The organism is Shewanella sp. SM32, assembly GCF_025654235.1.
Lineage (GTDB): Bacteria > Pseudomonadota > Gammaproteobacteria > Enterobacterales > Shewanellaceae > Shewanella > Shewanella oncorhynchi.
Genome location: NZ_JAKKRO010000007.1, coordinates 57,672 through 115,342 on the forward strand (window position 1 = coordinate 57,672; position 57,671 = coordinate 115,342).

Annotated in this window: 57 protein-coding genes (2 of these 57 cut by a window edge); 16 read left to right on the forward strand and 41 right to left on the reverse strand. The window is 47.8% G+C overall.

Going from position 1 to position 57,671, the window contains the following annotated elements; all coding sequences use genetic code 11:
• Positions 1-13, forward strand: partial view of a hypothetical protein gene (locus L5M10_RS04605; protein WP_263237554.1) — the 3' end only. 857 nt of this gene lie to the left of the window's left edge; the window shows 13 of its 870 coding nt (coding positions 858-870); its start codon lies off the left edge, out of view; the stop codon is at positions 11-13.
• Between the two features lie 326 nt (positions 14-339).
• On the opposite strand, the gene glnA is transcribed toward L5M10_RS04605, so the two are convergent.
• On the reverse strand, positions 340-1,749 hold the full coding sequence (glnA, locus tag L5M10_RS04610; RefSeq protein WP_113941334.1) for a glutamate--ammonia ligase: 1,410 nt from the start codon (positions 1,747-1,749) through the stop codon (positions 340-342).
• Positions 1,750-2,758: 1,009 nt separating this feature from the next.
• Between glnA and typA the strand changes: the two genes are divergently transcribed.
• Positions 2,759-4,570: a translational GTPase TypA gene (gene typA, locus L5M10_RS04615; RefSeq protein WP_105251119.1), complete on the forward strand. Its 1,812-nt coding sequence runs from the start codon at positions 2,759-2,761 to the stop codon at positions 4,568-4,570.
• Positions 4,571-4,685: 115 nt separating this feature from the next.
• Here the strand turns inward: typA and L5M10_RS04620 are convergent, their stop codons facing one another.
• The 4 genes from L5M10_RS04620 to L5M10_RS04635 form a co-directional block, all read right to left on the reverse strand.
• Positions 4,686-5,714, reverse strand: a complete 1,029-nt coding sequence (locus L5M10_RS04620) for a GGDEF domain-containing protein (RefSeq protein WP_263254925.1) — start codon at positions 5,712-5,714, stop codon at positions 4,686-4,688.
• Between the two features lie 172 nt (positions 5,715-5,886).
• Positions 5,887-7,101: a 4Fe-4S binding protein gene (locus L5M10_RS04625; RefSeq protein ID WP_105251123.1), complete on the reverse strand. Its 1,215-nt coding sequence runs from the start codon at positions 7,099-7,101 to the stop codon at positions 5,887-5,889.
• Between the two features lie 266 nt (positions 7,102-7,367).
• The gene (locus tag L5M10_RS04630; RefSeq protein WP_263237551.1) at positions 7,368-8,021 is read right to left on the reverse strand and encodes a DUF2959 domain-containing protein; all 654 of its coding nucleotides are present in this window, start codon (positions 8,019-8,021) and stop codon (positions 7,368-7,370) included.
• A gap of 28 nt (positions 8,022-8,049) precedes the next feature.
• Entirely contained in the window at positions 8,050-8,271 is a 222-nt protein-coding gene (locus L5M10_RS04635) for a hypothetical protein (protein ID WP_006079786.1), read from the reverse strand.
• A gap of 81 nt (positions 8,272-8,352) precedes the next feature.
• Between L5M10_RS04635 and L5M10_RS04640 the strand changes: the two genes are divergently transcribed.
• The 6 genes from L5M10_RS04640 (at position 8,353) to azoR (ending at position 12,678) form a co-directional block, all read left to right on the forward strand.
• Positions 8,353-9,324 (forward strand): virulence factor BrkB family protein, encoded by a 972-nt coding sequence (locus L5M10_RS04640; protein WP_263185240.1) that lies wholly within the window; start codon positions 8,353-8,355, stop codon positions 9,322-9,324.
• Positions 9,325-9,359: 35 nt separating this feature from the next.
• Positions 9,360-10,313, forward strand: a complete 954-nt coding sequence (locus L5M10_RS04645; RefSeq protein WP_168826472.1) for an alpha/beta fold hydrolase — start codon at positions 9,360-9,362, stop codon at positions 10,311-10,313.
• Positions 10,310-10,915 (forward strand): hypothetical protein, encoded by a 606-nt coding sequence (locus L5M10_RS04650; protein ID WP_263185239.1) that lies wholly within the window; start codon positions 10,310-10,312, stop codon positions 10,913-10,915. The genes L5M10_RS04645 and L5M10_RS04650 overlap by 4 nt, the downstream gene beginning before the upstream one ends.
• Before the next feature lie 16 nt (positions 10,916-10,931).
• Positions 10,932-11,369 (forward strand): D-aminoacyl-tRNA deacylase, encoded by a 438-nt coding sequence (dtd, locus tag L5M10_RS04655; protein WP_263174584.1) that lies wholly within the window; start codon positions 10,932-10,934, stop codon positions 11,367-11,369.
• Between the two features lie 93 nt (positions 11,370-11,462).
• On the forward strand, positions 11,463-11,900 hold the full coding sequence (locus L5M10_RS04660; protein WP_212600267.1) for a thioesterase domain-containing protein: 438 nt from the start codon (positions 11,463-11,465) through the stop codon (positions 11,898-11,900).
• 181 nt (positions 11,901-12,081) lie between these two features.
• Positions 12,082-12,678, forward strand: a complete 597-nt coding sequence (gene azoR / locus L5M10_RS04665) for an FMN-dependent NADH-azoreductase (RefSeq protein WP_212600268.1) — start codon at positions 12,082-12,084, stop codon at positions 12,676-12,678.
• Positions 12,679-12,845: 167 nt separating this feature from the next.
• Here the strand turns inward: azoR and L5M10_RS04670 are convergent, their stop codons facing one another.
• From L5M10_RS04670 to L5M10_RS04680, 3 genes are all read right to left on the reverse strand, one after another.
• Positions 12,846-13,031 carry a hypothetical protein gene (locus L5M10_RS04670; protein WP_113941325.1) on the reverse strand — a complete coding sequence of 62 codons (186 nt, stop codon included), beginning with the start codon at positions 13,029-13,031 and terminating at the stop codon, positions 12,846-12,848.
• Positions 13,032-13,106: 75 nt separating this feature from the next.
• Complete coding sequence (locus tag L5M10_RS04675) at positions 13,107-13,430, reverse strand: rhodanese-like domain-containing protein (RefSeq protein ID WP_105251132.1); 324 nt, start codon at positions 13,428-13,430, stop codon at positions 13,107-13,109.
• 119 nt (positions 13,431-13,549) lie between these two features.
• A complete protein-coding gene (locus L5M10_RS04680) occupies positions 13,550-14,125 on the reverse strand; it encodes a helix-turn-helix domain-containing protein (protein WP_263254926.1) in 576 nt (191 codons plus the stop codon).
• Between the two features lie 163 nt (positions 14,126-14,288).
• On the opposite strand from L5M10_RS04680, the gene L5M10_RS04685 reads away from it, so the two are divergent.
• Positions 14,289-15,476, forward strand: coding sequence for a benzoate/H(+) symporter BenE family transporter (locus L5M10_RS04685; protein ID WP_131524016.1), 1,188 nt, complete (start codon positions 14,289-14,291; stop codon positions 15,474-15,476).
• Between the two features lie 51 nt (positions 15,477-15,527).
• On the opposite strand, the gene L5M10_RS04690 is transcribed toward L5M10_RS04685, so the two are convergent.
• From L5M10_RS04690 to gmk, 32 genes are all read right to left on the reverse strand, one after another.
• Complete coding sequence (locus L5M10_RS04690; protein ID WP_263254927.1) at positions 15,528-16,004, reverse strand: GNAT family N-acetyltransferase; 477 nt, start codon at positions 16,002-16,004, stop codon at positions 15,528-15,530.
• Between the two features lie 495 nt (positions 16,005-16,499).
• On the reverse strand, positions 16,500-17,405 hold the full coding sequence (locus L5M10_RS04695) for an abortive infection family protein (protein WP_263254928.1): 906 nt from the start codon (positions 17,403-17,405) through the stop codon (positions 16,500-16,502).
• 641 nt (positions 17,406-18,046) lie between these two features.
• Positions 18,047-18,790 (reverse strand): hypothetical protein, encoded by a 744-nt coding sequence (locus tag L5M10_RS04700; RefSeq protein WP_263254929.1) that lies wholly within the window; start codon positions 18,788-18,790, stop codon positions 18,047-18,049.
• Between the two features lie 31 nt (positions 18,791-18,821).
• Positions 18,822-20,081 (reverse strand): beta-ketoacyl-ACP synthase, encoded by a 1,260-nt coding sequence (locus tag L5M10_RS04705; RefSeq protein ID WP_263254930.1) that lies wholly within the window; start codon positions 20,079-20,081, stop codon positions 18,822-18,824.
• Positions 20,082-20,807, reverse strand: a complete 726-nt coding sequence (locus L5M10_RS04710; protein WP_263254931.1) for a 3-ketoacyl-ACP reductase FabG2 — start codon at positions 20,805-20,807, stop codon at positions 20,082-20,084.
• A 111-nt stretch (positions 20,808-20,918) separates the two neighbouring features.
• A complete protein-coding gene (locus L5M10_RS04715; protein ID WP_263254932.1) occupies positions 20,919-21,452 on the reverse strand; it encodes a hotdog family protein in 534 nt (177 codons plus the stop codon).
• Positions 21,453-21,456: 4 nt separating this feature from the next.
• Positions 21,457-22,656, reverse strand: coding sequence for a beta-ketoacyl-[acyl-carrier-protein] synthase family protein (locus L5M10_RS04720; protein ID WP_263254933.1), 1,200 nt, complete (start codon positions 22,654-22,656; stop codon positions 21,457-21,459).
• 46 nt (positions 22,657-22,702) lie between these two features.
• The gene (locus L5M10_RS04725; protein ID WP_263254934.1) at positions 22,703-23,467 is read right to left on the reverse strand and encodes a DUF3261 domain-containing protein; all 765 of its coding nucleotides are present in this window, start codon (positions 23,465-23,467) and stop codon (positions 22,703-22,705) included.
• Positions 23,468-23,471: 4 nt separating this feature from the next.
• On the reverse strand, positions 23,472-24,761 hold the full coding sequence (locus tag L5M10_RS04730; RefSeq protein ID WP_263254935.1) for an NAD(P)/FAD-dependent oxidoreductase: 1,290 nt from the start codon (positions 24,759-24,761) through the stop codon (positions 23,472-23,474).
• A 23-nt stretch (positions 24,762-24,784) separates the two neighbouring features.
• Positions 24,785-27,214, reverse strand: a complete 2,430-nt coding sequence (locus tag L5M10_RS04735) for an MMPL family transporter (protein ID WP_263254936.1) — start codon at positions 27,212-27,214, stop codon at positions 24,785-24,787.
• 2 nt (positions 27,215-27,216) lie between these two features.
• Positions 27,217-27,999, reverse strand: a complete 783-nt coding sequence (locus L5M10_RS04740; RefSeq protein WP_263254937.1) for an outer membrane lipoprotein carrier protein LolA — start codon at positions 27,997-27,999, stop codon at positions 27,217-27,219.
• Positions 27,996-28,430: an acyl-CoA thioesterase gene (locus L5M10_RS04745; RefSeq protein ID WP_263254938.1), complete on the reverse strand. Its 435-nt coding sequence runs from the start codon at positions 28,428-28,430 to the stop codon at positions 27,996-27,998. The genes L5M10_RS04740 and L5M10_RS04745 overlap by 4 nt, the downstream gene beginning before the upstream one ends.
• Entirely contained in the window at positions 28,427-30,001 is a 1,575-nt protein-coding gene (gene hutH, locus L5M10_RS04750) for a histidine ammonia-lyase (RefSeq protein ID WP_263254939.1), read from the reverse strand. The genes L5M10_RS04745 and hutH overlap by 4 nt, the downstream gene beginning before the upstream one ends.
• A complete protein-coding gene (locus L5M10_RS04755) occupies positions 29,998-31,875 on the reverse strand; it encodes a glycosyltransferase family 2 protein (protein ID WP_263254940.1) in 1,878 nt (625 codons plus the stop codon). Before L5M10_RS04755 ends, hutH begins: the two co-directional genes overlap by 4 nt.
• Positions 31,869-32,276: a thioester dehydrase gene (locus L5M10_RS04760; protein WP_263201621.1), complete on the reverse strand. Its 408-nt coding sequence runs from the start codon at positions 32,274-32,276 to the stop codon at positions 31,869-31,871. The genes L5M10_RS04755 and L5M10_RS04760 overlap by 7 nt, the downstream gene beginning before the upstream one ends.
• On the reverse strand, positions 32,269-33,633 hold the full coding sequence (locus L5M10_RS04765) for an AMP-binding protein (RefSeq protein WP_113941116.1): 1,365 nt from the start codon (positions 33,631-33,633) through the stop codon (positions 32,269-32,271). The genes L5M10_RS04760 and L5M10_RS04765 overlap by 8 nt, the downstream gene beginning before the upstream one ends.
• On the reverse strand, positions 33,630-34,178 hold the full coding sequence (locus tag L5M10_RS04770; protein WP_263254941.1) for a hypothetical protein: 549 nt from the start codon (positions 34,176-34,178) through the stop codon (positions 33,630-33,632). Before L5M10_RS04770 ends, L5M10_RS04765 begins: the two co-directional genes overlap by 4 nt.
• Positions 34,178-34,426 carry an acyl carrier protein gene (locus tag L5M10_RS04775; RefSeq protein WP_011787696.1) on the reverse strand — a complete coding sequence of 83 codons (249 nt, stop codon included), beginning with the start codon at positions 34,424-34,426 and terminating at the stop codon, positions 34,178-34,180. The genes L5M10_RS04770 and L5M10_RS04775 overlap by 1 nt, the downstream gene beginning before the upstream one ends.
• A 9-nt stretch (positions 34,427-34,435) precedes the next feature.
• Positions 34,436-34,690, reverse strand: coding sequence for a phosphopantetheine-binding protein (locus L5M10_RS04780; protein WP_011787697.1), 255 nt, complete (start codon positions 34,688-34,690; stop codon positions 34,436-34,438).
• On the reverse strand, positions 34,674-35,549 hold the full coding sequence (locus tag L5M10_RS04785) for a lysophospholipid acyltransferase family protein (protein WP_263254942.1): 876 nt from the start codon (positions 35,547-35,549) through the stop codon (positions 34,674-34,676). Before L5M10_RS04785 ends, L5M10_RS04780 begins: the two co-directional genes overlap by 17 nt.
• Positions 35,542-36,279: a beta-ketoacyl synthase chain length factor gene (locus L5M10_RS04790; RefSeq protein WP_263254943.1), complete on the reverse strand. Its 738-nt coding sequence runs from the start codon at positions 36,277-36,279 to the stop codon at positions 35,542-35,544. The genes L5M10_RS04785 and L5M10_RS04790 overlap by 8 nt, the downstream gene beginning before the upstream one ends.
• Positions 36,280-36,616: 337 nt before the next feature.
• A complete protein-coding gene (locus L5M10_RS04795) occupies positions 36,617-37,513 on the reverse strand; it encodes a DUF3014 domain-containing protein (protein WP_219255063.1) in 897 nt (298 codons plus the stop codon).
• Between the two features lie 203 nt (positions 37,514-37,716).
• The gene (gene recG / locus L5M10_RS04800; RefSeq protein WP_263254947.1) at positions 37,717-39,792 is read right to left on the reverse strand and encodes an ATP-dependent DNA helicase RecG; all 2,076 of its coding nucleotides are present in this window, start codon (positions 39,790-39,792) and stop codon (positions 37,717-37,719) included.
• Between the two features lie 191 nt (positions 39,793-39,983).
• A complete protein-coding gene (locus tag L5M10_RS04805) occupies positions 39,984-40,580 on the reverse strand; it encodes a DNA-binding response regulator (RefSeq protein ID WP_113941110.1) in 597 nt (198 codons plus the stop codon).
• On the reverse strand, positions 40,580-41,659 hold the full coding sequence (locus L5M10_RS04810) for a sensor histidine kinase (protein ID WP_263164398.1): 1,080 nt from the start codon (positions 41,657-41,659) through the stop codon (positions 40,580-40,582). Before L5M10_RS04810 ends, L5M10_RS04805 begins: the two co-directional genes overlap by 1 nt.
• 118 nt (positions 41,660-41,777) lie before the next feature.
• Positions 41,778-42,482 (reverse strand): hypothetical protein, encoded by a 705-nt coding sequence (locus tag L5M10_RS04815; protein ID WP_263164399.1) that lies wholly within the window; start codon positions 42,480-42,482, stop codon positions 41,778-41,780.
• Positions 42,483-42,730: 248 nt separating this feature from the next.
• On the reverse strand, positions 42,731-43,675 hold the full coding sequence (locus L5M10_RS04820; protein WP_105251158.1) for a calcium/sodium antiporter: 945 nt from the start codon (positions 43,673-43,675) through the stop codon (positions 42,731-42,733).
• A 181-nt stretch (positions 43,676-43,856) separates the two neighbouring features.
• A complete protein-coding gene (locus L5M10_RS04825; protein WP_131523995.1) occupies positions 43,857-45,521 on the reverse strand; it encodes an AMP-binding protein in 1,665 nt (554 codons plus the stop codon).
• 507 nt (positions 45,522-46,028) lie between these two features.
• Entirely contained in the window at positions 46,029-46,412 is a 384-nt protein-coding gene (locus tag L5M10_RS04830; protein ID WP_263164401.1) for a RidA family protein, read from the reverse strand.
• Between the two features lie 25 nt (positions 46,413-46,437).
• On the reverse strand, positions 46,438-48,543 hold the full coding sequence (gene spoT, locus L5M10_RS04835) for a bifunctional GTP diphosphokinase/guanosine-3',5'-bis pyrophosphate 3'-pyrophosphohydrolase (protein WP_105251161.1): 2,106 nt from the start codon (positions 48,541-48,543) through the stop codon (positions 46,438-46,440).
• 42 nt (positions 48,544-48,585) lie between these two features.
• Entirely contained in the window at positions 48,586-48,864 is a 279-nt protein-coding gene (rpoZ, locus tag L5M10_RS04840) for a DNA-directed RNA polymerase subunit omega (protein WP_007651394.1), read from the reverse strand.
• Between the two features lie 58 nt (positions 48,865-48,922).
• Positions 48,923-49,546, reverse strand: a complete 624-nt coding sequence (gene gmk, locus L5M10_RS04845) for a guanylate kinase (protein WP_105251162.1) — start codon at positions 49,544-49,546, stop codon at positions 48,923-48,925.
• Positions 49,547-49,798: 252 nt separating this feature from the next.
• Here gmk and L5M10_RS04850 point away from each other — a divergent pair, with 252 nt between their 5' ends.
• The 3 genes from L5M10_RS04850 to L5M10_RS04860 all read left to right on the forward strand — a co-directional run bounded on the left by L5M10_RS04850 (position 49,799) and on the right by L5M10_RS04860 (position 53,592).
• Positions 49,799-51,496, forward strand: coding sequence for a hypothetical protein (locus tag L5M10_RS04850; RefSeq protein ID WP_263164402.1), 1,698 nt, complete (start codon positions 49,799-49,801; stop codon positions 51,494-51,496).
• 166 nt (positions 51,497-51,662) lie between these two features.
• Entirely contained in the window at positions 51,663-52,535 is an 873-nt protein-coding gene (locus L5M10_RS04855) for an NDP-sugar synthase (protein ID WP_263164404.1), read from the forward strand.
• Positions 52,528-53,592, forward strand: coding sequence for a phosphotransferase enzyme family protein (locus L5M10_RS04860; protein WP_168826533.1), 1,065 nt, complete (start codon positions 52,528-52,530; stop codon positions 53,590-53,592). Before L5M10_RS04855 ends, L5M10_RS04860 begins: the two co-directional genes overlap by 8 nt.
• Before the next feature lie 53 nt (positions 53,593-53,645).
• On the opposite strand, the gene L5M10_RS04865 is transcribed toward L5M10_RS04860, so the two are convergent.
• Complete coding sequence (locus tag L5M10_RS04865; protein ID WP_263164407.1) at positions 53,646-54,479, reverse strand: sulfotransferase; 834 nt, start codon at positions 54,477-54,479, stop codon at positions 53,646-53,648.
• Between the two features lie 359 nt (positions 54,480-54,838).
• Here L5M10_RS04865 and L5M10_RS04870 point away from each other — a divergent pair, with 359 nt between their 5' ends.
• From L5M10_RS04870 to L5M10_RS04885, 4 genes are all read left to right on the forward strand, one after another.
• Complete coding sequence (locus L5M10_RS04870; RefSeq protein WP_263254944.1) at positions 54,839-55,960, forward strand: Fic family protein; 1,122 nt, start codon at positions 54,839-54,841, stop codon at positions 55,958-55,960.
• Positions 55,961-56,457: 497 nt separating this feature from the next.
• The gene (locus L5M10_RS04875; RefSeq protein ID WP_263237520.1) at positions 56,458-56,688 is read left to right on the forward strand and encodes a helix-turn-helix domain-containing protein; all 231 of its coding nucleotides are present in this window, start codon (positions 56,458-56,460) and stop codon (positions 56,686-56,688) included.
• On the forward strand, positions 56,685-57,164 hold the full coding sequence (locus L5M10_RS04880) for a hypothetical protein (protein WP_263237519.1): 480 nt from the start codon (positions 56,685-56,687) through the stop codon (positions 57,162-57,164). The genes L5M10_RS04875 and L5M10_RS04880 overlap by 4 nt, the downstream gene beginning before the upstream one ends.
• On the forward strand, positions 57,070-57,671 hold the 5' portion of the coding sequence (locus L5M10_RS04885; protein ID WP_263237518.1) for a DUF2075 domain-containing protein. Its footprint extends 844 nt past the window's final position; 602 of the gene's 1,446 nt are visible here — the first part of the coding sequence; the start codon lies at positions 57,070-57,072; its stop codon lies off the right edge, out of view. The genes L5M10_RS04880 and L5M10_RS04885 overlap by 95 nt, the downstream gene beginning before the upstream one ends.

The window sequence follows — 57,671 nt, forward strand, 5'->3', positions numbered from 1 at the left end:
ACAGCCTAGTTGAATAAAGCGTGGACACTTAACAATAATGGCGCGGTAGTTAACTTCCGACTATATAGGTGGTTTTTCTGCTGCATCCATGTTTAGTTTAGATCGTTTTTTAACCATCTATTTCTATTGTTGCTGTTGCCGCGGTGTCTGGCGTGCCTTCTCTGAATGATAAAAGAGTGGTTGGCGATGATGCCTATTTAGAGAACAACGCGATGATTGAATCAGAATAAAAGTTGTATATACCTTCAAAATACAAAAAGCCTCGATAGCGTTGCTATCGAGGCTTTTATATTTTCTGTATCAATTACATAAAGCGAGCTGGTTGTATAGCGCTAGCCATTACAGGCTGTAGTACATTTCAAACTCAAGTGGGTGAGTTGTACGTGCTACGCGCTCAGCTTCTGCTGTTTTCAGTACGATATAAGATTGGATGAAATCTTCACTGAACACGCCGCCTTTAGTCAGGAACTCATGGTCAGCTTGCAGATTTTCAAGGGCGTTTTCTAATGACGTTGCCACTTGTGGGATTTCAGCCGCTTCTTCTGGAGGCAGATCGTATAGATCTTTGTCCATCGCTTCACCTGGGTGGATCTTGTTTTGGATACCGTCAAGGCCTGCCATCAGCAGCGCTGCGAAACCTAAGTATGGGTTTGCATGTGGATCAGGGAAACGTGCTTCGATACGACGGCCTTTAGGGCTTGGTACCACTGGAATACGGATTGATGCAGAGCGGTTACGTGCAGAGTAGGCCAACATAACAGGTGCTTCAAAGTGTGGCACTAAACGCTTGTAAGAGTTAGTGCTTGGGTTAGTGAAAGCGTTCAGCGCGCGAGCGTGCTTGATGATACCACCAATGTAGTACAGCGCCGTTTCACTTAAACCTGCGTATTTGTCGCCAGCGAACAAGTTAACACCGTCTTTCGCCAGAGATTGGTGAACGTGCATGCCGCTACCGTTGTCACCAACGATGGGTTTAGGCATGAAAGTCGCAGTCTTGCCATAAGCGTGTGCCATGTTGTGCACTACGTACTTCAGAATTTGGATTTCATCCGCTTTCTTAGTCAAGGTGTTGAAGCGAGTGGCGATTTCGTTTTGACCTGCAGTCGCCACTTCGTGGTGATGCGCTTCAACCACTTGGCCCATTTCTTCGAGCACTAAACACATAGCGCTACGTAGATCTTGTGATGAGTCAACCGGTGCAACTGGGAAGTAACCGCCTTTAACAAATGGACGGTGACCTGTGTTGCCGCCTTCGTAGCTAGTGCCTGAGTTCCAAGCCGCTTCTTTAGCGTCGATCTTAACGAAACAACCTGACATGTCAGTACCGAAACGGACATCGTCAAATAGGAAGAATTCTGGTTCTGGTCCAATCAATACAGTATCAGCGATACCAGTAGAGATCAGGTAAGCTTCTGCTTTTTTAGCAATTGAACGTGGGTCACGGTCGTAACCTGTCATAGTGCCGGGTTCAAGAATGTCACAACGGATCAGCGCTGTGGTTTCTTCGGTGAAAGGATCCAGTACGAATGTCGTTGGATCTGGCATCAGTACCATGTCTGATTCGTTAATGCCCTTCCAACCTGCGATAGAAGAACCGTCAAACATTTTGCCGTCTTCGAAGAAATCAGCATCTACCTGATGAGAAGGAATAGATACGTGCTGCTCTTTACCTTTAGTGTCGGTAAAACGTAAATCAACGAACTTAACTTCTAATTCTTCAAGTTGCTTTAAAACTGATTCAACTGACATTCTCAAGCCTCCGGTAGGGTAAAGGGATGCCCCTTCTATAATCTTTTAACTCAAGTGATTTATCTTGAGCCAAACTTACGAGCTATATAGCGATATCCATGCCAATAATTTAACTTACTGATTAACATGGTTTAAAATCTTTGCTGCACTTAATTGGATTCGCGTGTGCACCATAATAGTGCTTTTGTCTGTGGCATTTTGGTGCATTACTCCATTTTGGTGCGCACTGAATTGATTCATGCAAACCTTAAGCTGGGATGCACAGCGATAACATGCACCGCTTATATGGCACTGAGATGGCAATAATGCTTTGGCTTTCACTATCTCAGTAAGTACCGCCTCTGTGAAGCTCGCACATACTTGCAGCACTGCACGGGACTATTTACCACCGCATAACCGCCGCATAATTGTCATAAAACCACGCTAGTCTGTCCAACTATGCCACGCATTATCAATCCAATAGTGGTTTATTATCATATTATTAGGAAAGAGTTCGTTCTCATGTGCGAAATGTCTTTGCTGTTCACAGGCCAAGTGAAATCAGTGATGCGTAAAAGGTATCCCGTGACAATGAAGTGAGTCTTAATGCCATCGGGTGTAAACGCCAACATGAACGTTAGATTAAGTGTGCCGCAGAATTTATTGCAGTGTGTTCACGTGGTAATTTCTCTGTGTCTAAGTCGATTTTGCTGATGCTTAAATCGACATTAGCAGTGCTAACATTGAATACGAAAAATAGCAAATTCAGCTGCTTAACTCGGATTTTTCCTATGAATATGGCAATTAAACAGAGCGTTAACTCTGGCTACAGAGGATTTCACTCAGTGGATGATTGGCGGAAATTACCCAAGGATTGGCGGATTGTTTTATAAGTGTTCAAAAATAATCCTGTGCGCCAAGGCCGCTCTGGAGTAGAATGGCACGCTTTTTATTGTGGTAGATCGAGCTAGATCACCATAACGAATTACTGAAATATCCCTATTTTTGTTTGATGGTAAGAGGTTTATCCGTGCTAGAGAATTTACGTAACATCGCCATTATTGCACACGTTGACCATGGCAAAACGACCCTGGTAGACAAGTTGCTGTCACAGTCAGGCACCCTTGCAACCCGAGGAGAAGCCACTGAGCGGGTGATGGACTCCAACGATCTTGAAAAGGAACGTGGGATCACGATTCTGGCAAAGAATACTGCCATCAAGTGGAACGACTACCGTATTAACATCGTTGATACCCCAGGCCACGCCGATTTCGGTGGTGAGGTTGAGCGTGTTCTGTCTATGGTTGACTCAGTATTATTGCTAGTTGATGCCGTTGACGGTCCAATGCCACAAACTCGCTTCGTAACGAAGAAAGCGTTTGCTCAAGGCTTAAAGCCAATCGTTGTTATCAACAAAATTGACCGTCCAGGTGCACGCCCAGATTGGGTTATTGACCAAGTATTCGACCTGTTCGATAACTTAGGTGCAACTGACGAGCAGTTAGATTTCCCGATCGTTTACGCTTCTGCGTTAAACGGTTTTGCAACTTTAGATCCGGATGTAGCGAGCGATGATATGACGCCGCTGTTCCAAACTATCGTTGAAAAAGTATCTTTCCCAGATGCTGACGCCGAAGGCGCGTTCCAGATGCAAATTTCGCAAATCGACTACAACTCATACGTGGGTGTTATCGGTATCGGCCGCATCAAGCGTGGTAGCGTTAAAACTAACCAACAAGTGACTATTATTGGCGCTGATGGCAAAACTCGTAACGGTAAAATGGGCCAAGTATTAGGTTACATGGGTCTAGACCGTACTGAAGTTGAAATTGCTAACGCTGGCGACATCGTTGCTATCACTGGTTTAGGCGAGCTGAAAATTTCTGACACTATCTGTGCCGTTGGTGCAGTAGAAGCTATGCCACCTTTGACTGTTGATGAACCTACTCTGACCATGACTTTCCAAGTTAATACTTCACCTTTTGCAGGTAAAGAAGGTAAGTATGTGACTTCACGTAACATTCTGGAGCGTCTGCAAACAGAATTAGTCCACAACGTGGCACTGCGTGTTGAAGAAACAGAAAGTCCAGATCGCTTCCGTGTATCTGGCCGTGGTGAATTGCATTTATCAATCTTGATTGAAAACATGCGTCGTGAAGGTTACGAGTTAGCCGTATCACGTCCAGAAGTTATTCTGAAAACTATCGACGGTGAACTGTGTGAACCATTTGAAACCTTGACTGTTGACGTTGAAGAAGAAGATCAAGGCACAGTAATCGAGAAATTAGGTACCCGTAAAGCTGAAATGAAAGACATGCAGCTTGATGGTAAAGGTCGTGTACGTATCGACTTCATCATCCCAAGCCGTGGTTTAATCGGTTTCCAAACTGAGTTTATGACTGCGACTTCTGGTACTGGTCTAATTTATCACTCATTCGACCATTACGGTCCACATAAAGGTGGCGATATCGGTCAACGCGCTAACGGCGTATTGATCTCTAACGCAACGGGTAAGGCATTGACCTTCGCACTGTTCGGTCTACAAGATCGCGGTCGTCTCTTTATCGGCCATGCCGCTGAAGTATACGAAGGCCAAGTGGTTGGTATTCACGCTCGCTCAAACGATCTGACAGTTAACTGTTTGAAAGGTAAGCAGCTGACCAACATGCGTGCTTCTGGTACTGACGAAGCCCAAGTGTTGACTACGCCAATCACAATGACACTTGAGCAAGCGCTTGAGTTCATCGATGATGATGAATTAGTTGAAGTAACGCCTAAGAACATTCGTGTTCGTAAGAGACACTTGACTGAAAACGATCGTAAGCGCTTTAACCGCGGTTAATGCCAGCCTGTTAATTCAGGTGACACGCCCTTAAGGTGAGTCAATCGGTTTAAAAAGCCCTGCATAGGAAACTGTGCAGGGCTTTTTGTTGGGATAAATTGAGTAATGGGTATTATTAGTCCTCATCCATCACCCGTATGCAATTGCGCCCTGCGGATTTTGCGCGGTAGAGGGCGGCGTCCGCTTGGCGAACGAGTTCTAAAGCATTTTGTTTGTTAGAGGGTTGCAGATAGGCGACGCCTGCGCTCACTGTTACAATCCCAAGGTCGGTATTTGCATGCGGAATGGCAATGGCAATGGCTTGGATCAGTTGATGGATGTGCTGTGCTATCTCAAGTACGGTTTGATTATCGACATTTGGTAATAGAATGACAAATTCTTCGCCGCCGTAGCGAGCGACTAATTCGCCCGCTCTGCGACCGGACTGGGACAGTGTACTCGCTAATTGTTTAAGGCAATCGTCTCCGGCGAGGTGCCCATAGTGATCGTTAAATTGTTTAAAGTGGTCAATATCGAGCATGATTAGGGCCAGTGAGGAATTGCTCCTTTGTCCCCGACTCCACTCCGTTTGTAACATCATGTCAAATAGGCGGCGATTGCCGATATTGGTTAAACCGTCGGTATTGCTGAGTATTTCAAGTTGCCTATTGGCTTCTGCCAGTTCACTAGTTCGAGCTGTGATCATGGATTCAAGTTCGACGTTACGTTCCTCTAATCGCGCAATCGGGTAAATTTCCCCTTTGTGGGCTAAGCCGTAGGGGATGGATATGCCGCTGTGGACAATCATCCAGTCGTTGTTTTCTCGGTGAAATATCAACACTAGCCGTGCTGTCTCGCGGGAAAGCATAGGATTAGGGATCGGTAAGTGGATATGAAAAAAGGCAGTCACAACCACGAGGTTGTCGGCAAGGTCTTGTAAAGAAAGATCTAACATTTCGATGTGGATTCGCTCAGGCACTTGTGCAAAGTCCTGACGAGTGATTAGCACCCATTCTTCTCTGCTGGTGACAAGCTGATCACTGCTCCCTGCATAGCCGCTAAAGTTATCACTAAAGCGACGAGTTAGCCTGTCATCACGGGAGGCATACATCTCAATATATTCGTCAAATAACGAATGGATCAATTGCTGTCGGTCGGGTCGCATAGGTTAGCTCCGTTGGGGAACATAAAACCATTTTCCTAATATCCGTATAGGAATATTATCTGCGATAAAGTCTAGCTGTTGCCTGATTGTAATCAATTTTATGACGTATATATTAAAAATACTGCAGAGAGCGATGTAAGCCATTATCTGCAGTATGCTTTGGGGATATTATCTAGTGCCCAATTCTATTAATCACTTGGATCAATTCCATGCGGATGTTGTCTGGTGTTTGGCTATGCCAGAAACCTGCTAAGTAAGCGCCCAGCGGTAGGATAAATAATGCGATAAGCACTAATGCGAGCAATCCCTTATGACCTAGCCTGTGGCCGGATTTCAGTCCAAGGCCGAGGGCGGCGGATTTAGGGCAAGCCGCGACACAGCGCATGCAGGCTTGGCACTCGTCACTGCGAACCGTGGTTTTAGTGTGCACTATGATGTTTGCTGGGCAAGCGCGGGTGCACTTGTCGCATTTCATCCCTTTTGCTTCGATAAGGCAGTGCTGGGTATTGCGGCGAATTTTTAATGGGCTTGCAAAGCTTAAGATCCCAAGCATAGCACCATAGGGACACAAGTAACGGCAGAATCCCTGACGACGCCATGCCGCTAAAGCGAGGATCAGCGCAAATACCAGTAGCGTGATTAGGCTGGGTGTTAGGAAGAACAATGCCATCTTCAAGTCGGCAATCTTATGATAATTACCTTCAAGATAATGGGGGATGGATTGTGCTGGCATACCAATGACTATGTAGCAAAGTGCTAGGAGTAATAGATATTTCAACATTCGCAGTGGCCAATCTAGCCAAGCGGGTGGTGTAAGCTCTGATTTAATAAAGCGTTTTCTAAAGGAATACAGGTATTCCCCTGCCAAACCTAATGGGCAAGCCCAACCGCAAAATGCCCGCTTGCAGAGTAAACCTGTGAGTAATACCGCCGCTAGCATGACTGCTGCCGCAGGATGGGTTTGATCCCACAAATTGAGGCTGATAATGGCTTTAAGCTCAATGCCACCCGCAATCGGTAAAAAGGCATCGACTACGTCTGGGCGCATTAGCCAAGGTGTGATTCCTTGCTTAAGCAGTACGGTATTGATTGTGTATTGTATGGCAACCAGCAAGAGCGATAGCGCTAAAACATGTTGAGTCCCTTCACGAAGGGTATTGATTTTAATTTCACCCTTGAGTGCATCAGGCGCAAATTTATGCCCAAGTAGCATCAGTGGTAGTGCAATAAGAAGCCCGAGAGCCAGTGGCCAATAAAGACTCATTGCCACCGCACCGATACTGAGCAACAGAGTGGCGACAGCGCCCCATTTCTGGCCGCTCCAATAGCTGAGGGAGGCGAGATACATGAGTGCCAACATCAGCGTGAGTGATTCGATAAAAGTCATAGTGATGAATACAGCTAATAAGTTACAAGTACAGGCTCTGAGTGGTGAACTGAGGATAAGTTTTTGAGTAATAAGTGAAATTGTGCGTCAGATCTAAGATTCGCGCTATCAATCAATTAAAGCGCGCCATAGCTCACAAAGCTAAGTGTTTTAGTCTTGCACAAATAAAGTATGGCTTGCAGGGACAGCGTGCGAGGTCACACAAAGAATAAAAAGCCCCAGCAATTTATTTTGCTAAGGCTTAGGCGTTCAGTGGGGCATTTGGATTAATTTTTTGATTTTTCGAGTGCTTCGATAAATTTGCTCGATTCGTTAATCGAGGTGTTCATCTCTTTAATCAGGGCCGAAATATCGGCTTGCAGACTCGCAAATTCGCTTTTAATCGCACCAATGGCTTGGGCGTTCAAGTTATGCTTGAGATACAGCATATTGTCTTTCATAGCGGTGAGTATCGGCGGCATTTTCGACTCGGCACGGCGCATACTTTTAATCAATTGTTCATAGGCGCGGCGCGTTTCTTTGAGTTTAGCTTCACTGTTGCGGCGTAGATTAGCTTTACTGATCTCGCTAATTTCATTTTGCCACTCATCGAACAGGGCTTCGGCTACATCTTCGACTTTATTGATGCGGTTGCTGACGTTATCGGCGGCACTTTGAGCCGATTCGTATTCATCTTTGGCTCTGCTATAGGCTTTTTCTAAGTTGCCATCACTGTAATTGAGCAGTGCTTGCATTTCTTCTAGGGCTGAGCTGAACTCTTTTTGAGCATCCTGTTGGGATTTTTTCGCATCTTTAACTCTGTCGACCATAATATCGCGTTTATGGTAACCGACCTTTTCCATTGCGCCGTAGTAGGCACTCTGGCAACCACTAAGCAGGAGACTTGTGGCAATCAGCCCTGAAGCTATCAGTCTTTTCATTGGGTGTTCCGTCGCTGAATGAAATTAATTAATCGGCTTTAAATCGAGCCGCATCGATAATGCTCCACAGATGAAAGATAGCACCTATTACCGCGGGCACAATCAGCCACCAGAGGGCATAACCCACCACTGTGATAATGAAAAATAACAGTGCGGCCATTATTCTGCCTTGCAATAATTGGCCTAGCCCAGGAAAAAATAGGCTAGCAATAGCGGAAATAACGTTACCTGCAGATCCTTGTTGAGACATCAATTCACTCCTTAGACTTGTAAATTAAGTGTTTATTGTACGAAGATAACGAGTCTATACCAACAGAATCAAGAGAAACCCGTGACTAAGAAGATAGAACTGGCACAAATTCGCGCCTTATTCCTCGGGATCTGGCACTTCCTGCTGCATTTGAGACGGCGTTTAGTTGAAGATCAAATCAATATCCGCGCCGGACATTTAGCCTATGTCACACTGTTGTCACTCGTGCCTATGGTGGCGGTGACTATGTCTATGCTGTCAGCTTTTCCGGTATTTAAGGGGATACGTGGACAGATAGAAGGTTTCGTTTATCAGAATTTTTTACCCGCCGCTGGCGATACTGTGCAAGTGTATATCAATGAGTTTGTGGCCAATGCCTCTAAGGGGACTGCGGTCGGGATTGCGGCCTTAGTCGTGGTTGCCATTTTGCTAATTTCCGCCATTGATAAATCGCTCAATAACATTTGGCGTACTAAAGAGAAGCGTTCAGTGGTGGTGGCTTTTTCTATGTATTGGATGGTCATCACTTTGGGCCCGGTATTGGTGGGGGGCAGTTTGGTCGCCACTTCCTACGTGGTGTCACTGAAGGTCTTTGACGGTCAGTTGTCGGGTGTGGTGCCCGTGTTTCTTGAGCGTTTACCTATGCTTTTCTCAGTTGCGGCATTTTTATTGTTGTATATGGTGGTGCCTAATCAAAAAGTGAAGTTTCTACATGCACTATTAGGGGCGATTGTTGCCGCAATATTGTTTGAGTTAGGTAAAAAAGCCTTTGCTTTGTATGTCACTCAGTTTCCGAGTTATGAAGCGATTTATGGTGCTTTAGCCGTGATCCCCATTATCTTTGTCTGGGTGTATTTATCGTGGATGATAGTATTACTCGGCGCGGAAATTACCGCCGCTATGCCTGAGTATTTAGATTATGAGTCGAGCTCAGATGATGACGAAACCGCTCTGAATGCTAAGCCCCTAGAAAATGCCTCCCAAGATAATTCCGCTGCGGTGTTAACTTCGGCTGAGGTGACGGCACTCAAGGCGGTGGCTAAATCTGAATGACCCCATTAGAGGATTATTAATGGCGATGACACTCAATGCCTGAATCCTTCCCATCTTTTATCCGTCGCGACTGGTTTAACGTTGGCAATGGTCAGCAATTGCATCTGGCGCAATACGGTAATCCACAAGGTATCCCACTGCTGTATTTGCACGGCGGTCCGGGAGCGGGTTGTGATATCGGTGATTTAGCTTTATTTAATGGCGATCAATATTGGATTTTGCTTTTAGATCAACGCGGTTCTGGACAATCTTTACCCTTTGGCGATTTAGCCAACAACCATCTCACTGGTTTGATTAGCGATATTGAGGCGATTCGCCTCGCATTGGGTATTGAGCGTTGGTGTTTAGCAGGTGGCTCTTTTGGGGCCACATTAGGCTTAATTTACAGCGGATTATTCCCAGAGCGGGTGATTGCACAGGTACTGTGGGCGTTATTTATTCCATCCAAAGAAGGTCTCGACTGGCTCTATGGCGCTGACGGCGCTGCAAAATTGCAACCTGCTGCTTATCGACTCTTCAATGACATTTTTCCGGTTCAGTTATCGCTGACTGAACTGCTGGATTCGTACCATCAAGGTTTGGCATCGGCAGATGAAAATGTGCGATACCATTTTGCGCGGCGTTGGGTACAGTGGGAGTTGCAGCTTGCGGGGGCGAGGTTAGTGCTACCAAGGCTGTTACCCGAATCCGTATTAGCATTAGCCAATATCGAGTTACACTTTGCTCGACATAATTACTTCAATGCGATGAATGTGTTACAGCGCGTGACGCCTAGAGTGAAGGCGCGTAGTGTGTTATTGCAAGGAATGCAGGATGCAATTTGCCCAGCGACGCTATTACGCGATTTTTTGGCTGGGTTGGAGCATGCTATTACAATTCAATCTGTTGTCGATGGCGGACATATGCTCAATAGTGAGTCTTTGTTTTTGGCGGTTACAGCAGAAATCCATGCTATGTGGTCGTGGATACATCAAAGGGAAATACAATGAAAACATTGTTCATCAGTGCCAGTTTACTCGGATTAACCGCCTGTGCCGCTACGGCGCCCTCGCAAACCAGCGCGATTGACCCAGTGGCGACTCAGGAGGTCGTGAGTGCCCCTGTCGCGCCCAAAGTTGTTGAACTCGGTGGGTTGACCAATGAAACTGCCGCTGATCGCTTGTACCAAGCGTTGATTGACGCAAATTATCTGGCCACCCAAGTTGCGCCGACGAAAGTCGCGGTGCAGTTTGGCAATAACCAATTCTTGCTTGAGCCGAGTATCAATTCAGCGGGTATTGACCGTATTTTAATGAATCGCTTCTATGCTGTGCACCCGCAATTGCAGGCTAGCCAAGAGTTGCCTGCCGTGATTGGCACCTTAAATCAGAAGCTTAATTTTGCCAAGTTTGTGTTGTTGGACCAAGGCGCGGTGATCCAAGTGCAAGGTACAGTGACCTTTGCCGACCGTATTGAAATAGAAGAGTTACGTCGTTTTATGCTGTGGACTAATGGCGGCTTAGCGCAGGTCGTACAATCTTTGCCTGATGGCGTAGAGCAATATATCCGCCCGCTCCCGCTAATGCCGCAAATGGTTCCCGTTAAGCCTTAATCTAAAAGGAAAAGTTGTGATTGCGTTAATTCAAAGAGTGAGTCACGCCAGTGTGGTGGTTGATAACCAAACCTTAGGTGAAATCAACAAAGGCTTGTTGGTTCTGCTCGGTGTCGAGCAAGAAGATACCCGCGAGAAGATGGAAAAGTTGGCGACTAAAGTCATGAGTTATCGCGTTTTTTCCGATGAAAATGGCAAGATGAATCTCAATCTAGAACAAGTCGGTGGGTCTTTATTAGTCGTGTCACAATTTACCTTGGCCGCTGATACAGGCCGAGGCTTGAGGCCGAGTTTTTCAGGGGCGGGTACGCCGGAACAAGCTTTAGGCTTGTATGAAGAGTTTGTCGCATTCTGCCGCGCTAAGGGCGTTCACACAGAAACCGGACAGTTCGGCGCCGATATGCAAGTGTCCTTAGTCAATGATGGCCCAGTGACCTTTAATCTGCAGGTGTAGCTTCTATCGTGATGTTTATCTAGGGGTCTAGGTGATGGGGGCTAGGCATAATCAATGTCGCTTGTACCAAGAGGGAGTATTAAGGGAATGCACATGGATCAATTACTCATTAAATTACGCCAGACTTGGCACAGTACGATCCCCGTTAGCGAGTTTATGCAGATAATGCCACTCGATTACAGCGAGGGAGAATTTCGAGTCACAGCGCCGATGATGCCCAATATTAATCTGCATCAGACCATGTTTGCGGGCAGCATTTATACCTTGATGACCTTAACAGGCTGGGGTGCAGTCTGGCTAAATCAACAGTTGGTGGGCGTGGCGGGTGATATTGTGCTCGCCGATGCCCATATTCGTTATCTTGCTCCTGTGACTTGTGACCCTGTGGTAAAAGTACAATGGCCAGATGTGGATCTCAGCCCGTTACAAAGGGGGCGCAGGGTTAAGGTGAAGCTGGAAGTGCAATTGTATTGTATGGATTCACTGTGTGCGGTTTTTGAAGGCCTGTATGTTAGTACGTCGAAAGTATGAATGCGTCGAAAACAACTTAGTGTATTTGTATGTCGAAGGTGACGTATAACCTTTCTAAAAAATCGAAGCTAATCTCAGATTTTATCCGCTTTATTTCTTTTTTATGGGCTAATACACTAGCGTCATAGAGTTGAGATATTCCATCTGACTCTGAGTCATTTACCTATTTTCGGAGCAGATTATGTCTAAAGTCTTAATTTTAAAATCAAGCATTCTTGGCGGTTATTCACAATCTGCCGTGTTAATTGACCACTTAGCGAGCCACTGGGGAAACCAAGGCGCCGCTATTACAGTACGTGATTTAGGCGGTAAAGACGTACTGCCTATGGTAGACGGTGAAATCGCTTCTGGGTTACGCGGTGGTGCAGAATTATCGGCACGTCAGCAAGAAATGCTCGCCTTATCAGACACCTTAGTCGCTGAATTAAAAGCGAACGATACGATTGTTATCGCTGCACCTATGTACAACTTTACGATTCCGGTTCAACTTAAAAACTGGATCGATTTTGTCGCCCGTGCTGGTGTGACTTTTACTTACACTGAAACGGGTCCAAAAGGATTAGTGGAAGGTAAACGCGCTGTGTTAGTGACGACCCGTGGCGGCGCTCACAAAGATGGCCCAACGGATCATGTTGTACCTTACTTGAAAACGGTTTTAGGCTTTATGGGGATCACCAATGTTGAAGTGGTTTACGCCGAAGCGCTGAACATGGGTCCTGAAGCCCACGACAAAGGCATGGGCGAAGCGAAACACAGTATCGATCAGCTGAAAGCTTAATTGTTCCGTTGATTAGCTGAGTCATTTGATTTAGCTGAATAAATAATGCCAGCCCTTAATAGGCTGGCATTTTTGTATGTGCATTTCAGCTAAGCACGCTTTGCTTAAGTGGCTAGGTTTGAGCAACTAGACTCGAGCGGCTAGGTTTAAGTGGCACGCTAAGCTGTTTATTCGCAAAGGCTGCAGCCTTTGGCGAGGGTGCTTGTCTCAACATAACGCACCTTAGTGCTGGCTTGGTCACGATTACGACTGATGCTAAAGCGTGCAGGGCGTTCAGTTTCAAGCGGCTTTTCAGCAGGGTTAACCTGTGTGGCTTCAAACTGTAACGCTTTGGCATGATTCGTTTTATGCATACACCACCTCGCAGATATCTAAGTCATCACAATATACAGACTGGCCTGATTAGCGCCGCACAACCAAGGCTTAAATTAGCTCGGCTGGCAGCAGACTAAATCTTTAAGCGAACCACCATTTACCACGCAGCTAAAGCCATTGGCCTTGAGAATGTCGCAGCCCTTTTGTGCTCGAATCCCTGCGCCACAGTAGAGCACGAAGGGATGTTGCTTATTGTCGACTTGATGTAACCATTGGTCGAGTGTTGGCAGTGGCACATTAATGGCTTGGGGCAAATGACCTGAGGCAAATTCCTCCGGCGAACGCACATCAATCACCCGTGCGCCTTGTTCAATCAATTGCCAACATTTTTCGCCCGAGTGGCTGCCGGATAACTTAGCCAGTAAAGATTGAAACATAGCATTGCCCCTACCATTAGAAAATTTTAAATAAGTTTATTCTAATGAATTGGTGAGTGCAAGCACTGCAGATTATCGGCAGTGAATGGTTTTTGGCATTGCTGACACTAGACAAATAGTTAGAGGCTAGACACATTAGCTCGTTGGTAGTGAATGATGTCGTGGAATACCACGGCTTGCTCGTTTAGATTGCGATAGCCATGGGGTTTGTCGGCCGCAAATCGTACCGCTTCACCTTGCTTGAGTGTTTGCCACTCGCCATCGACTAGCACTTCCATAGTACCGCTCAAGACAATGACATGCTCAGTGACACCCGTTTCATGGGGCTCAGAAAGGCGCTCATAGTTTGGCAGCAGGGTGAGTTCAAACATCTCAAAACCGAAGCGCTCTTCAAAGGGGAAGAGTGAGGCGACTAGCATGCCGTCGGTGGCGGGTTGTTGGCGTAACTCGTCGGGCTTACGGAATACTGCGCCTTGGCTCTGGGGTGTGGGTTCGAGAAAGGTCGACAGCGAGATATTGAATCCACTGGCTATTTTCCATAGCGTCGCAATGGTTGGGCTTGATTCACCGCGCTCGATTTGTCCTATCATGGCCTTGCTGACGCCCGTCTCTTGAGCGGCTTTATCTAAACTCCATCCTTTTTGGTTGCGAAGTGCTTTAAGCGTGGTGGCGAGATAGCTGTTTATCGTCTGCACAATGGCCCCATCATTTTTATGAAAATTTAGTTTGTACGTTATAACGCACAGGTGTTATCTTGTCCATCTCGTACGTTATAGCGCACAAAAGCTATCTTGTTCATTTGATAAGTGATAGCGCACAGCGTGGTGGCGACAGCAATTGCAGAAAAATGGAGTGGATATGTGGCGAGATGCAGGGAGTTTATCAAAAATATCAGCGGGTTTTATTGCGGTATTAGTGGGTTATAGCAGCTCGGCTGTGATCATCTTTCAAGCGGCGGAGGCTGTGGGGGCGACACCGGCACAGATCAGTTCATGGTTGTGGGCTTTAGGTGTGGGCATGGGCGTGACCAGCATAGGATTATCGCTTTACTACAAGAATCCAATTCTTACAGCTTGGTCAACACCGGGCGCGGCGCTGATGGTGACAAGCTTAGCGGGGTTGAGCGTAAACCAAGCCATAGGCGCTTTTCTGGTGAGTTCGATTTTAATCACTCTTTGCGGGGTGGCGGGCTGGATGGATAAACTTATCCGTATCATGCCGCAGTCGGTGGCTTCCGCCATGTTGGCGGGGATTCTGCTGCAATTTGGCCTAGGGCTATTTCAGGCGATGCAAACCCAGCTGAGTCTAATTTTGATCATGTTGTTGGTGTTTGTCGTCGTTAAGCCTTTTGCGCCGCGTTACATCATCTTGCTGACCTTGCTGGTGGGCATAGGCATGAGTTTTCAATTAGATTTGCTCAAGCTAGATGCGGTTCAGTTGCAACTGGCGATGCCGGTGTGGACTACACCTGAGTTTTCGTTGGCGAGTGTGATTGGCGTAGCATTACCGCTGTTTGTGGTGACTATGGCCTCGCAAAATATGCCGGGCGTTGCTGCGCTGCACGGTAATGGTTACAGGCCACCCATTTCACCTTTGATCACGAGCACAGGGTTAATAGGGGTCATTCTCGCGCCCTTTGGCGGTTTTGCCTTTAACTTATCCGCCATCACAGCGGCGATTTGTATGGGTAAAGAAGCAGATCCGAATCCCGCGACTCGTTACTGGGCGGCGGTGTGGGGCGGGGTATTTTACTTTATCACTGGGTTACTCGGTGCCACTGTGGTTGGTCTGTTTTCCGCTTTCCCGAAGGAATTAGTTCTGGCCATCGCCGGATTAGCCCTGCTCGGCACTATCGCCAATAGCCTGACCGCCGCATTAGCTAAAACCGAAGATCGCGAAGTGGCAGTGATCACTTTTTTGGTCACGGCATCAGGTTTTAGTGTGCTGGGCATCGGCAGCGCATTTTGGGGGCTGTTGCTTGGGTTTATTATCCATTGGTGGAACGGGCACAGAACTGCATCAGTAGTTAAGCGAGCGAATACTTAACTGCAGCAAAGCGCCTTAGAGATGAATTTCAAAGACTAAGGCGCATGTGTTTTAGATTCTCTTCGTCATAAACACGCTATTGGGGTCGAGTTGGTAGCCGTCGAAGGGGCCACAGATTTCAAAACCAAATTTGCAGTAGAGCAGGCGGGCAGGATTGAAGAAGTCCATCGAACCTGTCTCTAGACTCAGGCGTTTGACGCCAGCGCTTATGGCATCGTTAATTAAGTGCTGCAATATCTTAGACGCTATGCCCTGTTGCTTATAGGGCGCGGCGGTGCGCATGGATTTGATCTCCGCATGCTCGGCATCTAACCATTTTAGTGCACCGCAGCCCGCTAAATTGTTGCCATCCCATAGGGTCCAAAAGCGAATATTGGGCTGACGCAGGCCGTCAAGATCTAATGCGTGAACGCTTTCAGGCGGTGAGGTTGCTCGCATATCGTTGAGGTGTTCCGTTAAAAGTGCTGCAATTTCAGGCCCTTTAAGGTCATCTAAGATTATTTTCATGGCTCTTATGGTGGATTTCATGGCAGATCGGGTGCTCCCTATTATTTTGGCTTATCCATAATTGTGTCATCGCGCTTTGTCATCTGTTTGCCAATGCGCCGTGGTAGATAAGCAAATGCTAGGCCACAAACTTTTTATCAAAGCAAAAATCAAAGTCGTGGGGTTTCACCCCACACCCGACCAAAAGGGGAAAAGCGCCTGTTCCCCTTTTGGATATCCCCCGGCGTCCCCAACGGAGTTGAAAGCCCCTTGGGCATTAAGCATCCTTATGCTATCGCGTCAGACGCTCGTCCCTGATTCGACTGACGCTATCTCGGCCTCCATGCCTCGATCACGCAACGAATGCTAATGCCCTGCGGCAACTCCGAGGGGAAAGTGTATTTCTTAGGCTCTGGCGTTATTGGTCAATTTTTTAAGGAATCAAAGTTATGCCTGTCCGATCTTTTATACACCCAGTTCGGAGTTGTATGCAGGGTGGTGGAGGCTAGATACATCCGGCTACTCGATTATATGTCGTTACTCATACGCTTCTTCACACAGCAACAAAATAGCTGAAGCGGTAGCATTAATAGAGTATTGCGCTACATGTTCAGGAACGGATTTATTTTCGTTGCCTGCGCCATGTGAAAAGCTTAATCGGTTGCGTATTGTAGCTATCAATATTAACGGTTGCTCCCAAAACGAATCCAGCTCCGAGTTGGAAATAACTATATTCAATAAAGGGGCGGCAGTTTGTTTTTCTGTGTAGGTGTAACCACGCCTTTTACAAATTACCTTCAATACACTTTCGAATGAACTACAACATTTACTTACACAGTCCTTGTAATCACCTTTTCTAAAGTCTTGTAAAGCAAGCATAAATTCTTCATTAGCATTTAGTAGGTCAGGCTTGCGCAATAACGAAAATGCAGGTTCTATTGCACTACCATGAATTAAGTCTGAATCTTTTCGAATTACTTTGGGGTATTCTCGAATTTGTTTACTGGTTGCAGGGGAACCGTGGAAGTAAGTTTGAACTTCTTCCCATACTGTTTTTGTTAAATAGTAAGGAAGATCATCAACGACTAGAAACTCGTTGATTTGATCAACCAGCTCTTCTTCTCTATTCCTTTCGTTCCAAGTCATAATTTGGAATGTATATTCAATTACGTCTAGCAAGTGCTTATCTTCACAAACCATTATAAAATTTAAGACTTCATCGGCTTGAGACATCCCCCGATATGCATTGTCGATTAATTGATGTTTGCCGTGTAGAAAGCACAGCTTTTTATGCATTTCAGCTAATGCAGTAAATGTATTATCAGAAAAGAACTCTTCCAAAATCATGAAATAACGATTTCGAAAGGTTTTAGCGATAGGTTTTACTTTTTTCTCGTGAGGGTGTTTTCTCTTTGAGAAAACATCGAATATATTTCCTAGCACAGGCATTTCCTAGTCATATAACAGCGCACAATTTCACCATTGGCATTTGGTAAAACAAGTCACTGATTTAAAATTTGATTTCTACAATAGCAAAAATAATTCTGGGTATAAAGTGCGCATGATTTAAGCTCGCTCTATGTCAAATGTTATCGTAACAAGTTGATATTCATTAATAAGATGCTCAACGTTGATTATGTTAGCGATCAGCTATAACTACTTATTTTTGATAGTATTAATGTGACTCTAGCCTTTTAAGCCAGCAGATTACTCTGATGCTTGGAAGGCAAACCATGGTGATTGGCGAGACGACCGTCCGCCCCATGGACGGGGCGGTCGAGCATCCAAGGATGGACTTGCTGCGGGTCGTAGAGCCTGTACCATGGTTGGCCTCACTCTGAATAATATCTATGTTTAACTGCCTCTTCGCCTTCGGTAACTCTCGTTTATCAACTTAGATTCCCTAGGTTTCTTTCACAGCGTCGTGAGTGAATGTCATGGCAAGCCTGTATAGGCGAATATCAGCAAATGCTAAGGCCAATAGCAAATTTTCTTTTAATTTAAAAAGTGATCCAAACGGATATAAAAATGGCCGAGGATAAGCTCGGCCATGATTTACTCGATTAAGCGTAAAACGGGTAGGTTTAGTAGTATTTCTTCAAATAACTCTCGGCGTAGTTTTTGAGTTTTTTGTTTGAGCTCGCGGTTGCCATATTTTCAATCACATCGCGGTAAGCGGTATTCCCTGAACTAGCTAGCGCTTTTGCCATGTTGGCATAGGTATCGATGGCGAGTTTGTCATTGGCCATTAAGCGTGGTGTTTTCAATTCGTTACTGAGTACGGCCAGGATAAAATCATCGTACTGGCGGTCATCTATGATGCGTTTAGCCGCGAGACGCATTAATTCTAAATCATTGCTGCGTAGGGCATTGGCAAAGGCATTATTTTGCTGATTTTGATCGGCAGTATATTGGCTTTTATCCGCAAGAATCGCATTCCATTTTTTATATATTGTTATGTTTTCTAAAGCTTGACCTGCGTATTTTTTGAGTTTTTTAGGATAATCACCATTAACAATCTTGTTGATGGTTTCGCTGTACTTATCATTGCCTGAATAAGCTAAGCCTTTGACTAACCAAGCACTGTAGTCAATGGCATTTTTTTCAGTGGCTTGGGGCAAAGATGCGAGTAGCTTTGCTTCGAGAGCATCAAAAATGGCAGGATCGGATAAACCAGCGATGGTGAGTGATTCAATGGCTTCTTTTTGCTTGAATTGGTTATCACCCTTAAAGATTTCTTGATAGGTTTCAACCGTATATTCCTGAGCCAATAAAGGCGAGCTTAATAAACTGATGCTAAGCAGCATACCTGCAAACAGTGGTTTCATGGTGATGTCCTTATGTGGTTTTTATATGTTGTTATTGGGCCCAGCGTTTAAAAATCAGCGAGGTATTAATGCCGCCAAAGGCGAAATTATTACTCATCACATAATCTGTGTCGATTGGGCGCGGCTCGTTGCGGATATAGTCCAAATCGGCGCATTGTGGGTCGATACTTTCAAGATTGAGTGTCGGCGCAAACCAGCCCGCATTCATCATTTCAATACTCACCCAAGCTTCTAGTGCACCGCATGCGCCTAAGGTGTGGCCCGTGTAGCTTTTAAGGGATGAAATCGGCATGTTAGTGCCAAATACTGCGTGGGTCGCGTGGCTTTCGGCGATGTCACCGCGATCCGTTGCTGTGCCGTGGGCGTTCACATAACCTATGGCGCTAGGCTCAAGCTGGGCATCTTTGAGCGCCAACCTGATAGCGATTTCCATGGTCTGCGCATTCGGTTGGGTGACGTGTTGGCCATCTGAATTCGTGCCAAAACCGACTAACTCAGCGTAAATCTTGGCGCCACGCGCCTTGGCGTGTTCGAGCTCTTCGAGTACCAGCGTACAGGCACCTTCGCCAATCACGAGGCCATCACGGCTCGCATCGAAGGGGCGTGGCGTGAGTTCGGGAGTGCTGTTTTTAGTGCTAGTGGCAAACAGGGTATCGAACACGACGGCCTCAGTGGGGCAGAGTTCTTCACCGCCGCCCGCCAACATTAAGGTTTGATGACCGTATTTGATGGCTTCATAGGCGTAACCTATGCCTTGGCTCCCCGAGGTACAGGCGCTGCTCGTGGTGTGAATTCGGCCCTTTAAGCCGAAAAATACTCCCACATTCACCGCTGTGGTGTGTGCCATCATGCGGATATAACTCGTGGCGGTGACGCCCGACATATCACCGGTTTTCAACATATCGCCAAAGGCGATGATGGCATCGGTACTGCCAGTGGACGAGCCATAGGCGATACCCATTTCACCCGAGGACACGATAGGATCGTCCAATAATCCTGCATCGATTAATGCAAGTTCACTGGCGCGGGTCGCCATGATGGAAACCCGACCCATAGAACGAATTTTCTTGCGCGAATAATGGCTTGGCACTTCAAAGTCGCTAATGGGCGCGGCTAAGCGGGTATTGAGGCCATCGTATTTATCCCATTCACCCATAGCGACAACACAGTTTTTCTGCGCCTTAAGGCTCGCTGCTATCGCCTCCCAATCATGGCCCAGGGCGGTAATGCCGCCAATGCCAGTGACGACCACTCGTTTCCCTAAGCGGGTTTGATTTGTCGCTTCGCTCATTTAGATCATGCCTCCATTGACCGATATCACTTGGCGAGTGATATAGGCGGCATCGTCAGACATTAAAAAGGCGGCTAAGGCGGCGATTTCACTCGGTTTACCCATGCGGCGCATCGGCACTAATTGCTCGACCATATCCTTAGGAATATCGGCCACCATGTCGGTTTCAATCAAGCCGGGAGCGATACAGTTGACGGTGATTTTGCGTTTTGCCAGTTCTAATGACAATGCCTTAGTCGCGCCGATAATACCCGCTTTTGAGGCGCTGTAATTGACTTGGCCACGGTTGCCCGCAATCCCAGAAACTGAGGCTAAGGTGATGATGCGCCCGCCCTTGCGGCCTTGTACCATAGGCATGACGCAGGGGTGGATGACATTATAAAAACCGTCCAAGTTAGTGTGGATCACGCTGTCCCACTCGCTTTCTGTCATAGCGGGAAAGGCGGTGTCGCGGTTGATGCCAGCATTGAGGATCACGCCATAATAGGCACCATTGGCCTCGATATCGGTTTCAATGGCGGCTCTGACGGTTGCGCGGTCGGCGACATCAAATTTCAGCAGGTTCGCATTCACTCCAAGCGCGCGGATTTGCGCGGCAGTGTCATCGGCAGCCGCTTGGTTACTGTGGTAATGCAGGGCGATATCGAAACCCGCAGCGGCGAGTTTTAGGGCGATGGCTTTACCAATACCACGGCTCGAACCGGTAACTAATACTCTGTTATTCATCTGTTTTCTCCACCCCATTTTATCGTTATGTGTCGGTATGGGGTTTCATGTATTTATGGTAAAAAGGTCGATTGTTAAGGCGCTTTAATGCTTTTTATCTACATCATTGCTTTAGTGCCCAAGACTTCTATTTGCCGCGTCTTGATTGCCTGCAAGGTAGGCTTGTGTGTCCTGAGGCTGGAACACATTCACATTGGCTTGGGCCACTAAGCTCTTTTCTAGGTTAGAGCCGGCTTCGGGCAGCAGATAAATTTGGCAATCGAATACCGCTAATCCCGACTCCTCTTGATAGAGGCGGCTGACTTGGGTGCGATAGGTGCGCCCGAGCTCATATTGCTTTGCATACAAGGTTAATTTGCGCGAACCCAATAGAAACCCGACGCGGATTTTATCATTGCGAAGCTTTGCCTCAACCCCAGCAAGGGCGGCAATACTTTGGGCCATATATTCGATACCCACATAATTGGGTACGGCTTGATATTTATCATCGAAATAAGGGCTCTGCGCCGTGATAGTGACTTCGGTCTCTAGGTTATCGCGCCGATAGCCAATGATTTTATCGAGCAAAATCATCGGTGCCCTATGGGGAATAAAATCGGCAATATCCTGTTCGGCAAAGGGTTGGTTAATCTTAAGTAACTGCATGGTACTAGGCCTCGTTACGGCAGAAAATTAGGCTGGCATTACTGCCGCCAAAGGCGAAGGAATTGCTCATCACATAATTAAGCGCGCCCTTAGCAGCGACTTGATGGCGCTCGACCAAGGCAATGGGCGGATCCTGTGGATCGACTTGTCCGTCCCATTGATGGGGCGGCAGGGCTTGGCGGTGATTATGTGCTGAAAGTAATAAATAACAGAAGGCGGCTTCAATGGCGCCAGCGGCACCTAAGGTATGGCCGACTAAGGGCTTGGTCGAGCTACAAGGGGGCGTGTTCACGCCAAACACCTCAACCACGGCGCGGCTTTCCATCGCATCATTTTTAGGCGTGGCTGTACCGTGTAAGTTTATGTAACCAATGTCTTTTGTTGCAATGTGTGCATCTTGCAACGCCGCGTGCATAGCAGCGATAGCGCCTGCGCCTTCGGGGTGTGGCGCCGACATATGGTGCGCATCGCTCGACTCGCCAATACCCGCTAGCATGACCTCTGACTCGCCCAACGTTAGGACGAAAAGCGCCGCGCCTTCGCCGATATTGATGCCATCACGGTTGATACTAAAAGGATTGCAGTGGCCTTTCGAGACAGATTCTAAGGCATTAAAACCATTGACTGTGAGTTGGCATAAACTGTCGACACCGCCGACAATCACCATATCGCAGAGGTTAGCCTGTAATAGGCGTTTGGCACTGGCAAACACTTTAGCGCTGGATGAGCAGGCGGTTGAAATTGTGTAGCAAGGACCATCGAGCTCAAAATACTGGCGTAAAAAGTCGCTGGTGCTGCCGAGCTCCTGCTGGAAATAGTGGTAATCCGCGGGAAAGTATCCGTGTTGATTTCGATACGCAAGTGCCGCTTCGCCTTTAGATATGCCTGACGTGCTCGTGCCTAGTACTACACCAATACGGGCATGACCAAAATCCCGTTTCGCTTGTTCAACTGTGGTCGCAATTTGCAGTGCGGCGCACAGCAGTAATTGGTTGTTACGGCAATCGAACTGAATGAGTTTTTCGGGAATGGTTGGTAGTGCTGCCGTCACGGGGGCAACTAAGGTTGGGTGCTCGAACAGGAGAGTGTCACTGCGCAGCATCGCACTGGTATCACCGGCGATCAGGCGGTCTAAAACCTGCTGGGGATCTTGCCCTAGCGGGGTACACAATCCAATCTGTGTAATAGCTACTCTGTTCATCATTGTGTGTCTTTTTACCATGGCACAGTTAAGTGCGGATGCTAACAGATTAAATCGGTTCGATTTCTAGCTCAAATTTAGCTTGTGGCATAGTTAAGCTGATGTGGGCTTGCCAAAGAGCATCGTCGATATTTTGCTGATAACGGATTTGCACCACATGGGTTTGCTGGCCGCTTTTACTGATCAAGGTATCTTGGCTATAGATCTGGCGACAGGGGATTGTATTCACTCGGGTGCCTATAAGCGTATCGCCCTGATTTCCCCCAACCGTATCGCAAAGGCCTGTGACTAAATGACCACCTTCTAAATGGGCGCGAATACTCTGCTCAGGCCAATAGATCAGTTGCATCATCGCCATTAAATACTCAGCTTTAAAATTGTCCCCTAGCAGCACGCTTTGTTCACTGCTGAGTGTATTACCATCATAAACTAAGGTAAACAAAGCCTGTCCGAGTGGCGCTAAGCCAACGAGCGTCATGCGCTCATCCTCTAACTCTAATTGAGTGAGCAGCTCGTGGGACTTATCACCCACTTTAATGCTGACCTTTTGGCTAAAGGACTGGGGTGAGGATACGCCCGTTTTGCTCTCGGTTTGCTGGCTGCTAATGTCGGCGGGTTTGGCCGTCGGCTTAGTCAGAGGCTTATCGGCTGCGGGGGCAAAATCGTGGGGCAGTGGCGCCAAGCAATAACGCATGTCTTTAGCGAGGCCGATACAGGTTTGCCTGAACAGCAATTCGCTACATCCCGTCAGCCCCAGACTGATGATCAGTAGCGCGGGGAACACTCGCCATTTCGCGTCAAAGTTAAGCGACATGCGGTTACGCCTCTGCAAATTCAGGAATGGCAACTTGGTTTTGGCACAATTCGACCACCATATTCAGGCGGCGCTCCGAGTCTTTAACGAAGGGATTATTGAGGTCCCAAGCGTAGCCCGCCAGAATCGAGCAAATCATTTGCTTGATGCGTGGATTCGGTTCTTTATAGAAGATCACATCCTGAAAGCGGCCATCATACCAAGCTTGCACATAGGTGCGGAAGGTATTCACCCCCTGCATTAAAGGTGCTGAGTAATCGGCTTGCCAGTCAACCGTTTCGCCATTGAGTTGTTTCGTCACACATTTTGCCGCCATCGATGCCGATTGCATGGCGATAGTGACGCCGGAGGAAAATACCGGATCAAGGAACTCGCCGGCATTACCCAGTAGGGCGAACTTGTCGGTCGCAAGGCGTGACACATTGGCTGAATAGCCCTTGAGCGTGGCGCATTCTTGCACCACCTTAGCGTTTGCCAGTAGGGCTTTTAGTCCTGGTTCTTCATTGACTATGCTCATCAATTGTTGCTCAAGCGAACCTTGTAAACGCGCAAGTAATTGCGGTTCTGCCACTACGCCGAGTGAACAACGGCCATTGCTAAAGGGAATGAGCCAATACCAAATGTCTTTATACTCAGGGTGGACGCTGATTAAAATCTTATTACGATCGAAACTGGGATCGCTGATGTTATCTTCCACATGGGTGAAGATGGCGCTGCGCTGTGGCAGACAAGACGGACTTTCTAAGTCGAGTAAGCGTGGCAACACACGGCCAAAACCACTGGCATCAAGCACATATTGGGCGCTGATTTGATAAAGCTCGCCCTGTTCATTGCGCACCATTAAGCATGGATTCTCGGTTAAATCTATCGCCTCGACGGTTTCGCCGTAGCGGATGTCGACCCCTTGGCTTTGGGCGGTATCGGCTAACAGTTTATCAAAACTGGCGCGCTGCACTTGGAATGTGGTGCCCGGCCCTGGGGTAAATTTATCGGTAAAATCGAAGGTGGTGTAAGTGCCATTGCGACGAAAGGCGGCGCCATTTTTATGTTGGAATCCGGCGGCATTGAGCGCATCTAACATGCCGGCTTCTTCGATAAACTGCATGCAGCAGGGCAGTAAACTTTCACCGATGGAGAAACGGGGGAAATGTTGTTTTTCTAACACAAGCACGCGCTTGCCTTGTTGGTGTAGCAAGCTGGCGGCAATGGCGCCTGAAGGTCCTGCGCCGATAATAGCTACATCGACGGCAAGTGAATTTGGCATAGCCGATAAATCGTGAGCGGGTGTTGGCATGTAAAGTACGTTCCTTGTCGTTATCAGGACTTTTTAGTCGTTAAAATCAGTGGCGAAAGTAAAAAGGTTAAACCTATACCTAGTGACAGGGTTAAACCAAAATAATGAATCGCTTGGGTCTGGCTAAAGGCGAGTAAACCAAAGGCTAATAGGGTCGAGCAGGCGGACATAAATACCGCCATCATCACTGCCTTGCCGTGGTTTTGAGCAGAGGCAAAGAACAAGCTGTAGTCTATCCCAATCCCGAAAACTAAAATGAGCGCGAGTGCATGGAACAGACTCAGCGGCGAGCCCGTTAAGCCTAAGGTTGCAAGCGTTAGCAAGGCCGCAAGGGCTGGAACGGCAACGACAACCGCGGCTTTTTTAATGCCAAAATTCAGGCTAAACAACAAGAGTGCGATACCGAGTGCGAGCGCTAACAGCTTTAGAGTTAACAGTCGGTAATGGCCCATGACGGCGGAGATATCCGCGACTTTATCGGTAAGTTGTACGCTTTGAACATTGGCAAAGCGCGCCTTGAGCGCGTCGATCTGCTGAATGCCGCCAAGCAAGACGATTGCGCCATGATCCGTGCCATGCTCAGCATCATAAGCGGTGGCCTTGTCATTCGGCGCAAGCCACAGTGGCGCGAGTTGCCTGCCTGCCTCTAGCGTAAAGAAATCTGCTGGCGTGATGTAATCTGTTTTCGCGGCCAAATAGGCGGCTTGTAGCTCTGGCTTTAAGTTCTCATCCAACCCAAGGCTTGTGAGCACTTGCTCTAACTGAGTTTGATAGATATCACCCTGTAAGCGATAAGCCGTGTCTTGCCTTTGATGGCTGGGAAGATACCGGCTGAGGCTGACGTAGTTGCCTAACTCTTGGTTCGCAATAGCGGCATCGAGCTGTGGCGACACTCGCTCAAGCTGTTGTAGTAGTGCTTCTTCACTCGCGGCGCGTACCAGTAAGAATTGATTATCTGTGCCGCCGCTGAGTAGCTGCCTGAGCTTATTTTCAGGTTCAGTCACGCTCGCAGGGCTTTGCTGCAAATGGCGAATATCGTCATCGACGGTTAACTTGGTTACGCCAACCAGACACCACATCACTATCACTAAAGCAAACATGCTCATGCCTAAAGGTGAGGTCAATCGGTTGGATAACTGAGTGAGGTTGGCAAGGTACTTCCCCGCTAACGCTAATGGGCGGGAGCCCGATGGCAAACGACTTCCCGCTAACAGTGGGTAGGCGAGAATGAGGGTGAGATAAGCCCCGAGCAGCCCCGCGGCGCAGAAAATCGCCACTTGCTGCATTCCTGGAAACGGCGCTAAACCTATGCCCACATAAGCTAAGGCACTGGTGATAAAGGCAAGCGTCACAGTGGGGAAGATATACGCGACCGTCGCCTTTGCGTTGCGCTCGGTATCGCTTAAGCGCTCGCAGTAAAAATGAAAGCTGTAGTCGATGGCAATGCCAATCAAGCTAGTACCAAACACTAAGGTGAGTAAATGCAGCTCGCCAAACACGCTTAAGGTAAAAGTTACGGCCAGCAACAGTCCGCTGGAAATGGTAACGATTGCCAACAGTAGTGGCATCACAGAGCGAAACGCCAGCCAGACTAAAGCTATTACCCCAAGTAAGGATGCAAGACCGAGAATCGAGATTTCACTCTTAGCCGTTTGGGTCGCCGCAATCGCGTGAAACAGGGCACCAGCCTTAAGCAGGGTAATATCGGGATAGCTTTGTTTAACCGCATCCAATCCTAGGGTTAATGCCGTCATCTGCGCCAATTGCGCATTGGGATTAAAGGCACTTTCTTGGCCCTTTGCCATAACAACCGCAGCGACATTATCGCCTTGATTAGCCAGCAGAATACCTTGGCTGGCTCTGACTTTTGAACTCGGCGCGAGGGCGAGTAAATTGGCGGGGAATAACAGCAGCGGATCTTGGGCAAGCAAGTTGCTATTGGCGTAACTAAAGGCGTTGTAAAGCTGCGCTGTGGCCGCTTCAATCAGATTTCCAATGTCTTTCGTTGCTAACGCCTCAGCTTGTGGCGCTGTCAGTAATTTAAATCTGTGGGGGAAATAGTATTGCCCCAAGGCTTCACCGAGCTGCATATCGGCGCTGCGAATATCTGTAAGTGCAGCATTTTTGCCAGTAGCAACAAGGGCAGTTTCAAGCTTTTGCATCAACAGCTTAGCCGCAGCGATTGCCGTGGTTTCATCCTTGGCGACGAGCGCAATATAGACTTGATCGGCGAGCGTCGCTTCAACTTGGTTAAGGGCGCGCTCTGTGAGTTTGTCCTGCTGTAAATGGGGCAGCATGGCGAGAATATCGCTCTGCACCCTTGCGCCGTTTTGCCAGAGTTGCAGCGTCCATAGACTGGCTGACAGCATCAATAGCAACCAAATGGCAAGGCGCCATTTAGGGGATGATTGTATTAGCGCTTGATTGGCGCGCGCGGTGAAATTAGCGGCCATGGTTAAGGTTTATTCGCCTCTATCGCCACAGCATACTGCGTCAATTCGGTTTCGCTGAGTTTACCTTGGGAAAGCGCACTAAAGTCGATGCGGGTCATATCCTGTGGGCTCACACTCGGCGCTGCGCTCAGCAGCACTAAGGATTGCAACACATCGCTCCCCTCTAACACCATATTGGCGATGGCTTTTTTCATTAAGGGATCTTTGGGCGTTAGCCCTAATTGCCATTGACCGTCTGTGTTCAACCTCTCTGGGCTTAACTTTTCTGTGTTTAACTTGTCTGTGATGAGAAAGTGCAGCTCGAAGTTTTCACTTAAACCGGAAATATCACCGCCGAGCATAGCGCGCACTAGGCTGGGTAATAAATCGCCCATAGCGGCGGCGCTCGCCGAGGCATCGGCCTTGCTGACTTGGACTCGACCTTGGCTATCGCGCTGAATCAGTTGCTTATCTTTTAAAATCAGCAGGGATTCGAAGGGCTTTATCTGTTGCCATATCAGCCCTTGGGTCTGATCGAAGATAAACTGGCCTTGGCTGATTAACGGCTTTTTGAGCACCTTTAGTTGCCGAGATTGCACATACTGACCTCTCACCGTTTCGCCCAAGTTAAGTTTTTGGCTTAAGGCGACAAGCTGCGCTTTATCCGCAGGTTGGTTGAATAGTTGCTGGTAATTGTTGGCAGAAACTGCCGTTGTCGATGTGTCAGCCTTGCACTGTGCCGATATCCATACGCTGCAAAAACACAGGATAAGCATAAGCTTGATGTGTGTTAGCGCGGCATTCATTGGTTTTCAACCTTAGCGAGCAGGGTGGCTATTTTGTTACGGAACACCTCTGGGGTGACAAAGCACAATTCTTGGGTGCTCATGTCGACTGCTGCCTGAATGGTATAACCCTTAGTGATGCGCGCACCGGTTTCGACATCGCGAATTTGATAATTGATCTTTAAGCGGTTTTCCCACTCAACTAACTCGGCACGCACTGTGATTTTTTGCTCGAAGGTGCTGGCTTTGACGTACTTAATCTGCAAATCGATAATAGGCCATGCATAGTTAGATGCTTGCATTTGGCGGTAGTTATAGCCCAGCTCATCGAGCAGTTTGCAGCGAGCAACCTCGAAATAACGCAGGTAATTGCCATGCCAAGTGATCCCCATGGAATCCACATCGTGGAAGGGAATTTGCATTTCCATATCGATAGTGAGCAATGATTTCATCGGCACACTTCCCATTCGCCTGCTTGGATTTTAGCTATGGTTTGGCGCAGCACGGCTTCAAGCGGCCTATCTTCGATTAAGGTCTCAAAATCGGCGCGCACTTGAGCGAGGGTTTTCGCCAATGATGGCGTGAGCGAGGCTTCGTTCAGCTCATTTTGTGCGATACGCAGGCCAATACCTTGGGTCATGGCGAGCAGGGCTGCCGCAGCGACTTGTTCGGTCAATTGCAGCACGCGCATACAGTCGCGGGCGGCGATAGTGCCCATGCTCACCTTGTCTTGGTTGTGGCATTCGGTCGAGCGTGAGAACACGCTGGCGGGCATAGTGTGCTTGAGCGCTTCTGCTGTCCACGCCGATACCCCAATTTGCACCGCTTTAAAGCCATGATTAATTGCGCGGCGCGGGCCGGTTGAGCCGGATAAGTTAGCGGGTAAGCCATTATTAAACTTAGGGTCCATTACCAGTGCCATTTGGCGATCGATAAGATCGGCTAAGTTAGCCACAGTATTTTTCAGCGAATCCATCGCAAAGGCGATATGGCCGCCGTAAAAATGGCCACCGTGGAGAATATGCTCGCCTTCGCCGTCGACAATCGGGTTGTCGTTGGCGCTGTTGACTTCGGTTTCGATAAACTGACGCATAAACGGCAGCGCATCCTGCAACACGCCGATAATGTGCGGCGCGCAGCGGATGGAATATCTGTCCTGCAGCCTGTCAGAATTACGTGGATGTTCGTGGTGATTTAAATCTTCCCGTATCCAAGTGGCGATTTGGTTTTGTCCCGGATGCGGTTTGGCGGCAAATAAGATTTCATCAAAATGGTTCGAGTTGCCTTTTAACGTTAACGAAGCCATAGCGGTAATGCGGCTACTTAAGCGGGCAAGATATTGGGCGCGATCGAAGGCTAAACAGGCCAAGGCCGTCATCACAGCCGTGCCGTTCATCAGGGCTAAGCCTTCTTTTGGGCGCAGTACATGAGGGATGATGTTGAGCTTAGCGTAGACATCTTGAGTCGCTTGGCGTTCACCTTGGTAGATTACTTCGCGCTCACCGACTAACACGGCGGCTAAATACGACAGCGGCGTTAAATCACCACTGGCACCGACCGAACCTTCCTCTGGGATTACAGGGACTATGTTGAGATTGAGCAAAGTTTCGATGCGCTTTAATAGCTCATAGGTCACGCCAGATTTGCCAATGGCTAAGGAGTTTAAACGGCAAGCCATCACAGCGCGGGCCTGCATTATGCTTAAGGTCTCGCCTAAACCGCAGCCGTGGAAGCGGGTTAAATGCAGTGGCAATTCGTGGACCAGATCTAAGCTCACATTGACTGTGCAAGAGTCGCCATAACCAGTTGTTACACCATAAACCACGCCTTCTTCGTGCAGCAGGCTATCGATAAAGCGCGCACCTTTTTGAATATATTCTTGATAATCCGCATCATCACAGAGCTTGACTGGTGCGCCCTTGGCGACGGCAACCACTTGTTCTAAGGTAAGAAATTGACGGCCGAACTCAACAGTCTTTAAGTCTGATTGATTCTTTGAGTCGGCGGCTTGGGTGTGGCTCATGAATGACTAGTCCTGTCTGTCTTATGATCCTGCTCTGGGATCTGCGGTGATGTTGACTCTGCTGTTACAGCATCGGCTTGTACTGAATTGGTTGATGCGCGTTCTAATTCGCTGTCTTTACGCCAAAAATCGAAGAAGTTAAACCATTGCAAAGGCTCGCGTCTGGCAAAGTATTCTAAGCGTTCGCTGTAGCGATTTACTGCCTGCTGTAATCTGTCCATTCTGCCCGCCCTTGGGCCTTTAAGTGTTTCGGCGAAGTGCTCTAAATACACCCGATAACGGCCCTGTTCCCGTAGGCAAAACATTAAAAACACGGGGCAATCGAGTAAGCCAGCCAAAATAAACGGCCCTTGGGGAAACGCGGCATCTTGACCCATAAACGGCGCGTACATGACGCGACCTTGGGTATTCGGCGAGGTTCTATCGCCCGCGATCACCACCAGTTCACCGGCTTCTATTTTTTGCTGCAACAGCATAGACGTCGCGGGGTTAAGCTCGGTCACTTGAATAAGATTAAGCGTGCTATCTGGATTTAACTGTTTGAGTACCTTATTGAAATTTTCCGCATGGCTCGTTAACACCATGACATTCACTTTGACTTTGCGCTGGTGGATTGAAATGGCGCGGCAAAGTTCTAAATTGCCAAGGTGAGACACCAATAACACGGCGCCTTTACCGCTTTCGAGTTGGTCGGCCAGCACTTGGCGATCGGGGAAATCCACTTGGCTCAATTGGATGCGATCGCACCAGGCATCGATTCTATCGAGTGCGGCATTGCCAAAGGCTAAAAAGTGATTCAGGCTATCGCGCCAGCCTATGGGCTGATTGAGCTTAGGATGTTGCGGCTCAAGTACTTGTACGCGGCGCAGGAAGTCTAACGAGGCGTTACGGGTGACTTTGCCCGTGAGAAAGAAATAGCAAATCACAGGATACATAATGGCGCGGCACAACCAATGGCCGCCAATACGATAGTTCTCGGCTAACAGTTTGATGCCCCAGTAACTGCCGCGCTCCTTCATGCCCGACCAATGGGTGGCTGAAGTTGATGATGTTGCTGAAGTCGATTGTGTTGCTGACGAGCAATGGGAGTTTTGCGCGGCTTGTTGCTGTGATTTACGCTTCAATAGCCAAGGCAGGCGTTTGAGCATGCCGAAAAATAACTTGGTATGCAGTTTAGTGATGCGCACATTGTCGGCCACACCTTGAAAGTGACTAACACCACCTTCGGGATAAATCACCTTAGTCGGCTGGAATAAAATTTCCACCCCTTGCCAGTAGAGTTTGACGAGGATTTCAATATCAAAATCCATTCGCTCCGTTAAGGCTTGCTGGCGCAGTAATCGCTCAGTAGCGGCCAGCGGATAAACGCGAAAGCCACACATAGAATCTTGAATATCAAAGCTTAAGGTTTCGACCCACACCCAAAAATGGGTGATATAACGGCCATAAAGCCTGCCCTTAGGCACGGATTCATCGTACTCGGGTTTGCCTGAAATCAGCGCATCGGGTTTAGCCTGCGCCCTTGCTACCATAGCTGGAATATCGGCCAGATTGTGTTGACCATCGGCATCGACCTGCAGTGCATGACTAAAGCCATCGCGGTAGGCACGGCGCAGCCCTGTCATCACAGCGGCGCCTTTACCACGATTGTACGGATGCAGCAGCAAAGTCACCCAAGGATAGGTTTGGGCTAAGGATTGCAGCAAATAACGGGTTTCGTCATTGCTGCCATCATCAATTAAATAACAGGGCAGATTAAACTGGGCAAGATCGGCCAAGGTCTGGGTAATCGCGGCGCTGTGATTGTAATTGGGGATCACTAAGGCGAGCTTAATGGGCGCCGACTCAACGAGGTCGCTGGGAGGCGTTAGCACTGGCTCGCCCCATCGCTGCTGTTGGTCTCAGAAGGCTTGCTGTTAACGGGCGAGATATCGAAGGCGATACGACCTGACGCGTAGCGGTTTTCACCATCGCTATAGGCGAAGGTGAGTTTTCCCTTAGCCGCATTGTTGCTAATGCTTAAGGTGACTTCTTGCCCCGGCAGTATGAGTTGCTGAAACTTAAGCACTTCTAAGTTGGCTACGGCTTCGCAATAGCCGAAATATTGGCAGCCTAAACGCACCACCCAATCTAATTGTGTCACGCCCGGTAGCACGGCTTGCTCGGGAAAATGTCCCTTAAAAGATTCAAGGTCGGCCGCCACTAACAAACGTAATTCAATATTATCCATGCCGATATTGGAATGCAGGATCGGCGGTAAACTCGATTTAATCATGATCAAATAACTCGACTAACTGGGCCGTGACACGCTTACCCTGAGTGTTAAGCGGTAAAATATCGGGATAACGCCAGCGGCGTGGCAGGGTGACTCGCTCAAATTGCGTCAGTAAATGTGCTTTTAACGCATTGTTGATACTGAGTTTTCCCTGCTCTTGATGCACGCTGCGGCCAAGTGCGGAGAGGGTCACGACCGCGCCCAGTTGGGATTTAAACTGCGGCAATACGACAAGTGCGGCTTGCTCAACATAGGCATGGCTGCCTAACAGCGTTTCCATTTGTGCCAGTGATAGACGTTTTTCTTCAATCTTAACGATGCGATCGAGTCGGCCCTTGAGTCTAAACTGGCCATTTTCGGTCGGTTCGATTTTATCTTCGCAGCGCAGCCATTCATCGTCGGCCAAATAGGGCGATTTAAGTAGTAAGGCTCCGTCGCTAGGATCTTGATCTATCGATATTCTGTCAAACACTTGCCAAGGTTCATCGGCCTCATGCTGACGGCGATAGGCGATGCCGCCCGTTTCTGTGCTACCAAAAATTTCGATGGGCAAGTGACCATAGCATTGGCTGATCCCCTGAGCCGCCGCAAAACTTAATGGCCCGCCGGAGCTAAACACTAAGCTAGGTGAGCGCAGCTGCCGCTCGTGCTCTAAGGCCTTAGGTAAACGCGATAACTGGGCAGGGCTACTGATCAAACACAGGTTTGGCAGTAAGGCAGTGTAATAGCTTAAGGTTTCTGGGTATTCAATCTGCTCACTTAAAAACGGCCGACTGGCGGCGAGTGGCCACAAAATCTTGAATAACAGGCCATAGATATGCTGGTGGGAAACCGTTGAAACCACACTACAATGGGGTAAATGTTCGGCAAAGGTATGTTCGAGCACTGAGACTTCAACGTCTAATTGCTGAAGTGTTTTACGGATCGCCTTAGGTTCGCCACTGCTGCCGGAGGTAAATAGCACAAGTTCGCCGATAGCCTCGCTCGCTGGCCAAGGTTTGCTCGGTAGGCTCAGCTCTTTTCTCAGTAGAATAAAGGCCTGACTTTCACACAATGGCTTGTCCGACAATATGCCTTCAAACTGGTGGGTTAACTCGCTCAGCGTGCCCGTTTGGGTGTTGGCTGGTAAGATAATTTCCTTGCCGGCTAACAGCGCCGCACATAAACCCACAGCAAACAGATCGCTGGTATCACTCGCGAGCAGCCATTTTTTCTCTGGCGCGGCCAGCAGTTGCTCGTAAAAATACGCCACCTGATTGGTAAATAATGCACCTGTGACTATGTCGTGGTGATTAAAGCTAATCAGTTGTTGGGCAAAGGGCCCTTGGGTTAACCAGTTTTTGAGTAGCTGTGTCATGTTTTCTTCAACCAAAAGCTGCGATATAACCACTCCCCACCGAGGAGCAGTCCCATGAGTACGTATGCAATCAAACCGTTATACAAGGTCCAGGTTGCTAAGCTAGTAAAGCCAGCGGTGTAAGCCGCCATAATGCCATTGAAGATAAATAAGCCGCACCAAAGTAGCGTGACTTTTTTAAGATACCCAGTGGCTTCATCCGGTAAATCGGGTTCTTTCAAACGGGCTAAACGTTCGATCATGCTAGGGCCAGTGTGCAGTGAATAACTGAACAGCGCCAGCATAGTGAGATTTATCACTACTGGGTAATACAGCAGCCAGTCACTGCGCTTGGCAAGATAACTGCCTGCCGTGAGCATAATCCCCACCAATAGTGGTAAAACTAATGTCTTAACCCTTTGCTTTTGTAGCATTAGCCGCATTATCAGTAATAAACACAGCACGAGCGCTATGGTGCCAGCAGGCAAGTAACTGAGCCCTAAATACACGGCAACGGGGTAGGCCAGCAAAGTTAGGGCGGTTAAGGCCTGTAGCAAGGCTCGCATTAGGTTTTAACTAAACCTTCGATAGCATTAATTACATCGTTGATTGTGCGAACTGATTTAAATTCATCGGGTTGGATCTTTTTACCTGTCAGTTGCTGCAGCTTTATCACTAAGTCGACGGCATCAATACTGTCGAGATCGAGCTCTTCATACAGGTTGGCCTCAGGCGTAATCGCCTCGGCATCAATTTCGAATTCGTCCACTAAAATAGTGGTCAGCATAGCGAGGATTTGTTCACGATTTTGCATATTCCTCTCCTATGGACGCTGTGATTCGATAAAGCGAGCTAAGCTGGCAACACTGTGAAAATGGGCCTTAGTGGCATCCGAATTGGCTTCGATTTTGACATCAAATTTTTTCTTGATGGCTAAGCCGAGCTCAAGGGCGTCGATAGAATCTAAGCCTAAACCTTCGCCAAATAGCGGCGCATCGGTTTCAATATCATCAATGCTGACGTCTTCTAGATCGAGACAGTCGATGATTAACTGCTTTATTTCATTGTTTAAGTTCATAATTATTTTCGAGTTGTTGTTTATAGTAATGTTCAAGATCCCGCGTCAGCTGCCGGGCCATTTTTGCATGCTCACCTAAAGCTGCTTGGTACTTCTGGTAAGAAACGATTGTGCCGATTTCAACGGCCATTCCCATGGTTTGCCTTGGGATTTCATACCAAGGTTGCTCCTTTGTCAAACCACGCACATTGGTACGTAGCACCACAGGTAAAATATCCGCTTCGGCCCTTAAGGCTATATTGGCAGCGCCGCGGGCAAAGTGGTTAATGGTCGCACCGACCACCGTACGCGTGCCCTCGGGGAAGATAATTAAATTGGTGCCTCTTGCGAGCACTTCGCGGCAATCCTCTAGCATGAGTTCGGCGCCGCGATTGGGAATATAACCCGCGCAGGACACCACACCACGCAAAAATGGATTACGCCACAAAGCTTGTTTGACTATGCAGCCCGCATTGGGCATGAGACTTATCAATACCACCACATCGACTAAACTGGGGTGGTTGGCAATGACAATAACGCCTTTGGCATCATGTAATTTTTGGGCATCGTGGCTGCTGACCTTAATCACACCTGCCCAAGTGAGCATGGCGACAAAGCCTTTGAACATTAAATGCACGGCCTTTTGTACCCGAATAATCCGCGTCTCGGGTGTGCCTGGCCAAAAACGCAGTAGCGGCAGAATGGTCAAGGAGCTTAATAAGCCGCCTAAGCCAAAGGCGATATAACAACTCACGCCGCCTAGCCAACGTGGCACATAATTCAGCCCTTCGCGGCGAGTTTCCGGCAAGGTATAAGCGGCATTGAGTATTGAATCTTGATGATCCTTGGCGGCGTCATGGCTGTGGGCTGCATCAAACATGCTCAAGTCTCCAATGCCATTGGGATAAGCAGCCTGAAATATTTTGCGCCGTCGCTAGGGCGTGGATAAATGCACCATAGGTCAGCGGATTTAAAGCTGTTGCTTTAGAAATGCGGCTCACCGTGAGCTTGGCCGAAGCGGGTGTATCGAAGGGCGCGAGCTGTAGGCCTAGGGCTAGAGGTAATTCAAATTCTTGGGTAAACTCATCGTAAACAGGAGGCACTGGATCATCACCGAAGACCAATAACAATGGTTCTGGCGATTGATGTAATTGGGCGAAAGCTTCGACCATAGCTTGGGACAGGGTTTCTGTGCCCGCCGCAACTGAGGTTGAAGGCGCTGTATTGGCCGCCACTATGCCAAAAATGCCGCTGGCGGTGTTGTGCACCGACTGACTAAAACCTAAGGGAGATAAGGGCTGTTTGGCGATAATGTCTTCGAGCAGGCCAATGGTGCGCTGCAACTCTCCATGGCGCGAGGCAAAAATAGAGCGACAATTTGCAGGCATTTCGCACTGAAAACTCACCTCTAACATCATCTTAGTCAAGCGACTAAAACGGCGGCGCTGCATGGCGGGAATGTGTTTGAGTGCGGGAGCTGTGGTATCCGACTGTGGTGGCGTATCGAGATTGAGCTCAGCCGAACTCTCGCACCAAGTTTGCCAACTTTGATGGTGCTGATATTGGGGGGCCCAAGCGCCCCAAGAGAGAATGCTGAATGTTAGTTGCACTACTTTGCCTCGACACTAAATTTAAGCTGTCTTAGTTATCCCTAACTAAGTTAGAACATTAATGGATTGCCATACCATAGTGAGGAGTATACGCGTTAGAAGAATGACGCTCGAAATGCCCTCTACAGCGTGGTCATTCTACACTATGCCCTTTCTTTTTATGAAGCCATTTGCATTGTGCGGGTTAACAGAATGGGATCAAGTGCTGTGATTTACAGCACTTATTCGACATTGAGTAACAAACATCGCAGTGGCTATCTGATTGCGCAGACGCTTTAACTTACAGGTTAAAATGAAAAAAGGCGCACTGAGCGCCTTTTGGCATGAGCTTGATAACCTATTGCGACAATTGATTCTCGATTTTACGCAGCGCTACTTTCAACTTGCGAGTATTTTCTGGACCCATACGGATCAACAGTTTTTGTGCACTGGGTAGTGCCTCTAAGTTAGGGTCAACAAATTGATAGTTAACGCTAATTGAATTCAGCTCAATCGGATCTTCAATAATAGGTGCTGCGAGTAACATTTTAATCGCTTGCAGCATTCTGTCGTTAAATTTGGCGTTGCTGTAGCCGAGTTCGGTAAAGGCTTCCTCTAGGAGCGGCGTCAGTTGCTTGTAAGTTGTGATTAAGCTCTGTTCGTCCATTTTGGCAATCGAGTCAACATAGGCATCGTATCTGTGGAAACCCTCAGGATTTAAATACACTTTGTTGGTGATTTCTGAGACTGAGAACAGCTTCTCTGGTCCTTTAAGTGGGCTAACTTTACGGGTTAATTCACCCTGAGCTAGGTTGTCCACGAATACCACAAATTGACGGACGAGATCTTGCTGCACTAACGAAGAACTCAGCACATTGTTATTGATCATGGCGAGGGCTTTTTGTTGCACAAATGCATCACTTTCAGCCAGCACAGGCACAGGTTCTACGACAACTTCAGGCTCTGCCACTGCAGTGGTTTCAGTGCTATTGGTGTTCGTTTCTGTAACGGCAGGCGTCGTCTCAGTGGTTTCAGGCTCTGGCGCACTTTCGAGCGTCATAGGTTCAGATGGCGGTGTTTCAGGCAATACAATAGGGGCGTTAGGGATGAGTTTAGGTGAGTCAGAATCACCGCTGTAGTAATAATATCCTCCGGCAGAAAGTAGCACGACGAGCACTATCGCAAAAAGCGCAAAGCGATTGCTGCTAGAAGAAGTCTCTTGAGGTGTTATTCTATCATCTTGATTAACTTGCATTTTACATCCTTCGCTTGAGTGTCAAGGTAACTTGGTGAATACATGCAGCTAACATTAAAGTGCAAGAGCGGGCTATTTGAAGGCCGCAGGTTCATTTTGCAAGTTTCCATGCGCTTGTCTATAGCGCTTAGCTGAACATAAACAATTTATTTCGAGTAAAGGCAGATGTTACGCCTCGTTCTTTACCCTTTAATATTTACGGCTTAAGCCTGCACATAGCGCTGTCTGTGCCCGAGCCAACGTAAAATAATTGCATCGACTTTTTCGGGAGCTTGCGCCATTACATGGCTTGCTAATTTCTGAATGTGTGGGATCAAAGCTTGATCGCGCACCAGATCGGCAATTTTGAGCTCAGCCAGTCCCGTTTGCTTAGTGCCAAGCACTTCACCCGGGCCACGAATTTCTAAATCTTTCTGCGCTATGATGAAACCATCATTGCTTTGTCTGAGTACGCTCAGTCTTTGGGTGGCGGTATGGCTCAACGGCGCCTTGTAGAGTAACACACAATGGCTTGCGATGGCGCCTCGACCGACTCGTCCGCGCAGTTGATGTAGTTGTGCTAGACCTAAACGTTCAGGGTTTTCAATGATCATCAGGCTGGCATTAGGCACGTCGACGCCCACTTCAATCACGGTTGTCGCTACCAGTAGATGAATAATGCCTGCCTTAAAGTCGGCCATGATTTGCTGTTTCTCGGCGCTCTTCAACCTGCCATGCACTAGGCCAATATTGAGCTCGGGCAGGACGAGGCGCAGTTCTTCGGCTGTGTCTTCGGCGGCTTGGCATTCGAGCACTTCGGATTCTTCAATCAGAGTACACACCCAATAGGCCTGACGTTGGTCGCTGATGACAGCGTTTCGGACCCGTTCAAGCACTTCGTTACGGCGTAAATCAGCAATCGCCACTGTGGTCACTGGAGTTCGCCCCGGCGGCAGTTCATCGATAATGGACGTGTCGAGATCCGCATAGGCCGTCATCGCTAGCGTGCGCGGGATCGGCGTTGCCGTCATGATCAATTGATGCGGATGGAAACCTTGGCTCACGCCCTTTTCCCGCAGGCCTAAGCGTTGGTGTACGCCGAATCTGTGCTGCTCATCGATGATAATTAACGCGAGTTTGCTAAAGACCACATGCTGCTGGAAGATAGCATGGGTACCAATCACCATCTGGGCTGCGCCAGATTCAATATCCGCAAGGGATTGGGTTCTGGCCTTGCCTTTAAGTTTTCCCGCCAGCCAACCTACCTTAAGTCCGAGTGGCTCAAACCAAGCGGCAAAGTTAGTTGCATGTTGCTCGGCCAATAACTCGGTCGGTGCCATCATGGCAACTTGATAACCGTTTTCAATCGCTTGTAATGCCGCCATCGCCGCGACTAAGGTTTTGCCAGAGCCAACATCCCCTTGCACTAAGCGCATCATAGGGTGCGGTTTTTCTAAATCTTTGCCTATATCAGCCACGACTCTTTGCTGGGCGCCAGTCGGCTTAAAGGGCAAAGCCGCGAGGAAGGGATTGAGCAACTGCCCCGTGGCCTGCATGGTGACAGCGGCATCTAAATTACTGCGCTGCCTTAGGCGTAACATGCTGAGATTGTGGGCGAGTAATTCTTCCTGCACGAGTCGTTGCTGGGCTGGGTGTTGACCTAGCTCTAAATCGAACTGAGAGATCCCCGCAGGAGGGCGATGTAGCGTCTGCAGCGCTTGTTTAAGGCTGATGTTGTTAGGTTGCAATTGCGGTGGCAGAAGTTCAGTTAAGCCACCCTCTTCCAGCAATACCAAGGCTTGCTCCGTCAGCTTTAGCCAGCTCGCCTGTTTTAAGCCCTCAGTCGTGGGATAAATCGGCGTTAGGGTATCACTCAGGTGAACATCTTCACCGGGATACACCACTTTATATTCTGGATGCACTATCTCAGCTTGATGACTACCACGGCGCACTTCACCATAGGCGCGGATCATCAAACCATTTTGCATGGCATTACGCTGAGCAACGGAAAAGTTAAAGAAGCGCAGGCTTAAGCTGCCCGTATCGTCGCGCACATTGCAGACCAGCATGCGCTTGCGGCCTTGGATGATTTGTGTCGATTGGATTTCAGCTTCTATAGTGCCGTAACCGCCTAGGCTGAGGGCGGCAATGGGATAGATTTGGGTTCTGTCTTCGTAGCGCAGGGGTAAGTGAAACAGCAGATCTTGTACTGTTGTGATGCCGAGCTTTGCGAGTTTCTCCGCGACCTTTTTGGCGACGCCTTTGAGGTCGGTGATCGGAACAAGATCCAATTGCTGCAAGTCGTTAGCACTCAATCACTGTGAATTTATACATATATTAACAGAGAATAAGCGTAAGGCAATCTCAAGGGGAATTAGGGTGTTATCAAATTTTGTTTGGAAGCATTGCTAATATCCTTCTGTGGCCTTAAGACCACAAAATTGTTGATAAGATATCGTTAGGCTGAAAGCGTGGTTAACTGTGAGTGTTATTACAACCAGCCTTTTTGCTTGGCAATGCGGGCTGCATCGATTCGATTACTGGCATTGAGTTTGGCTATGGCTTCTGAGAGGTAGTTGCGAACAGTCCCTTCGGCGATAAAAAGAGTTTCGGCGATGTCGGAGGTGGATTTGCCTTCGCTAGCGAGGCGAAGAGCGCGGCGTTCTTTGTCGTTGAGCGGGTCGACATCGCCAATCGCCATCATGGCAAGTTCAGGATCGATCACTCGTTTTCCCGCCATCACTTGTTGAATCGCGTTGACTAAGGTTTCCGAGGGCGCATCTTTAAGCAGAAAGCCGCCCACACCCGCTTCGATGGCACGTTTAATATAGCCCGCACGGCCGAAGGTGGTAATGACCACTATTTTGGTTTGGCTATGTTGCTCCTTTAACCATGTGGCCAGCTCTAAGCCTGTGCGGCCGGGCATTTCGATATCCGTTAGCAAGAGATCAAAGCTTTGCTGTTTGAGTAGGCTTAGAGCTTCGTCGCCGTCACTCGCTTGGGTGATACTAAAACCCCCTGCAAGCGTGAGGAGTGCGGCGAGTGCTCCTCGCACCATAGCTTGGTCTTCCGCCAATAAAATCTTCATTAATGTGTTGCTCCCTGCAAAGGTAAACTGACGGTAAAGGTATATCCCTGTTCGAGATTATAGCTCAAGCTGCCGCCTAAACTGTCGAGACGCTCGCGTATACCAGTGAGGCCATTACCTTCTATAAAAGGTTTGGCCGCGGCATTGTCTTTGACTTCTAGCAGCAGGCGGTCTGATTGCTTAGAAAAGTGGATAGAGCATTCACTTGCACCGCTATGGCGAAGAATATTATTAATGAGTTCGGTGAGGATCAAACTCAGTTGGCTTTCTGTGGTTGCACCTAGCTTGGGTAGCTCACCACTGAGCTCGACACTTAAGCCTTTATCCCTTAAGGATTTACAAAGCTGCGTCACGCAACTCTCTAGACCCTTGTGTTTGTAGTCTGACACTGTGTGGCGGATCTGGCTTAAACTTTCCCTCGCAATTTGTCCTAGCTCAATCAATTGGGTTGATGCGAGTTCATATTCTTGTTTTGCGATAAGCTTTTCGGCTAGCTCGGCCTTAAGGGCGATGGAAGAAAGGCTATGCCCCATAATGTCGTGTAGATCCCGCGCGATACGTTCACGCTCAAGCATAGTGGCCAAGGTGGTAATTTCTTGGGCACTTTGCTGTTCTTTCAATTTATGCCGATAACGTCTGCGTTCGGCGACACCAAACATGCCCACGCCGAGCACTAATCCCGAGCCGTAAAGCGGAAAGTAGTAACTGTTAAAGTGGTAAATCTCATTGAGGGCAAACAACAGGCCGATGAGGGCTGCAATAGCCAACAGACAGGTCCGGAGAGGATAAAAAAAGCCAATGAAGAAGGCGGCAAAGGTAAATAGCGAGATAGAGCCTGGGTTGATTGGTGTGATCGCTATTGCTATGACCACCATAATGAGAATGGGCAGATAGGCGCTACGGCTATTGCACTTATAGGTCCAAAAATAACTGGCAATAAAAGGGATTAACACGGCAAAACTGAGGGCGATTTTCCAGCTTGGATAGGGATTTATGGCAAGTGGGATCAGATAAAACACTAAGTTTATCAAATACACCCAAGCAAGTTTTCGTTCGAGCTGAAGGGGAGTGCTTATCATGATGCCTCTGTGTCACTGAGTTGGTTGTTGAATGCCCACCGATGGCATCTGTTTTAATTTATTCTTTTTAGGGATTGGCGCTATCGTCAGCGCCATAGATCCCCGTTAACAACTTTGTCTATTTTGCACTTAATTGCTGATTTTGTTGAAGCAAAAATTTTGCCCAACCATAATCTGCTTGTACTTTGATCGCTTGTTGCCAATCTTCAATCGCGCCTTGGCTATCGCCTAATTCCTGTTTAGCGAGCCCGCGCCACGTGTAGGCTTCGGCTTCACCCCAGCAAATGTTGTCGCAAGGCTGGGCGAATCTTTCTATGGCTGTAGTGGCTAAGGTCTTAGCATTTTGCATGCTGCCGCCAAATATGGCTGGCGTGTTATAGGCGGCGATGGCTTTAACAAGCGCTACCCGTGGATTTTGTGGTTCTAATTGTTCGGCACTGGCAATCGCCTTGGCGGATTTCATGCCGAGCGTTGCACCTTTGCTATTGTCTAAGGCGATTTGCATGCCATAAACCGACGATAATAGCGCGAGGGATTCTGCATTCGCTTGGCTGGTTTCGAGTGCTTCTAATGTGGTTTGCGCTGCACTCAGTGCGCTGCTAGCGAGTGTTTTCTGCCCCATTACATTGGCACTGATGGCTAAGCGATAGTTCGCATAGGCTTTATCATAATCTTGAGTGCTACCGCTCAGTTGTTGTAATTGCGTTAGATTCATCGCATTCGAGGCCGCGTCTACATTGGTGATGTTAGTGTTTGATGGCGTTGCTGCAAACGAGTGAGTACTGATAAGCAAAAAGCTGGAGGCGAGGAGTAATGTTTTCATGGTATTTCCTTATTGAGTGAGTTTCCCAATGTTTGGGTACGGGCTCATTATCAGAAATTCGATAGAAGAAGTGCAGACACAAAGGTCATGGCTTTGGCATGACAAATGTCATCAGTTGAGTTGTGTGCTTATATTTTTTATGAGGTGTGCTTTAAAGAAAGTGCGTGATGAATAAAGTGGACAATACCTAGAGAGCAAAACACCGGAGAGGCCCCGGTGTTTTTTTATCGCAAATGATCAGCTAAGTGTTAAACCACAGCTTGAGTGCTTGCTTGGTTTATTAGGTAGCCCAAGTAACCTAAGTAGCACAGTAGTAATACTGAACCTTCGCGGCGGCCAATACGAAATCCTGTCCAAGCGAAAGGTAAAATCATGATGGCAAATGCCAACATCACGATGAAATCAAAGGGTTGGAAGCCAAGTGATGATACCGGCTGTACTATTGCAGTAATACCTAAAATACCCAAAATATTGAATATGTTAGAACCGACAACGTTACCTATGGCTATGTCACTCTGACCTTTCAGTGCTGCGAGAACAGAAGTTACTAACTCTGGCATACTGGTACCAATCGCCACGATCGTTAGGCCGATAATGACTTCACTGATACCGAAGGTCTTGGCTAAATCTACCGCGCCGTTGACAAACAAAATACCGCCACCGACTAACATACCAATACCGACTAAGATAAATAGGGCTGAAAGTAGCGGATTATTTGGACCTGCTTCAATCTCTTCCTCTTCATTACCATTTTTCGAGCTGATGTAACTAAAGGCTAAATAACCGAACAGTAGTGACAGTAATATCACACCGTCAATTAGGCTGAGCTCGCCATCTAACAAGAGTGCCCAGAACAACATGGAAGCCAATATCATCAAAGGGATATCACGCTTTACGACTTGAGATTGCACTTGAATAGGGCGGATAAGTGCCGTGATGGCTAAAATCAAACCTATGTTAGCAATGTTAGAGCCAATAACGTTACCTAAGGCGATACCGCTGTTTCCTGCTAGAGCAGACTTTACACTCACAGCCAGTTCTGGTGCACTAGTACCAAAGGCTACAATAGTTAAGCCTATGATAAGTGGCGTAATACCTAAACGTAGAGCGATTGAACTCGCGCCACGAACTAGGGCTTCTGCGCCTAAGGTTAAAATAATAAAACCGCCAATAATCGATAGTGTAATTAGCATCGTTAGACTCTGTTAAACCTAATATTGAATGGAAAAGTACAAGGGAATTGCCCCTTGGCCGACTGGCGCACATGATACGTGGTTTTATCGGATTTTGACAGAATATGTCATAAAAAAGCACACCCTAGGTGTGCTTAGTTTTAGCTGATGACCATACTCGCCAACTGATTGTTTGGCCTAGTTATTTTTGAGTCAATTCATCTTCCCAGCGGACTTGGGCGCCACGAATGCCGTCAACTCGTTCGCTAAAGGCTTTTTCAAGCACATGGCGTTTGATTTTGAGGGTAGGCGTGAGCGCATCATTCTCAATCGTCCAAGGATCACTGACCACGACAATCGCATCGACATGTTCGTGTGACTCTAAGTGCGGATTAACGCTATCGAGTGTCGCTTTGAGTGAGCTGCGGACTTCTTCGCGGGCTTGTAGATTGGCCCCTTCGGATAACTGCACTAGTGCGACGGGATGTGGCAGACCAGAGCCAATCACACAAATCAGTTCAACATGGGGATCCTGCGCCAATTTACGTTCGATAGGCACGGGCGCTACATATTTGCCCTTGGCGGTTTTAAAGTTGTCTTTCACTCGGCCAGTAATAGTGACACAACCATCGGCATCGATGGAGCACAAATCGCCTGTGTGGAAGAAACCATCAGCATCGAATGCCGCTGCAGTAGCTTCAGGCTGCAGATAATAAGCTGTCATTAATCCCGGGCTCTTGAGCAGTAGCTCACCATCCTCGCCTTGGCGGATCTGGCAATCCTCAACTGGGCGGCCAACAGTACCAATTTTACGCGCATCAAAAGGATAGTTGATGATCGAATAGGCACAGTTTTCTGTCATACCCCAAGCTTCGCAGATATTAAGACCAATACTGTGATACCAGTGGATCAGTGATGGCGGAATAGGTGCCGAGCCAGAGCCGAGTAGACGACAATGGTTCAAGCCTAAACCCTTATGGATTTTGTATTTCACAAAGCTGCTAAGCAGTGGGATTTTCAGCAATAGATTAAGTTTACTGACCCCAATTTTGTCGATAATGTTTTTCTGAAACAGGCTCCATAACCGTGGTACCGAGAAGAATACCGTTGGTTTTGCCCGTTGAACATCGACAACGAAGGAGTCGAGACTTTCAACGAAAGCCACCACACTACCTGAGTAGAAGGATGAGCCTTCAATCGCAACGCGCTCTGTGATGTGGGCTAAGGGTAAATAGGATAAAAGTCTATCGTCGCCATCGGTGCGCAGGTCACGGACGACCGCTTGGCAAGTCCAGCCATAGCTGGCGAAGGTTTGAATCGCGCCCTTAGGTTGGCCAGTCGAGCCAGAGGTATAGATGAGTGTCATCACTTGATCTGGAGTAGGAAGTGGGGCGTTAACTAAGGGGTAGCCTAGCTTAAGTAATTGTTCCCATTGATATTGTGCTGGCATCGTATCATAAGGCATGGCAAGGCGTAGTAGCTCGCCGCCGACACCAGCCTCTTGGTCAGCCCAATGGTCAAGTTTGCCGAGAAAAATGGCTTTTGCGCCACTGTGTTGCAGCACATAGCGAATAGTATCTGTGTTGGCGGTAGGGTAAATAGGTACGCTGACATAGCCGCCGTGCATCAACGCGAGGTCGGTGATAAACCATTCGGCACAGTTTTTAGAGAGAACGGCAATTTTATCACCACGCTCTAAGCCTAAGTGATGTAAGGCTCCGGCAAGTTGTTGAACTTTTTCTTGAACTTCAGCCCAAGTAAAATCAAGGAATTGACCCTTGATCGGTTGGCGTAAATAGACTTGGTCCCCCTGAGTATTAGCCCAGTGCGCCAGCATTTCAATTGGCGTCTTAATCGCTGTATCCATTGGCAATTCCCTGTTATTTATTGTTCTTTTGGCTGTACCCAGTATGGCGAGTTTTGTGAGCTCGCGCAAATAGTTTACAAGATTGTAAAATATGAGAATGGAGCGCAAAGCCTACAAGTTGAGTGTTATACCAATCGTATTAAATATCTGTTCATTCAGCGGGAGTTCAACGCGCTTTAGACAAGGCGAAGGCTTGAAGGCATAGTGGTGCTCTGTCGAAAGCCTTAAACGCAGTATAAAGCGCGTTGCCATGTAGTGAACATCAGCCGCCCTTCGGGAGCCACACAGGCATCCCACTCCGGTGTTGCATTGACTTAAAAGGGAATAACCATTTCTGCGTCAATGCGCCTTGGATTGAAATGCCTGTGAGGCTCTGAACTGATTAGATATTTAATGTGATTGGTATGAAAGCAAGATGAAGAGAGTGGCGAGCGGAGTGTTGGATTGTGTTGGCAACAAAAAGGCGCCGTAGCGCCTTTTCGTTTATAGAAGGTGAAATGCTAGCGCTTACAGCTCCATCACACCGTCCATTTCAACTTGAGAATCCTTCGGCAATTGCTTCACGCCGATAGCAGCACGGGCTGGGTATGGCTGGCTGAAGTAACGGCTCATGATTTCATTTACTTTAGCGAAGTGGCTTAAATCAATCAGGAAGATGTTGAGCTTAACGATATCGTTGATTGAACCACCCGCAGCAGTACAAACCGCCGTTAGGTTTTCAAATACTTGCACGACTTGTGCTTCAAAATCATCGCTGACAATTTGCATTGTGCTTGGCACGAGCGGGATCTGGCCAGATAAATACACTGTGCTGCCGATTTTAACCGCTTGTGAATACGTGCCTATGGCCGCTGGGGCGTTTTCGGTCGCTATGATGATTTTTTCTGCCATGACGCTCTCTCTAGTGTTGAGTTAATTAACGATTACGGGATGTGCGCAGTACTTCGGGTAGTACCCTAATTCGGCGCATCACGTTGGCTAAATGGATCCTGTCTTTCACCGAAATCCGCAGGTTGATCAAATACACGCGACCATCGCGTTCTTCAGTGCTGAGGTTGTGAATGTTTGAACCTTCGGCGGCAATGATCGAGGTGATCTTCGCCAGTGCACCTTGGTGGTTAACAATTTCCACCCGCAGATTGGCTTGGTAATCAACGCCTTCAACATTATCCCATTGTACGGGAATATATTTGTCTGGCTCGCCTTGATAACCACGAATATTGGCGCAGTTTTCCATGTGTACCACTAAGCCCTTACCTTGGCTCACGTGGGCTATCACGGCATCACCTGGGATGGGGCGGCAACAGTTAGCAAAGGTAACGAGCATGCCTTCGGCGCCACGAATTGGCATCATGTGGCCGTCGCGACTCTCTTGATTCTCAAGATTATCGCCAATCAAACGCTGGGCGATAACAATACTCATGGCATTGCCAAGGCCGATGTCGGCGAGCAGCGAATCGAGCGTGGTATGTTTAGTATCGCGGATCACTTTTTCAATCTGCTCAGGCGCAATGCTATCGAGTTTAGTTTTGCCTAGCGCATGGTTGAGCAGGCGGCGACCGAGTGCAATCGCATCATCACCTTTAAGGCTTTTCAGCACTTGGCGGATTTTAGCGCGAGCCTTGCCAGTCACCACAAAGTTTAACCAAGCGGCATTCGGACGCGCGCCTTTGGCGGTAATGATTTCAACGGTTTGGCCTGAAATTAACGGTTGGCTAAGCGGATACGCTTGGCGGTTAACGCGGGCTCCGACGCAAGTATTACCCACGTCCGTATGCACTTCGTAGGCAAAGTCTACCGCGGTTGCATTCACGGGCAATTCCAGAATGCGACCTTCAGGGGTGAACACATAAATCTCTTCAGGGAAGAGTTCAGTCTTCACGTTTTCAACGAATTCGAATGAGGTGCTGGCGCTTTGTTGTAATTCCAACAAGCTTTGCATCCACTTACGGGCACGCACTTGAGTCGTCGTGCCTTGGCCTGTTTGCGCCCCGCCTTTGTAGGCCCAGTGTGCAGCTACCCCTTTGTCGGCCATCTGATCCATATCTTCGGTACGAATTTGGATCTCAACGGGCACGCCATGTGGACCAAATAAAGAGGTATGGAGTGACTGATAACCGTTGGCTTTAGGGATAGCGATATAATCTTTGAAACGACCGGGACGAGGCTTATAAAGTCCATGCATGGCACCGAGTACGCGATAACAAGTGTCGATGGAATCGACTATCACCCTAAAGGCGTAGATATCCATCACTTCTTGGAATTGCAGTTCTTTACTCTGCATCTTGTTATAGATGGAGTAGAGGTTTTTCTCGCGACCTTTGACTTTCCCTGGAATACCCGCATCGTTTAAGCGCGTATACACAGCGGCTTCAATGCCTTGGATCAATTCTTTGCGATTCCCACGGGCGGCTTTAACGACTTCTTTAAGCACCCGATATCGCATGGGATAATAAGCTTGGAAACCTAAGTCTTCTAACTCGGTCTTGATGTTATGGATACCGAGACGGTTAGCGATGGGCGCGTAGATTTCTAAGGTTTCGCGGGCGATACGGCGACGTTTGTCGGGACGCAGTGCGCCTAAAGTACGCATGTTGTGGGTTCTATCGGCAAGCTTGATGAGGATAACGCGGATATCCTGCGTCATCGCCATCATCATTTTACGGAAGTTTTCAGCCTGGGCTTCTTTCTTGTCGCGAAATTTAAGCTTATCGAGTTTTGACACGCCTTCGACGAGTTCGGCCACCGCGACACCGAATAGTTCGGCTAAATCGTCTTTGGTGACATGGGTATCTTCGATAGTGTCGTGGAGCAGTGCTGCCATCAGCGTCTCATGATCAAGACGCATGTCAGCAAGGATGCGGGCAACCGCAACCGGATGAGTAATATAAGGTTCGCCACTCGTGCGCATTTGCCCTTCGTGGGCATCGCGCGCAATCTGGTACGCCTGCTTGAGCAATTCTACCTGTTCAGGTTCTAAGTAACCGGAAGCAGACTCCTTTAGACCTTCAAACAGATACAAGTGGCAGCTCTCCTTTTACCTAAATAGGTTTTTACTCAAAAACTATAATGAACGACCTTCAGCAATGGCTGCAACCGCTGCAATTTCAGCTGCTTCACGTTCACGCACCGTTTGACGCTCATCGGCATCTAAGGTGTGAGCATTAACTAAACCTAGTTCGATTTCACGCAGGGCGATAACCGTGGGTTTGTCGTTCATCTCTTCAACCATAGGGTCTTTACCCTGCACGGCGATTTGGCGAGCACGACGCGCCGCAACCAAGATCATATCAAAACGGTTGCCGATTTGTTCTACGGCGTCTTCTACAGTTACGCGAGCCATGTGTTGAAACTCCAGTTTATCTAGGGAAAAAATGACGCAAAATTGTACACTATGACAGCTATCCTGCCAACAGATCGTGAAGCATATCATTTTGCGCGTGGATCTGACTAGCACCTGTTAAGCGCTGACTGCGAATGATGGCACGCAAATCGGCTAAGGCAGTGTCAAAATCGTCGTTGACGATAATAAAATCATATTCTTTATAGTGGGACATTTCCGATACGGCTTGTGCCATACGGCTGGCGATAACATCGCTACTGTCTTGTCCGCGACCAGTGAGGCGGCGCTCTAGCTCGGCTTTAGAGGGTGGTAGAATAAACACACCAACGGCCTCTGGCATCACGGCTTTAACTTGTTCGGCACCTTGCCAGTCGATATCGAGGAAAACATCGATACCTTGGGTGAGCGTATGCTCGATCACATGGCGCGAGGTACCATAGTAATTGCCGAACACTTCTGCCCATTCAAAAAAGGCATTTTCAGCAATTAAGGCTTTGAATTGCTCAACATTAACGAAGTGATAGTGTTGACCATCAACTTCGCCTGGGCGTGGTGCGCGGGTGGTATGAGATACCGAAACCTGCATGTCGGCTGGCTTGTCTTTAAGCAAGGCTGAAATCAACGAGGATTTACCTGCGCCACTTGGCGCCGACACAATAAATAAATTTCCGCGTGCGGTCATGAGCTAAATATCCAATGGGTTAACGCAAGAAGGGCCCAGAAAGCCGAGTATTATACCGATTTTGACCATAGAAATACTAGGGCTTGTTGGCTGGCAATTTAAGCCTATTTTAGATTTACTTCGATATTATGTGCATTTTTATCCGACTTGGGTCGTAGGCACTGACAATTGCGGGTAAATTGGTTACGCTCGTGCGAATAAGGCAATGAGTGTCTTTTTGTATCTCGTTTTTATAACAATAAAGGAAGGGTCGTGCTGTTAAAATCTCTTTTCTGCCTTCACGGGCGTGATTCTCGTCCCCGTTTTGTCGCAATCAGTGTTGGCGTTTACGTCTGTATTGCATTTGCAGCCGCTGCTTTTGGGGCTAATTTTCTGATGTATTTGCTGGCATTGTTGGGTCTACCTTTATTAGGGCTCACCAGTTTGCGTCGTTTGGCCGATGCCGATAAGTCAAAAGGCTTGATTGGCGTATTTCTATTGCCGTTAATAATTTTCATCGGCCTGCTAGCGGCCGGTGTGCATATTGCCTTAATTGGATTGAGTTTAGTGTTAGCCGCGGGACTGACATTTTGGGGCTGGCGCTTTCCTGCACCAACGATAGTGGATTATCGCTACGGTTATTTCGGTCCTGAGCTGGATGCACCAACATCACAGGCAATGCCTAGGCGCCGTGTGGAACCGACTATCGTTCCTAAAACCATAGATCCTAAAATAGTAGATCCTAACACTATAGACCCTAAAGCCATGGCATCTAAAACTGCCATAGATCCTAACATCATTGACCCTAAACCTATTGTTGCTCAAGACGTTGCCGTAAGACAATCGGCAAAATCTACCTCTCATATTCAAGCACAACCTCAAGCTGAAAGGCGTGAGCCGCATGTTGAGCAGCTTCATGCCCAAACCATTAGCGCTGAGACTGTGTCTGAGCCAGAGGTCGATTTGTCTACCCATGTTGAATCTGTTTTAACATCGCCGAGGGTTGAGCCGAGTGTTAGCGCGGCGGAGGCAGAGCGAGAGGCGTTGCGTCAAGATGAGCTGCGCTTTGATGCGTTAACTCGAATGACGCAGAATCCTGCCGATTTTGTGATACCAGGCAGCCATGCAGATTTCCGTCCCGCTAATACTAGCCGCGTTGAACAGACCCACATTGAGTTGGTCGATGTCGATGTGGACAATGTTAATTTGAAACATGTCGACTTTACTGCGGCGCAATTAGATCCTGCCGAGCGTAGTGCTGAACCCGGTTGGCGTTTTACCGCCGAAGAAGATGACGAGCCTGACAGCTTTAACGATAGAGATCATGCCGAAGAAGTGCGTCAGCGCCGCGCCGAAGCAAAAGATTCTGGTTCGATGACTGAGCTATTTCGCGGTTTATTTGAGTTTTTGGCGCCACTAAAGCGTTTCTTGGTGTTGCCTAAGATTAAACTGCCGAAAGTGGAACGCCGTTATTGGCGCCCAGCAGGAATTGGCTGTGGTGTGGTGCTATTGATTGCCTTGGTGTGGGGACTTTGGCCAAATGGTGATGCAGAGACGGGTGATGGTGCAGAAGTTGTCACAGTTAACGCGATTGCGCCCTATGCGGGTGAGCGGGTGACGCTCGCGTTACCGGACGGTTTTTCTGTGGCGCTGGAGGATGACATCTTGATCATGCGTTGGCTCGGTGAGAAAGGTAAAGCACAAAACCTGTGGTCCTTAGCGACGGCAAAGGGAGATAAAACTTGCAGCGTCTTATCCTTTAACAATGGCACTGACTATCGCCCTGTGACTGTGGATCTGAAAGCGGATTCCGCTTCAGAGGCGCGATTCTCACCACTCGATACTCAGGCCATCATTATTGATCTCGCTCGTCGAGGTAATATTAGCCTGTGTGGTTATAAGTTCAGTCTTAAGGGCAGCCAAGCGATATTGGAACAAAATCGCACCTTTGGCGATTATATTGCTCGTTAAAAAAGTCTGCAGCTAAGTCGATAAAAATTCTGCTTAAATGCTAGTCACAATTAGAGGGGTAGATTACACTTTTGCTCCTCTTTTTCTCAAACCGTACTTTAGGTTGTTTAGGTCGCTGCGGTTTGGGGGAACACCTTTAAATTTGAACTGAATATATCAATCCAGCATGAATACAGAATTGACCTTAGTCATTATGGCTGCGGGGCTAGGTAGTCGCTTCGGCGGCGATAAGCAATTGGCGGCACTCGGCCCCGCGGGTGAACCCATGTTGGTGCTATCAATCATGTCGGCCATTCGCAGTGGTTTTCAGCGTGCTGTGCTGGTGATCCGCCCAGAGTTAGAAAGTGAATTAACTGAGATCCTGACACGATTTTTGCCAGTCGATTTTGAATATCATTTTTGCTATCAAGTCTTAACGGATTTACCCGAAGCGGCGCAGTTGGCGGATCTTAGCCATAGGCTTAAACCTTGGGGTACGGCCCATGCACTCTGGAGTGCGCGCTATCTCGTTAAAGGGCCAATGGCCGTTATCAATGCAGATGATTTTTATGGTGATAGCGCTTTTGCTTCCTTAGCCAAAGGCTTAAGCACTAGGCCAACCGAGTGGATGATGGTGGCCTATCCCATAGAACTCACATTGTCGGAACACGGTGGCGTTAATCGTGGTTTGTGTCAGGTTGAAAATGGTCAGCTTAAATCGGTCGCCGAATGGCTCAATATCGCCGAGCAAGCTGGCCACTTAATGGGTGATGGCCCGCAGGGTCATGCTAATTTGCCGGCGCAGTCCTTGGTCTCTATGACATGCTGGGGCTTCTCCCCAAACATATTTGATGTTATTAAACGTGAATTAACCGAATTTATCGGGCAACAGGGTCAACAACCTAAGTCTGAATGCTATTTACCCGCCATAGTACAAGCGGGAATTGAGCAAGGTTTGCCTGTGTATGTCGATGTTGCCTGTGAGCCATGGCTTGGCGTGACTTATCCGCAGGACACTGTCTGGGTAAAACAAAAATTAACGGAGTTATTGAGTGATTAAACTCATCAGGCAGTCAGTGTTGCCTCATTTTGGTATTGAATCTGCCGAGGCGAAAATTTCTGCCCTCGGTAATGGCCACATCAATGACACCCTTTTAGTGCGATGGCCTGCGGGCGAATTGGTATTGCAGCGAATTAACACTGAGGTATTTAAAACACCCAACGCTTTGGTCTGCAATGCCGATAAAATTAGCCATCATTTATGCGCTAAGTCATTACAGCAACAATACGGCCTTAAAGTCGTTAGCCCATGTTTAACCCAAGAGGGTGAGCTGGCTATCGATTTAGGCGAGCAAGGATTTTGGCGTGCGATCAGTTACTTGCCCCATAGTCTTAGCATTGAAGTGGTTAAGTCGGAACAAGAAGCGGAAATGGCGGCCAAGGCCTTTGGGCATTTTGCCTCTGCCTTGAGTGATTTTGATGCGACAGAGCTTGAAGATGTGATCCCCCAATTTCACCATTTACCGGGACGCATGGCCTTACTAAAGCAGGCCGCTGAACTCGATAGTCAGCATCGCTTAGCGCTCTGCCGTCATTGGGTCGATTACGCGTTATCTCAGCAGGCTTTGCTGGATGAACTTGCAGAAATATCGCCAAAGCTGCCGCTACGAATTTGTCATAACGACACTAAAATCAATAACATGCTTTTCGATAAACGCGACATGTCCAGCATGGCGATTATCGATTTAGATACCTGCATGAAAGGTCATCTGATGTATGACTTTGGTGATATGGTCCGCACCTTCTGCTCGCCAGAGGAAGAAGACTCAACGGCTTTGGATAAAGTCCAAGTGCGCCAAGATATCTTCGCCGCGATTTGCCGTGGCTACTTGAGCGAGTTGGGTGACGTTTTAACGGAAGACGAAAAGCGCAGTCTGTGGCTCGGTGCTCGGGTGATTTGTTTGATGATAGGTGTTCGTTTTTTAACGGATTATCTTAATGGTGATGTGTATTTCCATATCCACCGCGAAGGCCATAATTTAGACCGCGCCGCGAACCAGTTTACCTTGTACCAAAGCTTGCTCGACCAAGAGGCTGTGCTTAAAGCTAATTTTTAATTCAGCGCTTGGATATCTGTACATTGGTATCTGTGTACTGATCCAATGCATTGTTAAAGCGTGTAGTCGAAAAACTTACGGCTTTGTGGGCCTGCGCTATTGGTGTTGACCTTGTTGGGGTGTTTATATTCGCCCCAACTTGCCACGTTGCGGCCCACGTTAAGTTTAGGGAAACTCAGTGGCTCGCTTAAACCTAATGTAACATCGCTATTCTTCGCGTTTGCTTCCATTCCCAAAAATTGCAGTAACTGACTCAAGCTTCCTGCATGGCTAACATCAATTGAAATAAAGTCTTCCCGCCCATTAAAGTAAGCGAATACTTCTTGCTGATGCTTTTGATAACAAGCAATTAAGTGCTCACTGCTGGCAGGTTCCGCCACTTTATCTATGGCGAAAGTATGCCTAAAACTGCGCTTTAATATTGGATGGAAGCGGCCTGTTTTTTCATCCAAATGGGGTGCCATTTTACCAAGTAACATCTGCATCGAAGGCAACCAAGTATTGATATCTCGGTCGAGATAGACAAACACTGCTTCGGGAAATAATAAATCCAACTGCTGATAATCGCTGAAACAAGGCGTGTCAGACACTGCATCGGCAAGCATAAATGCCTGCTTAGTAAAGGCCATGTGTGCCACTTTTAGCCCTTGCTCCAATAGCGCCACACTCACACTCGTGGTGCCCGTGCGTGGCAAACCTATGATAAAGACTTTCTGCTTTTTCACCTTTATCTGTTCGTCACTGAGCGCATTCGACTGGACTGGATGCATTGCATCTTGCGTCGCAATCGGTGAATGACCAGTAGGTTGAACATTGCCGATACGCTGTGCATTAGCAGTACATTGTACGTGAGTCGAGGTTGGTGAATTGTTGGCGTTATCAGGCATAGGTTAGGCTCAGAATGTGTGTCAGCGGTGCGGTAAAGCCGTAAGTTATCACCTCGGCGTTTCACATTGGCGTGTCAAATCAGCGGCGGCAGTATATCTCAGTGCGAAGGCTTTGTCGGTGGCTACACATAAAAGTCACGCGTAGCGGCAATACACCACAGTAAAGGCGCCACAGTATCGTATGGCCGCTGTACGATAAAAATGGCTGACCGCAAGGCTTAGAAACGAGCTCCCGGATTACCAACAAGGCACATTTCCCTGTATTGCATAGCCATGTTGGTATTGATGAGGCGAATAGGTTTGTTAATCGCCTCATTATGTGAGTAGAATAGGCTTGTTATTTGATTCATGGGGTAGATATGTGGATTTGGCAGCAAGCCGATTGGCCTAAGTTTCATTGGAACACCAGCAGCATTGATGCCTTGCTGCGTCAGGTCTATTTCAATCAGGGCCTGTTGCTTGGCAAGCAAATGCTAAGTCACGACGATAGCTTATTAACTTCAGACGCTGCACTCGACACCTTACTCGCTAACATTATCCATTCCAGTGCCATCGAAGGTGAAAAGCTCAATGCGGCTTCGGTGCGCTCATCCTTAGCTAAAAAACTTGGCGTGACTGAAGATAAACCGTATCCGACAACAGCGCAAACCGATGGTTTGGCTGACATTATGCTCGATGCCTTAAAAAATTTAGATACAGAGTTAACCCTTGAGCGGATATTGGGTTGGCATAAACAGTTATTTCCCCAGGGTTATACGCTGTTTAACCCTGTTATTGGCGGAGCGCTGCGTGGCGATATACCTATGCAGGTTGTCTCTGGCCGCATTGATAAACCAACAGTACATTTTGAGGCACCTTCTAGAGCAGCCTTGGATGCTGAACTGTCACAGTTTATCGAATGGTTTAATGCATCACGGCAAGCGCAGGTTTTAGATCCGCTTATCCGTGCGGCGATAACACATCTTTGGTTTGTTACTCTTCATCCACTTGATGATGGTAATGGGCGCATCACGCGTTTATTGACTGATTTAGCTTTGGCGCAAGCGGAGAAACGCTCGATTCGTTTTTACGCTATGTCGGTCAGTATTCTTGCCCGTCGCCAAACTTACTATGACATTTTAGAGTCCACTCAAAGGGGGGATGTCGATATTACTCCTTGGTTAGTATGGTTTTTTGAGACCCTCAATGATTGCTTACTCAATGCGATGGCAGATGTGAGCAGAACGCTGTCGAAAACTCAGTATTGGCAAAGTGTCGACCAATCTTTATTGAGTCAAGAGCAAGCCAAAGTACTCAATTGCATGTTAGACGGCGATTTTGAGTTAGGGATTAATAGTAGCCAGTATCAAAAGGTTGCTAAGGTGAGCCGCGCCACCGCCACCCGTCATCTTGCGCAAATGGTCGAACAGCACTTTTTAGTAAAAGCCGGCGCCGGTGGCCGAAGTACCAGATACTTATTGCCACTCAGTATGAAACGATAAAGGTTAGGCATGTTATCAAGCACTTGCATTCCAGTGACTCGGTGAATAGAAACCTAGGGTTTCTAAGTTTATGAACGAGAGCCATGGAAGGCGAACTGGCAGTTAAATAGGGAATGTTCAAGTCCCAGGATGCTCAACCGTGACGTCCTGTCACGGATAGTCACTTCCATGTTAGTGCCTAATCCTGTTAGCCTTCGCGCATATCTGTTAGCCAGTAGAACCAATCGCTTAATAGAAATTTGAGATAGATACTGGCCCAAAGCCGACGTCGGCGGCCGAAGTACAAGGTACTTATTGCCGAGTGGTTGGTAAGTAGATTGCGGAATTTGCCGTCTAAATGTAATCAGCGGCAACAATCATTTTGCATTTTGTGAGTGACTACCCTGTGCGATGTTATGTCCAAATCATTAAGTGCTAGGCATTTAATGTGACTCATAGTCCGTAGACGTATTGTCTACAAGTAAAGATCATCATGAAAACTCTTCAAAGGATTATTCATGGAAGATCATTTGCTTACCTCATTCGGTACTCATCTAAAAAGTTTGCGACTTGAGAGATCTTTTTCTCAGGAGCAGCTTGCATTAAAAGCTGACATGGACAGAACCTATGTCAGCGGCATTGAACGTGGGCAACGCAATGTTAGTTTGATTAATCTTTTTAAGCTTGCCAGTGCTTTAGATATCTCGGCGAAACAACTTCTTGATTTTACCGTTGAGGGATCATTATGACTCAACGAGCATTTTATTCGGCGAGTTTTAAAGATTTTCTATCTGCTGAGCCCGATGCGATTACCGGGCAGATATCACGTTTCCATACTCAGCATTTATTGCATGCACAAACTCGTGCTTGGTGTGCTGAAATTGAAGTTCTCAAACGCTCCTTGGCCGAGAGCGTTGAGCGAGAAGGGCACATTTTCATTGAGTTTATGATCCCACGAATGGGACGACGTGCCGATGTCGTGATTATATTTAAAGGGATTGTTTTTGTTGTAGAGTTTAAAGTTGGCGCAAAAGTATTTACTGCTGCAGATATGGGGCAAACTCATGGATATGCTTTAGATTTAAAAAACTTTCATCGCGGTAGTCATGATAAATATCTAGTTCCTCTGCTTGTCGCCACGAAAGCGACGAGCCAATCGAAAAATCCAGAATTCGCCGACACCAACAATTATCGAAGCGGCGCAAGCGCTATATGCGCAGCATAAAGTCGAAGATATTGCTCGTAGTGAAGCCGACACTCAAAATCTTGGACAAACGAGCCAGCAATTACTTCAGTTGATTCACAATGCTCGGATCAATAAGCGAAAAATCATTTGTTTCGTTACCGGCGTTCCGGGTGCGGGCAAAACCCTTGTAGGGCTTAATATTGCGAGTGCGCATTCTAATGCTGACGAAAAGGAATATGCAGTATTTTTAAGCGGAAATGGCCCTTTAGTCTCTGTTTTGCAAGAAGCCCTGGCGCGAGATAGACGTGATCGCACTAAAGAGAAAATTGGCGATTGTCGACGACATACTGAGCAATTTATTCAGAATATCCATAAGTTTAGGGATGACTCGCTTACATCGAACAAACCCCCAGTAGAGCAAGTAGCTATCTTTGACGAAGCTCAGCGTGCTTGGAATGTTGAGCAGACTAGCAAATTCATGCAGACCAAGCGTAATCAAGCTGGATTCAATAAGTCTGAGCCAGAATATCTTATCGAAGTGATGGA

Coding starts and splice junctions, on each gene's coding strand:
- L5M10_RS04650 (WP_263185239.1), top strand. CDS start 10,310: ATGAAAACATTGTTCATCAGTGCCAGTTTACTCGGATTAACCGCCTGT.
- L5M10_RS04780 (WP_011787697.1), bottom strand. CDS start 34,690: ATGAACTTAAACAATGAAATAAAGCAGTTAATCATCGACTGTCTCGAT.
- L5M10_RS04765 (WP_113941116.1), bottom strand. CDS start 33,633: ATGACACAGCTACTCAAAAACTGGTTAACCCAAGGGCCCTTTGCCCAA.
- gmk (WP_105251162.1), bottom strand. CDS start 49,546: ATGACCGCACGCGGAAATTTATTTATTGTGTCGGCGCCAAGTGGCGCA.
- L5M10_RS04805 (WP_113941110.1), bottom strand. CDS start 40,580: ATGAAGATTTTATTGGCGGAAGACCAAGCTATGGTGCGAGGAGCACTC.
- L5M10_RS04700 (WP_263254929.1), bottom strand. CDS start 18,790: ATGAAACCACTGTTTGCAGGTATGCTGCTTAGCATCAGTTTATTAAGC.
- L5M10_RS04710 (WP_263254931.1), bottom strand. CDS start 20,807: ATGAATAACAGAGTATTAGTTACCGGTTCGAGCCGTGGTATTGGTAAA.
- L5M10_RS04730 (WP_263254935.1), bottom strand. CDS start 24,761: ATGCCAACACCCGCTCACGATTTATCGGCTATGCCAAATTCACTTGCC.
- L5M10_RS04760 (WP_263201621.1), bottom strand. CDS start 32,276: ATGATTAAATCGAGTTTACCGCCGATCCTGCATTCCAATATCGGCATG.
- L5M10_RS04690 (WP_263254927.1), bottom strand. CDS start 16,004: ATGAAATCCACCATAAGAGCCATGAAAATAATCTTAGATGACCTTAAA.
- L5M10_RS04625 (WP_105251123.1), bottom strand. CDS start 7,101: ATGACTTTTATCGAATCACTCACGCTGATGTTGGCACTCATGTATCTC.
- L5M10_RS04820 (WP_105251158.1), bottom strand. CDS start 43,675: ATGCTAATTACACTATCGATTATTGGCGGTTTTATTATTTTAACCTTA.
- L5M10_RS04770 (WP_263254941.1), bottom strand. CDS start 34,178: ATGCGAGCCTTGCTACAGGCCTTAACCGCCCTAACTTTGCTGGCCTAC.
- L5M10_RS04720 (WP_263254933.1), bottom strand. CDS start 22,656: ATGATGAACAGAGTAGCTATTACACAGATTGGATTGTGTACCCCGCTA.
- L5M10_RS04630 (WP_263237551.1), bottom strand. CDS start 8,021: ATGAAAAGACTGATAGCTTCAGGGCTGATTGCCACAAGTCTCCTGCTT.
- L5M10_RS04855 (WP_263164404.1), top strand. CDS start 51,663: ATGAATACAGAATTGACCTTAGTCATTATGGCTGCGGGGCTAGGTAGT.
- L5M10_RS04645 (WP_168826472.1), top strand. CDS start 9,360: ATGCCTGAATCCTTCCCATCTTTTATCCGTCGCGACTGGTTTAACGTT.
- L5M10_RS04865 (WP_263164407.1), bottom strand. CDS start 54,479: ATGCCTGATAACGCCAACAATTCACCAACCTCGACTCACGTACAATGT.
- L5M10_RS04870 (WP_263254944.1), top strand. CDS start 54,839: ATGTGGATTTGGCAGCAAGCCGATTGGCCTAAGTTTCATTGGAACACC.
- glnA (WP_113941334.1), bottom strand. CDS start 1,749: ATGTCAGTTGAATCAGTTTTAAAGCAACTTGAAGAATTAGAAGTTAAG.
- L5M10_RS04705 (WP_263254930.1), bottom strand. CDS start 20,081: ATGAGCGAAGCGACAAATCAAACCCGCTTAGGGAAACGAGTGGTCGTC.
- L5M10_RS04830 (WP_263164401.1), bottom strand. CDS start 46,412: ATGGCAGAAAAAATCATCATAGCGACCGAAAACGCCCCAGCGGCCATA.
- rpoZ (WP_007651394.1), bottom strand. CDS start 48,864: ATGGCTCGCGTAACTGTAGAAGACGCCGTAGAACAAATCGGCAACCGT.
- hutH (WP_263254939.1), bottom strand. CDS start 30,001: ATGAGCCACACCCAAGCCGCCGACTCAAAGAATCAATCAGACTTAAAG.
- L5M10_RS04635 (WP_006079786.1), bottom strand. CDS start 8,271: ATGTCTCAACAAGGATCTGCAGGTAACGTTATTTCCGCTATTGCTAGC.
- L5M10_RS04880 (WP_263237519.1), top strand. CDS start 56,685: ATGACTCAACGAGCATTTTATTCGGCGAGTTTTAAAGATTTTCTATCT.
- L5M10_RS04670 (WP_113941325.1), bottom strand. CDS start 13,031: ATGCATAAAACGAATCATGCCAAAGCGTTACAGTTTGAAGCCACACAG.
- L5M10_RS04745 (WP_263254938.1), bottom strand. CDS start 28,430: ATGAAATCATTGCTCACTATCGATATGGAAATGCAAATTCCCTTCCAC.
- L5M10_RS04620 (WP_263254925.1), bottom strand. CDS start 5,714: ATGCGACCCGACCGACAGCAATTGATCCATTCGTTATTTGACGAATAT.
- L5M10_RS04725 (WP_263254934.1), bottom strand. CDS start 23,467: ATGTCGCTTAACTTTGACGCGAAATGGCGAGTGTTCCCCGCGCTACTG.
- L5M10_RS04825 (WP_131523995.1), bottom strand. CDS start 45,521: ATGGATACAGCGATTAAGACGCCAATTGAAATGCTGGCGCACTGGGCT.
- L5M10_RS04815 (WP_263164399.1), bottom strand. CDS start 42,482: ATGAAAACATTACTCCTCGCCTCCAGCTTTTTGCTTATCAGTACTCAC.
- L5M10_RS04810 (WP_263164398.1), bottom strand. CDS start 41,659: ATGATAAGCACTCCCCTTCAGCTCGAACGAAAACTTGCTTGGGTGTAT.
- L5M10_RS04740 (WP_263254937.1), bottom strand. CDS start 27,999: ATGAATGCCGCGCTAACACACATCAAGCTTATGCTTATCCTGTGTTTT.
- L5M10_RS04715 (WP_263254932.1), bottom strand. CDS start 21,452: ATGCAGTTACTTAAGATTAACCAACCCTTTGCCGAACAGGATATTGCC.
- L5M10_RS04685 (WP_131524016.1), top strand. CDS start 14,289: ATGTGGCGAGATGCAGGGAGTTTATCAAAAATATCAGCGGGTTTTATT.
- L5M10_RS04660 (WP_212600267.1), top strand. CDS start 11,463: ATGGATCAATTACTCATTAAATTACGCCAGACTTGGCACAGTACGATC.
- azoR (WP_212600268.1), top strand. CDS start 12,082: ATGTCTAAAGTCTTAATTTTAAAATCAAGCATTCTTGGCGGTTATTCA.
- L5M10_RS04785 (WP_263254942.1), bottom strand. CDS start 35,549: ATGTTTGATGCAGCCCACAGCCATGACGCCGCCAAGGATCATCAAGAT.
- L5M10_RS04875 (WP_263237520.1), top strand. CDS start 56,458: ATGGAAGATCATTTGCTTACCTCATTCGGTACTCATCTAAAAAGTTTG.
- L5M10_RS04775 (WP_011787696.1), bottom strand. CDS start 34,426: ATGCAAAATCGTGAACAAATCCTCGCTATGCTGACCACTATTTTAGTG.
- L5M10_RS04795 (WP_219255063.1), bottom strand. CDS start 37,513: ATGCAAGTTAATCAAGATGATAGAATAACACCTCAAGAGACTTCTTCT.
- L5M10_RS04675 (WP_105251132.1), bottom strand. CDS start 13,430: ATGTTTCAATCTTTACTGGCTAAGTTATCCGGCAGCCACTCGGGCGAA.
- L5M10_RS04735 (WP_263254936.1), bottom strand. CDS start 27,214: ATGGCCGCTAATTTCACCGCGCGCGCCAATCAAGCGCTAATACAATCA.